A 56,721-nucleotide genomic window follows, 5' to 3' on the forward strand; every position below is an offset into this window, starting at 1 on the left:
CGGGGGGGCCCCCCCCCCCCCCCCCCCCGCCCCCCCCGCCCCCCCCCCCCCGCCCCCCCCCCCCCCCGCCCCCCCCCCCCCCCCCGGGGGGGCCCCCCCCGCCGTCGTACGTTTAACTCATCGACTGCTGAGACAACGCCGTTTTCAGCGCTCAAAAGGGCGGGTACGGAGCAGCGGGTCAGGATTCCCAGACGATCTCATCGTCGACGACGCCGTCCTCGTCCGCGGAGGCGACCAGGACCTCGTCGGTGAAGTGCGCGCCGAGGGTGAAGTCCAGGACGAAGTACCGCTCCGGCTGGCCGGGAAAGATGCCCACGTGGCCGAGCTTCAGGGCCTTCAGGAAAACCTGGGGGGTGAGCTGGGCACGTTCGTTCACGCCGAAGATCTGCCGCAGCGTCTCGGGCTTGAGCGCGTTGCAGTGGAAGCGGAGGTATTCCTGCGGGCTGGTGCCTTCCTGCTCCAGCTCCTCGGCGATCATTTCGCGGACCTGGTCCACGAGCTCGGGCAGAAACCGCAGCCGGTAGTCCACCTTGTGCAGGGCCGCCTCATCGAAGTGGTCATGCGCGTTGACGTTCAGGTCAAGTTCCAGGGCCTGGCCCGCCAACTCGTGTTTGGCGGCGAAATTATGGTCCCGGCCGTGGTTGAGGTCGATCTGTCCAAAGTGCCGGCTCGCTACCTTGCTCATATCTTCAACATAGTCCTCAAGACGGGTCCCTTCCAGCATTCCCCGGCATTTATCCGATACCGGACCCTGTGCACGGCGGTGGACCGGTACATTGATCGGATGCAAACAGTTGCCGCCGCCGTCGCCCGTGCCCGCGAAGTTTTTGGCAGCGGAACCACCCGGCCGCTGGCGTGGCGGCTGGAGCAACTCGGCAGCCTGCGGCGGATGCTGGTGCAGCGCCGCCGGGAGTTTGCCGAGGCGCTGGCCAGCGACCTGGGGAAGCACGAAACCGAGGCGCAACTGACGGAAATCGGTTTTGTCACAGCGGAAGCCGCGCACCTGGAGAAACACCTCGAAGCCTGGCTGCGCCCGCGGCCGGCGTCCGTGCCGCTGGCCGTCCAGCCGGCGAAGGCCTGGACCGAACTCACCCCGCTGGGCGTTGTGCTGGTGATCGGGCCGTGGAACTACCCGCTGCAGCTGCTGCTGGCACCCCTGGCCGGGGCCCTGGCCGCCGGCAACACCGTTGTGCTCAAGCCCAGCGAGCACGCACCCGCCACGTCCGCGGCCCTGGCCCGCTGGGTCCCGGAGTACCTGCAGGGTGCGGCCGAGGTCGTTGAAGGCGGGATCCCCGAGACCACCGAGCTGCTGTCGATCCGCTTCGACCACATCTTCTTCACCGGCGGGGAGGTAGCCGCCAAGGTGGTGCTGCGCGCCGCCGCCGAGCACCTGACGCCGGTGACGCTGGAGCTGGGCGGCAAATCCCCTGCCTACGTGGATGCCTCCACGGATCTGGCGAAGGCGGCCAAGCGGCTGGCCTGGGGCCGGTTCATGAACGCCGGGCAGACCTGTGTGGCACCGGACTACATCCTCGCCACGGAGGACGTGCTGGTGCCGTTGGAACGTGAGCTGGTCAAAGCCATCGGGGCGCTGTTCGGGCCCGATTCGGCGCGGAGCGCCTGCTACGGACGGATCGTCAACGACCGGCACTTCGACCGGCTCGCGGCGCTCGCGGACAGCAGCACCGTGGTCCACGGCGGCGAGCGCGACGCCGACAGCCTGCATTTTGCCCCGACCCTGCTCCGTCCAGCCCCCGGGGACGCCGTGATGGGGGAGGAAATCTTCGGCCCGCTGTTGCCGCTGGTCCCGGTCAGCGGCCGGGACGAGGCGATCCGGATGATCAACGCCGGGGCCAAGCCGCTGGCCCTGTACGTGTTCAGCAACGACGCCGACACCCGCCGGGCGTTCGCTGAACAGACCTCCTCGGGGGCGCTGTGCTTCGACGTGCCGGCCGTGCACCTGATGGTGCCCGGGCTGCCGTTCGGGGGAGTGGGCCGCAGCGGCATGGGTGCCTACCACGGCGAGCATTCGCTCCGGACGTTCTCGCACGAACGCTCCACCCTGGCCAAGCCGCTCTGGCCGGAGACCCTGGCGCTGATCTACCCGCCGTACACCAAGACCAAACACCGGATCATCAGCACCCTCGTGGCGCCGGCCGGTAAAGCTCCGGCCCCCGGACCAGACCGGTCCTAAGCCTCAGTCCCGGCGCGTGGTGCCGAGCTTGTGCAGCGTGTCGGCCAGCAGTTCCACGAACAGCTGGACCTGGGCCGTCTGCTGCTCCTTGGGCAGCAGGGCGAAGACGTTGCGGGCCAGCCGGATCTCCGGGACGTCCAGCACCACGACCCCGGCGGGCCGGTGCAGCAGGGCCAGTTCGGGGACCAGCGCCGCACCGAGCCCGGCAGCCGCCATTTCCAGGCTGGCGTGGAAATCGTCGCTGTTGGCCACCACCCGGGGGTGCAGGTTGCAGCTGGCGAAGAGCCGTTCGATCACGGTGGCGTCGGATGTGCCGGGGTGGTGCATGATCCAGGGCATGTCGGAGAGGTGGTCGGCCGCCACCTTGGACTCCGGGCCGATGCCCCAAGCCGCGGGCAGCACCACCCGGAAGTCGTCGTCGCCGATCCACTGCCGGTTTATCGTGTGCGGCCAGGCGAGCCCGGACTGCCCCACCTGGTAGACGAGGGCGACGTCGAGCTCGCCGCCGGTGCGCAGGCCCTGGATGGTCTGGCCCGGCTCGGCCACGGAGAGCCGCAGTTCGATGCCCAGTTTCTTCCACGCCGGGTTCTGCAGGATCCGGGGCAGAACGTAGGTGGCCAGGCTGGGGAAGATGCCCAACCGGAGCTCCTGGCTGGGGCTGTCATGGGTCCGGGCCGCCGCCGCCATCAGCGCATCGATATCGGTAAGGACCTTGGCCGCGTGCCGGGTCATTACGACGGCGGCTTCCGTGGGGTGGATGCTGCGGGCCGAGCGCTGGAACAGGTCAACCCCGGTGTCGCGCTCCAGGGCGGACATCTGCTGCGACACCGCGGATGCCGTGTAGCCAAGGCGAGTGGCGGCCGCCGCGAACGAGCCCAGCCGGACCACTTCCACCAGGGTTCGGAGGTGCACGGGGTTGATCAACGGCTGCCCTTCAGTGGTTTGCGGTGAGGCGGGAGCGGAATCCCGCTTCATTCTGGCACATTGGTTCCAGGCAGCCGCCGGGAAGTCGCACTCATCCGGAAGCCGCGCGGTGACGAATTGTCCGTAAGAGAGCCCAGCGGGCAACTCAAGCAATTCAGGCGAAGCAACAGGAGCAGACCAGTGCAGGAAGCAGCAAACATCCCGGAAGGACGCCGCGTAGCCGTGATCGGAAGCGGGGTGGCCGGACTGACCGCCGCGTACATCCTGAACCGGCGCGACCGCGTGACCGTGTTCGAGGCGGATGCACGGCTGGGCGGCCACGCCCACACCCACGACGTGCCGCAGGTGGACGGCTCGGTGCTGGGCGTGGACACCGGCTTCATTGTTCACAATGAACGGACCTACCCCACCCTGCTGCGGCTTTTTAGGGAACTGGGCGTGCAGACCCAGGACTCGGAAATGAGCATGTCCATCCGTTGCGACGGGTGCGGGCTGGAATACGCGGGCGCCCGGGGCGGTGCGCGGGGCATCATTCCTACGGCTTCAACCCTGCTGCGCGGCCGCTACCTGCTGATGCTGCTGGAGGTCACCCGGTTCTACCGCCGGGCCCGCGCCCTGCTCGCCGCCGACGCCGGTGCGTCCGCCGCCGGTGCGTCCGAACCGACTCTGGGCGAGTTCCTGGACCGGGAGAAGTTCAGCAGCTACTTTATCGTGCACTTCATGACCCCGGTGGTGAGCGCCGTCTGGTCCTGCGACCCGACCACCGCGCTGGCGTACCCGGCCCGCTACCTCTTCACCTTCCTCGGCCACCACGGGCTGCTGGGCGTCAAGGGTTCGCCGCAGTGGCGCACGGTCACGGGCGGCTCGCGCAGCTACGTGGACAAGCTCGCCGCGACGCTGCCGGACATCCGGCTCTCCAGCCCGGTCACCCGCGTTCGCCGCAACGCCGGCGGGGTGGAAATCACCACGGGGCAGGTCAGCGGACAGCAGGGCAGCGGACATGCGGGCAGCGGGCAGCAGGGCAGCGGCCCGGAGAGCACCGAGCAGTTCGACGCCGTGGTGATCGCCACCCACCCGGCGCAGGCGCTGCGGATGCTTGAAGACGCCTCGGATGCCGAGCGTGAGGCCCTGGCGGGGATGCCGTACTCGGTCAACCACACTGTCTTCCACCGCGATGACGCCGTGCTGCCCGCCAGCGATAACGCCAAGGCCTCCTGGAATTACCGGCTGCCCTCCTGCGACGCCCGCCCTGACCGGGTGCTGGTCAGTTATGACATGACCCGGCTGCAGCGGCTGGAACCGGCGGACGGCGGGCGCTACATTGTCAGCCTGGGCGAATCCGAACTGATCGGGGACAACACCGTGCTGGAGCAGATGGTCTACGAACACCCGCAGTACACCCCTGACTCGTTGCGCGCCCAGCAGCAGATCCTGGCCCTCGGCGACGGCAGCCTGGCGTTCGCCGGCGCCTACCACGGCTGGGGCTTCCATGAGGACGGCGCCCTCTCCGGCGCCCGCGCCGCGGCCAAACTGGGACGGGAGTGGGAGCCGGTCGTTGCGACCGGCGCGCTCGAATCACCGGACGCCGAGCTGCAGACCGCCCTGGAGGGCGCATGAGCAGCAACGCAGCCATCTACCGCACCTCGATCGCCCACGTGCGGCGCACCCCGCTGCGCAACGCCTTCACCTACCGCAGCTACAGCTGGTACGTCGACGTCGACGCTCTCCCCGCGCTGCCGCGCTGGCTCACCCCGCTGGCCGGCTTCGCCGTGGCGGACCACCTCGGCGATCCGACCGGGACGCTGCGCGGCAACGTCGAGCGCTACCTCGCCACCCGGGGCATCACGCTCTACGGCGGCCGGATCACCATGCTGGCCAGCGCCCGGGTCTTCGGCCACGTCTTCAACCCGCTGACCCTGTTCTGGTGCCACGACGCCGCGGGGGAGCTGCGCTGCGTGGTCGCCGAGGTCCACAACACCTACGGGGAGCGGCACTGCTACCTGCTGGAGACCGACGATGCCGGCCGGGCCACCGTGCCCAAGGCGTTTTACGTGTCACCGTTCAACGACGTCGACGGCCAGTACCGGATGAAGCTGCCGGAACCCGCGGAACGGCTCGCCGTTTCGATCGTCCTGGAGCGCGAAGGCCACAAGCCCTTCATCGCCACCGTGGACGGCGACCGCCGCGAAGCCACGGTGCCGAACATCCTGGCCGCGGCGCTCGCCGTCCCGCTGGCGCCGCTGCGGGTAGCAGCGCAGATCCGCTGGCAGGGAATCAAACTTTGGGCACGCAAGTTGCCCGTCATCAAGAGACCACACCACTCTTCACAGGAGGCAGTCCAGTGACCATCACCGAAGCGACCGGATCCGGGGCCGCGCAGCAGAACCCGGCGCCGAAGAACTCCACGCCGAAGAACCCCACGCCGAAGAACCCCGCACAGACATCCCCTGTGGTGCCCTACACTGTCCCGCAGCCGCCGGCAGTCATCGACGCCGAGATCTGGCCCAGCATCGCCACCGTGCCCTCCGGACTGAAGGCGAAGCTCGCGGGCCGGGCCGCGGACGCTATTTTCCGTGCCGCCGTGCGCCGGCTTCCGCTGGAGGTGCGCTATCCCGACGGCACCGTCCTGGGCTTGGGAAGCTCAGGCAAGGCCGGAGCAGGTCAAGGCGGGGCCGTCCCGGTCATGACAATGAACCGTCCGGACGCCTTCGCCGCCCGGTTGGGCGACGGCGGCCTGATCGGCTTGGGCGAGTCCTACATGGCGGGGGACTGGGACGCGGACGACCTCACCGCGGTAATGGAGGTCTTCGCCTCCCGGGTGGGGTCGCTGGTGCCCGAGCCGCTGCAGAAGCTGCGCGGCCTGTACCTGCCCCGCACGCCGCGGACCGAGCGCAACACGGAGCAGAACACCCGGTCCAACATCTCCCGGCACTACGATCTGTCCAACGAGCTCTTCGCGACCTTCCTGGACAGCACCATGACCTACTCCAGCGCCTTGTTCCCGGAGAGCGGCGAGGAGCTGCGGGACGTGGTGTGGGACGGCCTGGCCGCCGCGCAGCAGGCGAAGATCGACCGGCTGCTGGACAAAGCCGGCGTCAAAGAGGGCACCCGGGTGCTGGAAATTGGCACCGGCTGGGGTGAGCTGGCGCTCCGGGCCGCCGCCCGCGGAGCAAGCGTGTACTCCGTGACGCTGTCCAGCGAACAGCAGGAACTGGCCCGCCAACGCGTGGCCGAGGCAGGCTACGCCGATGCTGTCACGATCGAGCTCAAGGACTACCGGGCAGTGGAAGGCGAGTACGACGCCGTCGTCTCGGTCGAAATGATCGAGGCGGTGGGCTACGAGTACTGGGCCACCTACTTCCAGACCATAGAGCGGGTCCTGGCTCCCGGCGGGAAGGTGGCCATCCAGGCCATCACCATCGGCCACGACCGGCTGATCGCGACCCGGACCAGCTACACCTGGGTGCACAAGTACATCTTCCCGGGCGGGGTCATCCCTTCGGTCCGGGCCATCGAGGAGATCACCGAGAAGCAGACCGGGCTCCGGGTCAGGGAGCGACTTGCGATGGGCGAGCACTATGCCCAGACGCTGCGGCTCTGGTCGGAGCGCTTCATGGGCCGCGGCGAAGACGTCCGCGCCCTCGGGTTCGACGCGATCTTCCAGCGGATGTGGCTGTTCTACCTGTGCTACTCCCGCGCGGGCTTCGAGACCGGCTACCTGGACGTGCAGCAGATCGTGCTGGACAAGGTTGCCACCAAGTCAGCGGCCAGCAAGCAGCCAGCCGGCAACCGGACGGCCCGATGACGGCGCGGCTGGCAGGCATCATTGAGGAGGTCCTGCGGCCGGTGGTCGGCGGCGAGCTCCCGGTCCGGCTGATCGTGTGGGACGGTAGCGAAGCCGGCCCTGCCGGCGCGCCCGTAGTGCGGCTGAACTCTCCGGACGCCATCCGCCGGCTGCTTTGGGCGCCGGGCGAGCTGGGCGCCGCCCAGGCGTACGTCACCGGGGAGCTCGACGTCGACGGCGACCTCAACTCGGCGCTGCAGCACCTGTGGAAGGCGGTCCGCGACCGCGGACTGTCCGGTATCCGCCCCACCCCGGCCGTCCTCGCCGGCGTGGCCCGGATCGCCCGGGCTGCCGGAGCGCTGGGCGCCCCGCCGCAGCCGCCGGCCAGCCAGGCGCGGGTGAAGGGCAGGCTGCACAGCCTGCTCCGGGACCGCGCCGCGATCAGCCACCATTACGACCTGAGCAACGACTTCTACGCGCTGATTCTTGACCCGCAGATGGCGTACTCCAGCGGGTACTGGGCGGATCAGGTAGCGAATGGCAGCTCGTCCGAGGGGTACGGCCTCGAGGACGCGCAGCGGGACAAGCTGGATCTGGTCTGCCGCAAGCTTGGGCTCAAGCCGGGGATGCGGCTGCTCGACGTCGGCTGCGGCTGGGGCTCGCTGAGCCTGCACGCCGCGCAGTACTACGGCGTCGACGTCGTCGGCGTCACGCTGTCCGTCGAACAGAAGGCGTTCATCGACGCCCGGATCAAGGAACGCGGCCTGGAAGGGCGGGTGGAGATCCGGGTACAGGACTATCGCGAGATTCCCGACGGCCCGTTCGACGCCGTCGCCTCCCTGGAGATGGGCGAACACGTGGGGCAGCGGAATTACCCCGTGTACGCCGCCGCGCTGTTCGCCAACGTGGTGCCCGGCGGCCGGGTGCTGGTCCAGCAGATGTCCCGGCGGGGCAAACATCCCGGCGGCGGACCGTTCATCGAATCCTTCATCGCCCCGGACATGCACATGCGCCCGGTGGGGGAGACCCTGGCATTCCTCGAGCAGGCAGGGCTGGAGGTCGAGGGCGTCGAAGCGATGCGCCGGCACTACGTCCGGACCCTCGAGGCCTGGTATGCCCGCTTCGAGCAGAACCACGACGCCGCCGTCGGGATGATGGGGCACGAGGTTGCCCGGGTGTGGCGGCTGTACCTGGTCGGCGCGCTGCGCAGCTTCGCGGAGGCCCGGATGGGCGTGGAACAGATCCTCTGCAGCCGGCCGGAGTAGCCGCAATGGAGAGCGAAGGCGGGCACCCGATGGTGCCCGCCTTTTGCGTGCCTGCCCGGTGTACCCGGCTCGTGTGCGATCGAGCACTGGTGGTAGTGCCGCTGCCCACTTCCGGGCCCGTTTTCGGCCGGCTGCGACACGCCGTCCGGGAGGCGACACGCGGGGCGGTTAATTGTGGCTAACTACTCCACAGGGTGTGGATTTCGTCTGTGAAAACGGCTGGAATCCGGACATTTTGAAGGCCCTTGCCTGTGGATTAAAAGTGGGTTAAATGACATACTTGTAATACATCATCTTGGGGTCCGCGCAGGGCTCTTGCACTACATGTAGTATCGAAATACAGTTCGAGCGGAGCGGTTGCAGACCGCAGGGCGAGGCCACAAACGGATTAGGATTCCTGTTCCGAGTAGGCCCCACCGGACCCGGACCACAGACTTAACCTAAGGGGACTCAGGACATGACCGTTACGGTTTACACGAAGCCGGCTTGCGTGCAGTGCAACGCGACCTACCGCGCTCTCGACAAGAAGGGCATCGCGTACCAGAGCGTCGACATCTCCCAGGATGCCGAGGCCCTCGAGCGCCTCAAGGCCCTGGGCTACATGCAGGCGCCGGTCGTCGTCACGGACCAGGACCACTGGTCCGGTTTCCGCCCGGACAAGATCGAAGAACTGGCACAGGCCGCCGCCGTCGCGGTCGCCTGAAAGCCTCCACACGGCACCACGTCGGATGAGGTGAACCTTATGGCACTGGCAACCGCCGGCAGGCCGCCGGCAGCAGACGCCCGGGACTCAGCCCGGACCACAGCCAGCCACCTCATCTACTTCTCCTCCAGCTCCGAGAACACCACACGCTTCGTAGCGAAGCTGGGGGTCGACGCCGCCCGCATTCCGCTCCATGCGCGGGAACCGGCGCTGCTGGCCACCGAACCGTTTGTGCTGGTGCTGCCGACGTACGGCGGGACCAGGGGAGAGGGATCCGTTCCGAAGCAGGTCATCCGCTTTCTGAACGATCCGAGGAACCGGCAGCAGCTCCGTGGAGTGATCGGGGCGGGCAACACCAACTTCGGGGACAACTACTGCATGGCCGGGGACATCATCGCCGCCAAATGCCACGTCCCGCACCTATACCGTTTCGAACTCATGGGGACGCCGGAAGACGTCAGCCGAGTACAACAAGGATTGGAAGAATTTTGGACACGACTGTCGCAGACACCGGAGTAGAGCGGACCGGCGCGCCCGCGCCCATCGCCGTCGCCGTCGGGAACACCGCCGTCGAGAAGCACACCGTCCCCGGCGAGAAGCCGGCCATGCCGGCCGCTTACCAGGGCCTGGGCTACCACGAGCTGAACGCCATGCTGAACCTCTACGGCCCCAACGGCGAGATCCAGTTCGAGGCCGACCGCGAGGCCGCGCACCAGTACTTCCTGCAGCACGTGAACAACAACACCGTGTTCTTCCACGACCTCGAGGAAAAGCTCGACTACCTCGTCAAGAACGAGTACTACGAGCGCGAAACCCTCGACCAGTACACGATGAACTTCATCCGCGAGCTCTACAACCGCGCGTACAAGAAGAAGTTCCGTTTCGAGACCTTCCTCGGCGCCTTCAAGTTCTACACCTCCTACACGCTGAAGACGTTCGACGGGAAGCGTTTCCTGGAGCGCTACGAGGACCGCGTCTGCATGGTGGCCCTGCACCTGGCCCGCGGCGACGAGCAGCTCGCCACCCAGATGGTCGACGAGATCATCGAGGGCCGCTTCCAGCCGGCCACCCCGACGTTCCTGAACGCCGGCAAGAAGCAGCGCGGCGAGCTGGTCTCCTGCTTCCTGCTCCGCATCGAAGACAATATGGAGTCGATCGGCCGGTCCATCAATTCGGCGCTGCAGCTGTCCAAGCGCGGCGGCGGCGTGGCGTTCGCGCTGACCAACATCCGCGAGGTCGGCGCGCCGATCAAGCAGATCGAAAACCAGTCCTCCGGCGTCATCCCCGTGATGAAACTCCTCGAGGACAGCTTCTCCTACGCCAACCAGCTCGGTGCCCGCCAGGGTGCGGGCGCGGTGTACCTGCACGCGCACCACCCGGACATCTACCGCTTCCTGGACACCAAGCGCGAGAACGCGGACGAGAAGATCCGGATCAAGACCCTCTCGCTCGGCGTTGTGATCCCGGACATTACCTTCGAGCTGGCCAAGAAGGACGAGGATATGTACCTGTTCTCGCCGTACGACGTCGAACGCGTCTACGGCATGCCATTCTCCGACGTCTCGGTCACCGAGAAGTACTACGAGATGGTGGACGATTCCCGGATCAAGAAGACCAAGATCAAGGCGCGCGAGTTCTTCCAGACCCTCGCCGAGATCCAGTTCGAATCCGGCTACCCGTACATCATGTTCGAGGACACGGTGAACCGGGAAAACCCGATCGACGGCAAGATCATCATGTCCAACCTGTGCTCCGAGATCCTCCAGGTGAGCCAGCCCACGACGTACCACGATGACCTCTCCTACGACGCGACCGGCAAGGACATTTCCTGCAACCTGGGTTCGCTGAACATCGTGAAGGCCATGGACTCGCCGGACTTCGGCCTGACCATCGAGACCGCCATCCGGGCCCTCTCGGCTGTGTCGGACATGTCCAACATCACCTCGGTGCCCTCGATCGCCCGCGGCAACGACCAGAGCCACGCGATCGGCCTCGGCCAGATGAACCTGCACGGCTACCTGGCCCGCGAGCGGGTCCACTACGGCTCCGACGAGGGCCTGGACTTCACCAACATCTACTTCTACTCGGTGGTGTTCCACGCCGTCCGCGCCTCCAACCTGCTGGCCATCCAGACCGGCCAGACCTTCGGCGGCTTCGAGAAGTCCAAGTACGCCTCCGGCGAGTTCTTCGACAAGTACACCGAGCAGGAATGGGTCCCGCTGACGGCCAAAGTGGCCGAGCTGTTCAAGAACATCCACATCCCCACCCAGGCTGACTGGCGCGAGCTGAAGGCTTCCGTCATGGAGCACGGCATCTACAACCAGAACCTGCAGGCCGTTCCGCCGACCGGATCGATCTCTTACATCAACAACTCCACCTCCTCAATCCACCCGGTGGCGTCCAAGATTGAGATCCGCAAGGAAGGCAAGCTGGGCCGCGTGTACTACCCGGCGCCGTACCTGACGAACGACAACCTGGAGTACTACCAGGACGCATACGAGATCGGCTACGAGAAGGTCATCGACACCTACGCCGCTGCCACCCAGCACGTGGACCAGGGCCTGTCCCTGACGCTGTTCTTCAAGGACACCGCCACCACGCGTGACATCAACAAGGCCCAGATCTACGCCTGGAAGAAGGGCATCAAGACCATCTACTACATCCGTCTCCGCCAGCTCGCGCTGGAAGGGACGGAGGTGGAGGGCTGCGTCAGCTGTGCGCTATGAAACCAATATCGGTTGATTAGGTGAAGGGTTGAAATGATGGAAACGACGACGGCGACGGGCGGCTTGGTCTACGGCATCCGGCTTCGGCGGGAGGTTGAGTACCGCTATGTCGGTATCACCACCAAGACGGCCAGTCGTCGTTTCCATCAGCACCTCCGGGTGGCCGCCGAGGGACGCAAAACGCCGTTCTACGATTGGCTCCGAAAGCAAGACCCGGCGGACGTCATCGCGGATGAGCTGGACTGGATTGAAGGCCTGCCCGAGTTGGGCCAGGCCGAGATCGATTGGATAAGCTACCTGCGACGCGAAGGCGACCGGCTCCTGAACCTTTCCGGGGGTGGCCTCGGGCCGACCGGCGTTGTATGGACGGAAGCCATGCGGGAAGCCGCCCGTATTAGTTCCACGGGCCGCAAGATTGCCAGGGCGTCCGGACCCGGAGCCGCTTTCTTCGGAAAGAACCACAGCCTGGAGCAGCGGGAAAAGTGGTCACGGGAGCGCAAAGGGACTAACTCTGGTCCGGAAAATCCCAACTTTGGGAAGTTTGGGCCGGACCATCCGAGCTATGGACACACTATGAGTGAGGAATCCAAGGCGGCGTTCTCGGAAGCAAGGAAGGGGGCTGGCAATCCGTACTTCGGGAAGAAGGCCAGTGCCGAAACCCGTGCGAAGATGTCTGCAGTCCGGAAAGGCGTACCCAAGCCGTCCAGCCGACGCAGTGCCCACACCAGATATCACACCAAGCAGGGTATTGAGATTGCCGGGTGCAGCTACTGCATCGAGGACTCAGCAAAACCCAGTCTCTCTTCAGAAAGCGAACCGGAGTCATGACAGAAAAAGTAAAGCTTCTCAGCCACGTCGAGGCGATCAACTGGAACCGTATCCAGGACGAGAAGGACGTGGATGTCTGGAACCGCCTGGTCAACAACTTCTGGCTGCCGGAGAAGATCCCGCTGTCCAATGACGTGCAGTCGTGGGCGACGCTGACCCCGGACGAGCAGCAGCTCACCATGCGCGTGTTCACCGGCCTGACTTTGCTGGACACCATCCAGGGCACCGTCGGCGCCGTCTCCCTGATTCCGGACGCGATCACCCCGCACGAAGAAGCCGTCTACACGAACATCGCGTTCATGGAGTCCGTGCACGCCAAGAGCTACTCCTCCATCTTCTCTACGCTGGCCTCCACCAAGGAGATCGACGAGGCGTTCCGCTGGTCCACCGAGAACGAGAACCTTCAGAAGAAGGCCCAGATCGTCATGGACTACTACCAGGGCGATGACCCGCTGAAGCGCAAGGTAGCCTCCACGCTGCTGGAGAGCTTCCTGTTCTACTCGGGCTTCTACCTGCCGATGTACTGGTCCTCGCGGGCCAAGCTGACGAACACGGCCGACCTGATCCGCCTGATCATCCGCGACGAGGCCGTGCACGGCTACTACATCGGCTACAAGTTCCAGAAGGGCCTGGAAGGTCTCTCCGAGGAGCGCAAGCAGGAAATCAAGGACTACACCTTCGAGTTGCTCTTCGAGCTGTACGAAAACGAAGTCCAGTACACGCACGACCTCTACGATTCCGTTGGCCTGGCCGAGGACGTCAAGAAGTTCCTGCACTACAACGCCAACAAGGCCCTGATGAACCTGGGCTACGAGGCCATGTTCCCGGCATCCGTCACCGACGTAAACCCGGCGATCCTCTCGGCCCTGTCGCCGAATGCGGACGAGAACCACGACTTCTTCTCGGGGTCGGGTTCGTCGTATGTGATTGGCAAGGCTGTTAATACTGAGGACGACGACTGGGACTTCTAGTCTTTATTCCCCTCATTCTATAAAGCGCCACTAGGCGGCCCCTACTGAACATTCAGTAGGGGCCGCCTGCTATTCCGAGTGATTACTGTCCTTCAACCGACCTTGCGTGAGTTTGAAGTTCATTCACATGCCGTGCTGAAGTTCTTCTGCCTCCAGCAGTGCGACGCAGTCCTGAAGAAGCTTTTCGCGCTTCACTCGATCTCGACTCGGATCTCCAGCCGAGGCCTTCCGGACTATCTCTGCCGCCTTCTCGAAATGTCCAAGACAAACTGAGTCATCGCTTAATACTTCGATCAACATGCTCGCGTACTTTGCTGCATTCTTTGTCGTTAGGTCACCCGGCTCTGACTTAGGCAGGGCGATACGCCTAAATACGTTCATCATCACAAACCTTGACGGCTTCAGAGATGCATCAATTCTTCCGGTACGCAGCCACACATCCAATCTGTACCAGCAAAGTGCACTGGCGAAGTAAGCTTCGAGCTTGTGACCAGAGGTGAATATCTTCTCAGGGGACAGGTCGTAGAGTTCTCCTGGGAACCGGCTAGATACGTGAGGCACATCCAGAAACATTGCGGCGAAGGCCCTCATTTGGATGAGCTTGGTGATCACCCTGGTTTGTTCGACCGACTCTTCGGTAAACTGTCCGGAGCGCCGTTCGTAGTAAAGACGCTGCTTCGACCGGGCAGAAGCCATTGACTTGTAGAAAGTCTCTAGTTCCTTCTGAAAATCCGTGGAAGCAATCAAATCTTCCTTTGTGATCGGCGTCTGACTGTTGGTCGCTTGGGTGATCTTGGCGGTAGTGTCGGCGTTATTTGTCACAATTAGACGCAGGGGGATATAGACACTTGAAAGATCGAGTTCGCGAGCATAGAATAAGACGTTACTTGTCTGACAACCATTGACAATTTGGTAGTCTTCGATCGTGAAGTCGTCGCCGGCTATCCTGACTTCTTTCGCTACAACCGTGACACCATTGTTAAGAACAGCAAAAAGCCCCTTCTTGTCACTGTCTAGCGTGGAGTACATTTCTTCGTTTACTGCATTCCACTGCTGAAAATCTCTGACGTTGTCGAAGAAGGCAGACTTGCGCAGGCTGCCGGCCTCTGTGGCAAGCATTTTTATCAGCTCGGTTCCGGCTATCGCTCCGATATACGCCTGATCAATCCCGGGAATGCGAGGAAGCGGCGTTTGCCGAGGGAAGCTAACTGTTGCTTCAACCTTGTTAACCGTGGCATTGTACAAGCGTAGGAGTTGCGAGGCACCGAGAATGTTAACATGCGTAGAGCGGAAGAGTGCACGGTCAGCCATATCTGACTCAAAAGTGTTGACCGTATCTTTGAACAGCTCATCATTAACAGGCGGCGAGCCCTGGAATGCGAAGTACACTCGCAGTTCGGGCGCTCCATTTCGAAATTTGGCACTTGAGGCATAGATTTCAACAAATATTTCTCTTAGCTGAGCCCAAAATGGATGAGCTATGATGCTTGTACGCGCGTCAACGAATCCTTGAACGGCATCCATAAATCCGAGAACTAGATCACGACTGTATGATACTGACATCTTCGCCTGCAGGAAATGGAAAGAGACGTCCAGTGACTTAGAATCCCTAATAATTTCACGGGCATCGCCTAAGTCATTCACGGGCTGGCCGTTTATGACGACAAGAGCTGAGTCTACTCCAATCGTTCCGTCGCCCGCCATGTAATCATTGATGTCCTCGTCGCCCAGATACTCGTGTCCGAAGGCAACATGCGTGGCAAAATACTCGAACTCAGTATGTGGTGCCATGTTCGGCAGCTCGAATGCCTCTTTGTATTCTTTTATCGGGCCTGCAAGTAGCAAAGAAATATCCCCTCTATCTGTTTGGTAAGAAAAATAGGTTAATGAGTAACTCGCGCCGCGGCAAACCGCGGCGCCATGGACTCCATCTGTTCCATGACCAGCTTGATGGCCTCGGGCTGCTTGTCCGGCGGGTAACCGAAGCGAACCAAAAGCCGTTTGATTGACGACCGTAGCTTGGCTCGGACGTCGTCCCGCACGGTCCAGTCGGTGCGCACGTCCCGCCGCATGACCGAAACCAGCTCGCGCGCAATGTCGGCCAGGATGCCTTCGCCCTGGACTTCCACGGCCGACTCATTTGAAGCCACCGCGTCGTAGAATGCCAGCTCGTCTGAGTTCAGCGGGGGAGTGAAGCGCGCGCCGCGGTTGGCTTCGGCAGCCACTTCGCGGGCCAGTTCCACCAGTTCGGCGATGACCTCGGCCGACGTCAACTGCTGGTTGGTGTACTTCTTCATCAGCTCGGTGATGCGCTCCGAGAAGGCCCGCTGCCGGATGACGTTGTTCCGGGTGGCCGTGACGGTCTCGTCCGAAATTAACTTCCGTAGCGCTTCGATTGCTAGCTGCGGGTTCCGCGCCTGCTGGGTCTTAGCGATGAACTCCGGCGTCAGGTCATCCAGAGACGGCTTGGGCATGCCGGCGGCCTCGTAGATATCCAGCACGTCCCCAGATGACGTCGCAGAAGCGATCAGGTCACCCAGTAACCGCTGGATGTCCTCGGGCACAGGCTCACCAGAGGCCTGCCGGTCGGCAGCGTCGTACTTCGCCATCCAGACCCGGATCTCCTCGTAAACCTGGATCTCCGGGCGCAGCTCGGCCAGCGTCTCCGACCCGGAACACAGGGCCCAGGCCCTGGACAGCTGGCTGGAGAACCGTCGGTACTTGGAGGCGAGTGAATCCTCGCCGTCGGACGGCTGGTTACCGGTCGTGCCCGGGTTGCGCAGATAGCTCACCGCACCGGTCACGGCGTTCAGGAACGCCTTGTTGCCGCTCTTCATCAGGACTGCCCGCCAGTCGTACCCTGCGAGCAGACCACGCAGGGAATCCACGAGGGAAACCGTCAATCCGACAGCCTCATCGATGTTCTTGCCGACCGGCTTCTTGTCCTGATCGGAACGCGTGTACTCGCCCAGAGCCTTCGCCAGGTTCTCCGCAAGCGGAGCATACGCCACCAGCAGCCCGTCCTCCTTGCCGCGGAAGGTACGGTTCACCCGGGCCAGGGTCTGCATGAGCAGCGCACCCTTGAGCGGCCGGTCCAGATAGAGAGTGTGCAGGGGAGGAGAGTCGTAGCCGGTGAGCATCATGTCCTTGACGATCACCAGCTCCAGCTCGTCGTCCACGTCCTTGAGACGCTCCTTGATTTGGGCGTTCAACGAGTCGCGGCGCACATGATCCGCCACCGGCGGCACGTCCGTAGCGTTCCCCGAATAGACCACCTTGATCCTGCCCTTGCCCAGGTCATCCGAGTGCCAGTCCGGCCGCAGCTCCACGATCGCCGTATACAGCTTCGCGCAGATTTCCCGCGTCCCGCCGACGATCATGGCCTTGCCCGGCGCCTCGATGAACTTTTGCATCCGGGCGCTGCGGTTCTCCCAATGCGTCACCAGGTCAGCCGCCAGCGCCGCGATCCGCTGCGGCGCACCGTAGACGGCGTTCACGACGGCGACGCTCGCCTCGATCCGGGCCCGCTCGGTATCGTCCAGGCCCACGGTCGCCTCATCGGCGGACTTGTCCAGGTCCTCTTCGGTGATCTCCGAGGCCAGGCCCACCTTGATCAGCCGCGGCTCGAAGTAGACCGGCACCGTGGCGCCGTCCTCCACGGCCCGGGAAAGGTCGTAGACGTCGATGTAGTCGCCGAAGACGTCTTGGGTGTTGCGGTCATCGAAGGAGATCGGCGTGCCGGTGAAGGCGATCAGCGTGGCGTGCGGCAGCGCGTCGCGCAGGTGCCGGGCGTAGCCGTCGAGGTCGTCGTAGTGGCTGCGGTGCGCCTCGTCCACCACCACAATGACGTTCCGCCGGTCGGACAGCAGCGGGTGGTCGGTGCCGGCATCCTTCTCCGCCTTGCTGCGGCCGAACTTCTGCAGCGTGGTGAAGTAGATGCCGCCGGTGGTCCGGTTGGACAGTTCCTCGCGCAGCTCGGAACGCTTCTTGATCTGCTTGGGCGACTCGGCCAGTAGGAGGCTGCGGGCGAAGCCCTCGAACAGCTGCCCGTCGAGTTCGTTGCGGTCCGTGATGACGACGACGGTCGGGTTCTTCAGTTTGGGGTGCCGGGCCACCAGATTGGTGTAAAGCTCCATTTCCATGGACTTGCCCGAACCCTGGGTGTGCCAGACAACGCCGGCCTTGCCATTGCTCTCCACGGCCTGGACGGTGCTGCCCACGGCCTTGGAAACAGCGAAATACTGGTGCGGCTTTGCGATGCGCTTGGTGAGACCCTCCGAGCCGCCGTCGAACGCGGTGAAGTTCTGCAGCAGCTGCAGGAACCGCTCCTGGTTGTACAGCCCGTACAGGGCCGTCTCCAGGGCGGTGACGGCTTCGCCGTCCTCCATGTAGCCGGGCGCCACGGGCACGGCGTCGTCGTCGACGTTCCAGGGCGAGAAGTGGTTCAGGGGCGTGAAGGGTGTGCCGTACTTGGCCTCGATGCCGTCGGAGGCGAGCGTGAAGACGCAGAAGCGGAACGCCATGGGGAATTCGCGCAGGTAGGTCTGCAGCTGGGCGTGCGCGGAGGCGACGTCGGCCGTGGCGCTGCCGGCCTTCTTCAGCTCGATGATGCTGACGGGCATGCCGTTGCAGTAGAGCACGAGGTCGAAGCGGCGCTTGTGGTCGCTCTGGATGAGGGTGACCTGGTTGACGGCGAGCCAGTCGTTCTGGTCCGGGTCCGTGCTGAGCAGCCGGATGGTGGGGTTGGCTTCGGTGCCGTCGGAGTCGATGTAGCTGAGCCGGAAGCCGTCCACCAGGTAGCCGTGGATGCGGTGGTTCTCGGCGAGGGCGTCGTTGGACTTGGGCGAGGCGATTTCCGCGAGGGCCTGCTGCAGGTACTGCACCGGGACCGACGGGTTGAACCGTTGCAGGGCCGTGAGCAGCCGCGGCCGGATCAGCAGCTCGTCCCAGGACTCCCGCTCGCCCGTGCCGGGGGCGATGTCCTGCCCGGCAGCGGGCCGCCAGCCGAGCGGCTCGGCCAGCCGGTCCAAGGCGATACCTTCCCAGTCGGCTTCGGAAAAGGCTACTGCGGGTGCCGCTGTCACGGTGGTTCCCCCTGGTTGACCGGATGTCATTGTGAAATATCGTGGGAAAGTTCGGCTTCGAGTTCGCTGATGCTGGGAAGGCTGGAGGCGAACTCCTCGGGGAGCGACTCGACGATCTCGGCCTTCCACTCCGAGACGCCGATGGGCATCGACGTGGAGCGCAGCGCGTACTCGGCCACCAGATTATTTTTGGACTTGCACAGCAGCAGTCCGATCGTTGGCTTGTCATCGGGATGGGCCAGCAAATCGTCGACGGCGGCCATGTACATGCCCAGCTGGCCGAGGAAGCTCGGGTCGAACTTGACAGCCTTCAGCTCGATGACCAAATAGCAGCGGAGTTTGAGGTGGTAGAAGAGCAGGTCCGCGAAGAACTCGTCCCCATTGATCTCCAGCCGGACCTGCTCGCCGACAAAGGCGAAGCCCTGGCCGAGCTCCAGCAGGAACTTCTCGATGTGCTGGACCAGCTGCGTTTCGAGCTCGCGTTCGTTGCGCTTCTCAGTCAGGGACAGGAAGTCGAAGACGTACGGATCCTTGAGCGACTGCTGGGCAAGGTCGGAGTCCGACGGCGGGAGGGTCGCCGAAAAGTTGGTGATCGCCTTGCCACTGCGTTCGTGGAGCTTCGTCTCTATGTGGTGGACCAATACCGCCCGCGACCAGCCGTTCTCGACGGCGGCCGCGGCGTACCAGAGGCGGGACTCGCTATCGCTGAGCTTTTCCAACAGGGCGATCTGGTGGTACCAGGGCAATTGTGCAAGAGGCCCTTGCACAATTGCCTCGGCAGGCCAAGCCTCGGCCAAGGCCCGCATGTACTTCAGATTTCGCGGGGAGAATCCAGTGGCCTCGGGAAATTGGGTCCGGAGGTCAGCTGAGAGACGATCAATGATCTTGGCTCCCCAGCCTTCCTGATCCTGGCGCTCCAGGATCTCCCGGCCTATGGCCAGATAGCTGGACACCAGCTCCTGGTTGGCTGCCGCGATGGCCTTCGAGCGTCCGGTGCTAACCCGCCGGGTAACCGATGCAAGCAGTTCCGGGTACCACTCAGGCATGGAGCTGCGCGCCGGTGTGCCCGGAAACGACGCATTTGTCCTGTGCTGTCGAGCTCCTGGCTGAGTGGCACCCTGGTCCGGATTCATACGCCGGCTTCCTCCAGGACTTTCTCGGCGTCCTTCACACGAGCTTGCCGGACATGAGCTGGGGGAGAAGAGCGTCGCGGGTGGCGGCCAGGGTTTGGTTCTCGCCGAGCAAGGACTCGACCGCACCTCGCACGGCCGACACTCGAGCGCCAAACTCCCTGGCCACAGTCAGTCCTGGCCATGCAACTTCCACGGCGGCGAGATCCTTCCAGCTAGTTCGCGGCATTCTTGTACCCTCGCTCGCCGCCGTTGCTCTTTCAACAACAAAATCACTGGACAGGCTGGCAAGCACATAGCCGGCTAGATCTGAGGACGACGGACGAAGGACCAAAACGTCGGTCGAGCAAACGCCTCCGAACGGCGCAACTACCACCTTATGGAAGTAGGGACGAAGCTTTCCGAAAAGAATGTCCCCTTCCTCGAACTTTGCCTTCGTGCTCGATACGGACTTGGCAGTCCCGGCTGAGTCGGCCCACATTGATCGACGTGGCAAATGCTCAAGGCCGACGTACTTCGAATCAGGATCGAGAGTGCTTGGCTCCGCGAGCTCCTTCCTGTTCGTCGCAAGTTCTTTTACCGGAACTGTTTCAGTGGCTCCTTCGACTACTGCGGCCAAGCCAGCTCTTACCCATTCATCGCTTGTCGCAGCGAGTTTGGTGTTGGCGGCGATCTTGTCGTCGAGGGCCCCCAGCACCTCCGCTATGGCGCGCTGATTGGGTAAAGAGGGCCAGAGGACTCTCAGCGGATGAAGATGGTTTCGGTTCAAAGTTGGATTCGCAGAGCCCGCGTCCAGCCACGCGGTATCGAACTGCGTCATAAAGTAGTACACGAATCGGGGATGGCTGCCCTTGAAGTCCTGGACCCACAGAGTCGTATCGTGTGGCCAATAGTCTTCGGACATGTAGAACACCTTGCCCAAAGTACCCTTCCGACCGATTACCACCCCGGGTGCCTTGGCCGCCGCAGTGTCGTGGTAGCTACCTATGCCCCCCGATGAAACCACGGGGACCTTGCCGTCCCGCTGCGTTGCCCTCGTGATGTCATGACCACGCTGAAAGTTGATCACATCACCGAGCGTTGTCTCATCCCACTCAGACATCGACCCGCCCCAATTGCTCGCGCACAACCGCCGCCAGGCGCTCGGACTCCTCGAACTGCTCGAACAGCTCCTTAGACAACCGGGCGATTTTCTCCTCGATCGGCTCGCCGTCGTCCTCGACATCCGCAGCCCCCACATACCGGCCGGGTGTCAGCGCATAATCAGCAGCCTTGACCTCGGCCAGGCTGGCCGAGTAGCAGAAGCCGGGTTCGTCGTCGTACGTCAGACCTGCCCCAACCGCTGAAGCAGTCCCCCGCCACGCGTGATAAGTGCCGGCGATCTTGGCGATGTCCTCGTCGGAGAGGGCGCGTTCGGCGCGGTCCACCATGTAACCGAGGTTCCGGGCGTCGATGAACAGCACCTGGCCGGTGCGGTCGACGGACCCCTTCGATCCCGCCGTCTTGTCCTTGGCGAAGAACCAGGTGCAGACGGGGATGCCGGTGCTGCGGAAGAGCTGGGTGGGCAGGGCGACCATGCAGGAGACGAGGTCTGCCTCGACCAGCTGGGCGCGGATCTCGCCTTCGCCGCCGGAGTTGGAGGACATGGAGCCGTTGGCCATGACCACGCCGGCGCTGCCGCCGGGGGCAAGTTTTGAGATGATGTGCTGGATCCAGGCGTAGTTGGCGTTGCCGGCTGGTGGGACGCCGTACTTCCATCGGGGGTCGGATTCGGAGCGGGCCCAGTCCTTGATGTTGAAGGGCGGGTTGGCCATGATGAAGTCTGCGCCGTTGTGGCCGGTCAGTTCTGGGTGCTGGTCCCGGGCGAAGGTGTCGCCCCAGCGGGAGGCGAGGTTGGCGTTGAGGCCGTGGATGGCGAGGTTCATCTTGGCCATCCGCCAGGTGCGCTCGTTGAGCTCCTGCCCGTAGACGGAGATGTCCGAGCCCTCCATGTTGTGGGCGGCGAGGAATTTCTCGGCCTGGACGATCATGCCGCCGGAGCCGCAGCAGGGATCGTAGACGCGGCCGCGGTGCGGTTCCAGGACCTCCACCAGGACGCGGACCACGCCGGCGGGGGTGTAGAACTCGCCGCCGCGCTTGCCCTCGGCCCGGGCGAACTTCTCCAGGAAGTATTCGTAGACCTCGCCGAGCAGGTCGCGGGCCTTGCTGACGCCCTGCCCGGTGAAGCGGGCCGAGTTCAGCAGGTCCAGCAGCTCGCCCAGGCGGCGCTGGTCTACGTTGTCGCGGTTGAAGATGCGGGGGAGCGTGGCGGCAAGGGTGGGGTTGGCGCCCATGATGAGGTCCATGGCCTCATCGATCAGCTCGCCGATGCTTTTCGGTGCTTCGCCTGCCGCCGCGGCGAGGCCCTTGCCGTTCTCCGCGAGGTAGTCCCAGCGTGCCTGGGCCGGGACCCAGAAGACGCCGCGGCCGGTGTATTCGTCGACGTCGTCAATCAGCTGAGCGATCTGGTCCTCGTTGAGCCCGTCGGTTTCCAGTTCCGTGACGATCTGGGCGCGCCGCTCCTCGAAGGCGTCCGATACGTACTTCAGGAACACCAGGCCCAGGATCACGTCCTTGTACTGGGAGGCATCCATGGAGCCGCGCAGCTTGTCCGCGGCCTTCCACAGGGTGTCCTTGAGTTCCTTCATGGTGGACGGGGCGAGGTCCACCTTCGATGCTGTACTTCTTTTTGCGGCGGGCATTACTGGGTTCCTTCGGTCTGTGGTTCGGCGAGCTTAGTGCTGGGGTCTGTCAGTGTGAGGCTTCCGCCCGCTACGCCGTCCGTAATCAGGGTAGCGAGTTCCTCCAGCCGTTTGAGGCGTTCCCGGGCCAGATGTTGCCCGTGTTGCAGCCGGGCAAGCGACGCGGCGAGCTGGTCTCGTTGGGTGTCCGGCACGCGGCGCAGGCGCCACTGGCGCCAGGACTTGTCCGCTGCGGGGAGGGCGTTGATGTCCGCAGCGACGACGTCGGGCAGCATGCCGCCGGGGTCGCCGGCGTCGATCCGCAGGACGCGGGCAGGGAAGACGACGGCGGAGCCGCCGTCGCGATCCACGACGGCCGCGGGCCGTGGACCGGTGCAAAAGACGACGTCGCCCGGTTCGGTGAGCCGGCCGGAGGGGTTGTGGGCGGCAAACTCCAGGAGGCCGATGTGCCGCGGCGGCGCGGAGAGCGGGTGGAGGAGATCCTCGGGACCCAGGAGCCGGGTGCCCTCCGACTTAGGTGCGGCTGGCTCCGGGATCCGGTTGCCCTTGATGTACCGGAGATTCCCTGCACGGAGCAGCTCCTCGACCCTGACGGTGCCTGTTGCCGCCGGGGCCGCCGCAGGCTGGACCTTGAGCCCGGACTCCACGGCACCGGCGTCGTGTCCTGAGCCGAGCAGTTCGTCGATCCTGAGGGCAGCCTCGGCGCCCGCCCTCGTTCGGGGCGCCTGCGTGGCGGCCGCCGCCACAAGGGACCCCTTTCCCGCCAGCAAGGTGCGGGTGGGAATGAGCCGTGCGAAACGGAAGGAATGCGCGCGGAGCGTCGCACGGTTGCCCATGGCGGCGACGACGTCGCTGATCAGGTCCTGGCTGACGTCTTCCGTTAACTGCCGCGTGCTGAGATCCGCCACCATGGTCCAGCGGTCGGCGATGGATACCTCGGCGAAGGACGGACCAAGGATCCAGAGGGCCTGCAGCTCACGGGGTTTGGCCTTGAGCAGGCCCGGCGGCAGCAGAACAATGGCCCGGACGCGGCCCGAGCGCAACAGGTCGCCTCGCAGGTAGCCGGCTGCTCCTGTCAAGGGTTCGGACAGCAGCCTGGCGGGTGCGATGATCACGGCGCGCTGGGCGTCGTCCATTTGGAGGACGACGTCTTCGATCCCCGTCAGGATGTCCTGCGCCGTGGCGCCGGGGCGGCCGGGAGAAGGGTACTGGGCGACCTGAACGGCGGGCCCCGACACGGCCGGGCCGTCCTCGCCATCGGTGCTGATCAAGCCGGTGTCGGCGCCGTGCACAGCGAGCCGCCGCCGCAGCAGGCGCGCGGCGGCGCCGTCGTCGTCCGTGGTCAGGACCGAGAGGTGCGGGGTATCGGTGTGTTGCCGGACGATCGTGACGAGAAGGTCGCTGCCGCCCGGCGTCGGGTCGACAAACACGGGAGGACCGTCCAGGGTGGCGGCCAGTGCAGTGGCCGCGGCTGCGATCAAAGACAGCGCCGGAGCGGCTAGGGCGGTGTCTGAGAGATCACGAAGGCCGGAACGGAAACGGTCGGCCAGGAGTAACTCGAAGGCTGCGGGTGCGCTGTAGGCACTGTCCGTCAGCCTGTCCGCATAGCCGGCCAGCGCCGGCAATTCGCTGCTTAGTGCGTCCAGTTCGGAATAGAGCAGGCGATCGTCCGGGTCGCATTCGTCGGCGAGGTCCAGTAACTCGTCCGGGCCCAGGGATGCCAACTGCCGTCCGGTCAGGACCTTCAGCGTCAGCAGCGCAGTGAGCCCACTGAAAGTTCCCCGCTGGTCCCGGGTCGCCGGTGCGGCAAAGGCGGCGGCGTCGTTCCGCGCCTCGGTGTTGTTGCCTCGGCCGGTTGCCTCGAGCCAGGCGCCCACTTCATCGGCGTCGAAGAGCTCGCGGCCACTCTCCAGCGCTACCGGCTCGGGAAACGGCTGAGCCGTACCCTCGTTACGTTTACGCCACATGGAGACGACGGGCCGCTGCACGCGGGCCAGACCGGCGACGTCGGACAAGGTCAAGCGCAGTGCTGTCTTTTGTGCTTCCACGACGTCCCCCTTTCCCGTTGGCGTCCGCCCAGCCTAACCGTTGGTTTGTAAGAGTCCGGGATATTGCTGATAACGGGGGTTATCAGCTTCTGAGGACGTCCGGTGATGCCAGTGCCCGTAGGTTCGGTCCTGCAGCTACGGCGAGGTCTCGCAGAGCTGCGGCGGCGGCGGGGAACCACGCATTGGGGGATCGGTATCCCGCCGCCGTTCAGCCCACCCATCAGTAGAGGACGAGACATGTTGAACACCTACACCAGCAAGGCCGACGGTGACGCGCCTGGCGCCGAACCGCGCAAACCACGCCGCACGAAACGCGTCCTGGCCGCCGTCGCCGTGGCTGCACTCGTGGCGGGAGCTGCCGCCTTCGGCTCAACCCTGCCGGATCCGAAGGCCAGCGAGGTGTACACCTCACTGGCGGGGGAGAAGGCGTCCGTGGAGTCAGACCGCGACGCGGCGAAGACCGACTTCGGGGCGCTGAAGACCAAGTATGACGCCCTGGAAAAGGGCATGGCGGCGCGCGAGTCCAAGGTGGCCGCCCGCGAATCCGCCGTCGGCGCGGCCGAGGCAGCCACCAAGACGGCCGACGCCGCGGTCAAGAAGCGCGAGGAGGCCGTGACCGGCGCCGAGAAGACCAAGGCGGCCAACACGATCGGCGACGGTACCTGGACGGTCGGCAAGGACATCGCGCCCGGCACCTACCGGGCGTCGGCCGACGTCGGCTCCTCCTGCTACTGGGGCATCTACGCCACCGGCAGCAACGGCAGCAACATCATCGAGAACGACCTCCCCGGCGGCGGCCGGCCCACCGTGGCGTTATCCGGCGGCCAGGACTTCAAGTCCAGCCGGTGCGGCAAGTGGGAAAAGCAGTAACAGCCCCGTAGCAATCACCACTCATCCAAGAAAGGCATTACCCAAATGAGCCAGCAGTATCCTCAGGCGCCCGTCGCCAAGACCGTCTCCACCCAGCCGCGTCCGTTCTTCAAGAAAAAGCGGTTCCTCATCCCGGCCGGTGTCCTGGTGCTGGGCATCGCGCTGGGGTCCTGCTCTGGCGGCTCCAAGCAGGCGAGCGACGCCGCTCCCGCAAGCGCGCCGTCATCCGCTGCCCCTGCCGCGCCGCCCGCACCGTCGGCTGCTGCTGTGCCGGCCGCCGCGCCTGCCGCACCGCCCGCGACGGCGGCGCCGGCAGCTCCCGCCGTCGGCGTACCCTTCAGCGTGAAGATGGGCAACGGCAACGTTGCGAAAATCACGATCGTCTCAGCCGTGCGAACGGACGCTGTCACCACGACGGCATTCGCGACGGCACCAAAGACCGGAAGTTACCTGCTCCTCGACGTCCTATGGGAAACGGAGACGGGCAAGACCAGCTCCAACCCGTTCTACTTCTCGGCCAAGGATTCCAACGGGCGTAAAGCCGATCTGAGCCTCTTCGCGGACAACCAGCTTGGCTCAGGCGACGTTCTACCGGGGGACAAGAGCCGCGGATTCATCGCCTTCGACATCGCTGCCGGCGCTTCGACCGTGATGATCTCCGCACCACTGATGCAGGAAGCGGCGCGAATCCAGATTCCGGCATAGTGCTGCGCTCAGGAGCCGTGTCCGGGGGTGCCCGGCTCCCTCGCGCCGCTTACAGTTCAACTGTTCACTTTCGCGTTATCTATTGGGGGATTCCTTGAGCATCAACAAAGAGCACGTTTCGGCGTATAGGCAGATGCCCGTCGCAGAAGCCGGAAGCATGGTGGCCCCCGGGGCCGTCACCGCGGCACAGATCTATCAGTTTCGTGGCGGGGCTGCCTCCTGGTTCGGCACCCAGATCCTCGGCGTCCTGATTACGATCTGCACCATTGGGATCTGCTACCCGTTCGCCTTGGTTCTCGTTGAGCGATGGCGGGCGAAGAACACCTACCTCCAGGGCCGGCAGCTTCAGTTCGTCGGCACCGGGTGGGGCATCTTCGGGCTGTGGATCAAATGGGCGCTCCTGAGCATCATCACGCTTGGCATCTACACCTTCTGGGTCTACCCGAGGCTGATGCAGTGGAAGGTCGAAAAGACCGTCTTCGCGTAGCGCCTAGTAACACGCGGGTCAGGCGCCGACTCAGCGGCCTCCCTTCGCGCGGCACCGAATTGCCAGCGGCATGTGGAGACTAGCCGCGAGCCCCGCCTGGATTGATCTTCGGGTCATTCCTTTTAGTGTTGAAAGGACCATCTTGCCTGTCCGTGGGGAGACGGGACCAGGCCACCGCCGCCGCGAACATAGGGGACAGGGGAACGGTCCTCAGGACCAAGTAGCCTGTCCATCTACAGCCGTTCGTCTCGCATGGAGCAGATGTACATCTGGCACTGGCAGATGTACATTTGTTTCATGTCGACCATCAACATCACTGACGCGCGATCACACTTACCGGAGCTCATCGAAAAGGCGGAGTCGGAGCCGGTCTTCATTGAGCGCCGCGGACATCGGGCAGCAGTTCTAGTGTCGCCAGAGCGATATGAGCAGATGCTTGATGCATTGGAAGAAGTCGAGGACATTGCGGCATTTGATGCAGCGATTGCGGAAGAAGGCGAGAACATTCCCTGGGTACAAGTGAAGGCGGATCTGGGCTGGGCATGAGTCCCTTCCGGATCGAGCTAAGACCTGCGGCCATCCGCGCACTCAAGAAAATTCATCCCGAGGACAAAGAACGCATTCAAGGTGCTATCGCACTCCTCGGCCAAGACCCACGGCCGCCCAAAGCAATTGCCTTGAGCGGCCGTCCAGGTTATCGGGTCCGCGTGGGTGACTATCGGATCATCTACACCATCCAGGATGACGTGCTCCTGGTAGTTGTCGTCAACCTAGGGCATCGTCGGGACGTTTATCAGAAGTGAGGTCCGCTGACCTGCCGGCCAGCGTCGCTACGCGGTAGCTCGGCGGTTGATGCGTGCGCGCTCGGCAATGTCGTTGGCATACCGGCCGTCGACAACTGTCTGCTGCGGGGCGCCTTTGGTCTCGCCGTTGTTCATGGTGTTCTTCAGATCGGCCGCGCAGAGTTCCGACTTCCAGTCAGAAGGGCCGCTGCCGCTCAGAGCCGGGTTGTTCACGATCCACGTGATGATCAGCAGCAGACCCAACACCGAGCCCAAAATGAGCCGGGCGCCGTTGGCCGACCGGAGCTTCGCCAGTCTCAGCCCCTTGGCCTTCAGCTGTGGTGCGTGGTCGGGAGCCGGCGGTGACGCAGAAACCGGAGTTGCGTTGGATGCTTCGTAAGTAGACATTTCCCCATTTTTCATATTGTTGTTGCGACCGCCTGACGGCGGAGACTTTGGTGCGGTTAGGCCCGTGCATTAGCAAACCGCGGGGCCATGGACTCCATCTGTTCCATGACCAGCTTGATGGCCTCGGGCTGCTTGTCGGGCGGATACCCAAACCGCACGAGGAGCCGTTTGATCGAGGAGCGTAGCTTGGCGCGGACGTCGTCGCGGACGGTCCAGTCGGTGCGCACGTCCCGCCGCATGACCGAAACCAGCTCGCGGGCAATGTCAGCCAGGATGCCTTCGCCCTGGACCTCCACCGCAGACTGGTTTGAAGCGACGGCGTTGTAGAACGCCAGCTCATCCGAGTTCAGCGGAGGAGTGAAGTGCGCGCCGCGGTTGGCCTCGGCAGCAACCTCTCGGGCCAGCTCCACCAGTTCCGCAATGACCTCGGCCGAGGTCAGTTGCTGGTTGGTGTACTTCTTCATCATCTCAGTGATGCGTTCGGAGAAGGCACGCTGCCGGATCACGTTGTTGCGGGTAGCCATGACGGTTTCGTCGGCAATGAGCTTGCGGAGCGCCTCAATGGCCAGCTGCGGGTTCCGCGCCTGTTGGGTCTTCGCGATGAACTCCGGCGTAAGGGCATCCAGCGACGGCTTCGGCGTGCCGGCAGCCTCGTAGATGTCGAGGACCTCGCCGGACGAAGTGGCAGAGGCAATGAGTTCGCCAAGCAAGCGCCGGATCTCCTCTGGCACCGGCCGTCGGTCGGATGCCTGCCGGTCCGCGGCGTCGTACTTCGCCATCCAGACCCGGATCTCCTCATACACCTGGATCTCCGGACGCAGCTCGGCTCCATTTACCGACAATTGTATTGCCCTAAAGCCCACTCGCACCGGCACGCAAGATGGAAAGTCAGGAACTTGTGGAGTGCTTTCCCAGAAACGGCATTGCTGCACTAGCGATGGGAATCGCGTTGGCATTGTCCGGTTGCTCGTCGCCAAGCACACATGTCAGCCCGACGGCTGGTGTCTCTGTTTCTGCAGACAAGGAAGCCAGTACGACGGCTCTTGCTTCTGTTGCTGTTGAGCCGGAGACGGCGGCATGGGTCGAATATGTACGTAACCGCTCGACGACTCTGGGAAGCAAGACTGACGCGGGCCTCGTTGCCACTGCTGAAGGCATATGCGACGAATTGTCGGGCGGAAAGATGTCGAGGAGGTTGTGCACGAAGTTAGTTCCAAGGTGCTCCCTAACGCCCAGGAGCAAGATAAGTTGCTCGTTCTCGGAACGGGAATCGCCCGATTCTGCCCGGAACACCAGACGGCGAGCACAGGGAATAGCACGGCTGATTTCCTGGGCCGCATCCGAGAGATGGCGCCATCGCTTGCGCACAACACGGACGAGGCGCTTCTTTCTCAGGCACGTGCGACTTGTCCGAACGCCTCTGAAGGTCCCGCCGGCGGGGCCAGAGTTGTATCCGTTTCACGAAAGGCCTGGGGTGAGGTCGAGGGCTACCGGTTCGCTTTCCTTGCCGTGGCGCAGTTCTGCTCTACCGCTGCGCTTAGCAACATAGCCGTCAATAAATAGCCGCAAGCGCGCTCTTGGTTTCGAATCCAAGCAGAGACCAAAGCAGCCCTAGCGCTTTGCCCGAACGGCCTGCACGGCAAGCTGCGGGCCATCCTGAAGGTGGACAACGTGAACCACATCCTTGGGCGGGGCATGGAGCAGGGCATCTACCGGACGAGCGCGGTCGAAGGACTGCTACTGATCCCGGGCCAACGGCAGAGGAGGCCGATAGGCTCGCCTTATGTCGAGTTCGCAGAACGGCAACGAACGCTACGTCGTCCGTCCGTGGTGGAAGGGAAGACGACTGCCTTGGGCGGCCTTGGTCGTCGTCTCCATCGTCCTGACAGGCATTGCCCTGGAACGGACGGCGTTCCTCGTCTACGTGCCGGTCCCGGAGTCCATTGAGCGGCTGCGCGCGGGCAGGCTGCTCATGCTCGCAGGGTCTGCCACCTCGCTTGCCGCAGCCATTTGGTCGCAGGTCCGGGGTAGCCCGCTCTGGGTGACGATCTGCGTGGCCGCGCCGGCAGTGCTGGCGGGCATGGCGATGATGATCACGAACCCTCCGTCTCTGACTCCGCAGATCGCTGGTCTCTTCGCTCTGCCGGCAGCCCTGACAGGACTTATCGGAGGGCTGCTTGCCGAGACCAAGTATTGATCCAGCCGGGTCACGCGAAACGTCCAGACCATTGAGCATTCATGGTGAGGGATCTGGGCCTCGAAAGCCATTCGCTGGGCTGGCCGGGAAACTCCAGAGTTGCTTCACATGGCCCGCTGCCCTTACGCCAAGTAGTTCGGCTTCCTCGGCTCCTAAGCTGGCGACTCGGCCAGCAGCAGGCTGCGGGAAATGGCCCTCAAATAGTTGCCCGTCGAGTTCGTTGCGGTCCGTGATAACGACGACGGTCGGGTTCTTCAGCTTGGGGTGCCGTGCCACCATGTTGATGCAGAGCTCCACTTCTATGGATATTCCCGACCCCTGCGCGACGGGAGCTGCCAGCCGAGCGGCTCGGCCAGCCGGTCAAGTGCGACGCCCTCCCAGTCGGCCTCAGAAAAGCCAAGCGCGGGAATTGGGACGGGTGCGGTGCTCACGGTTGTTCTCCCAAAGTCGTTGCCGGACAGTTAAACCAGCGGCTCCGTTCGTCCCTGACGTTCGCCACACTCGGTAGGCTGGAGAAAAGTTGTCCCGGCAGCGGGCACTCGTCGCCCCAACCGATCCGTCAGCAGGCAGGAATCCATGACCAAGAACAACAGGAACAAAGGCACGGGCAATCCCGCGGGGACGCGTGGGGGCGGTTCGCGGAACTCCCGGGCACCTTCCCTGAGTTCGTTCCGGGCCGGCCGCGCCCTGGACGCGTTGACGCCGCCGTTTGTCCGGTGGTTCGACGACGGCACTCCGGGGGCCGCCGCCGCGGCGCTGGAGTGCTTGGCGGAGGTCAAGGTCGTCATGGGCCGTTATATGGAACGCACGGCCGCCGCGGACGTGACAAGCATTGACCCCGTCCCGCTGGCGCTTGCGTTCTCGGATGAATTCACCGGGCTGACCGTGGCCGCCAGAGCCGACCCTGCCGACTGGGACGACGTCGCCCAGGCCCTTGACGCAGCCGATGCCGTTCACGTCTTCGTCGAATTTCTCGCGGAAACGGAGCGGTGGACAGGATCCGAGGGGCAGCTCGCGGAGCTCCGGGATTTCTTCGACGCGCTCGGGGACGGCAGCGAGGACGACGGCGTTAGCCGGGGCCTCATCGAGGTGCCGGACATTCCTGAACAACATGTCCTCGAGGCCTTGTCTGGGCTCCCGCTGATCCAGCGGGCCACGGCGCTGCTGCAGTGGATCGGAGACGGTAAGCCGGTCACTGCCACCGGTGCGCTCCGCCTGCGGGAGATCGAAGCTGCTGCTGCCTGCGTCGGCGTAAGGGTCAAGGGCGCCACCAAGCGGGCTGCCTCGCAGCCGGGAGCCTTGCTGCCGGGATTCGACGAAGTGCCGGGATTCGGCGATGTGGCGGAGCCGGTGCCGACGGTCCGGAGCATGTATGAGGTGCCGCTGCTGGCCCAGCTGTGGAACGCGCTGGCCGACTCGGAACTGATCCAGATCGGGTCAACCAGGGTTGTGCCCGCGGCGGCCGCCGACGTGTTCGTGGCGGGCGGGACCGCCGACCGGCTGGAGGAGCTGGTATTTTTCGTTGAGCAGTTCCTGGAGGCTGCGGTGCTCGGCTACGATCGGGAGCAGCCGTGGGAACGGATAATCGCCGGCATGCAGGCATCGATCCTGCTGGCGGCGGCAACACCGGACCCGCCGCTCAGGGAGCTCGTTCTGGCCGCCCCTGACGCTGCGCCGGAAGCGGAAAAGTTGATGGCCGGCGTGCTGACCCGTGCGGTTCTGAGCCGGCTGGAAGCCCTTGCCGAGCTGGGTCTGTTGACCATTGACACCCATTTCCGGGTGCCGCCGGCGCTGATCGGATGCGTTGCGGGCGTTTTCGACGACGAGTGGGTGCTGTCCGACCTCGGCCTTCAACCCGAGCCGGAAGAGGATGTGGACCCTACGCTGCCGGGTTCGGCAGCTTCCGAGCCAGCCTCTGGCTCAACAACGACGGCGGCGGCTCCGGCAGAGGCGTCCGTTCTGCAGCTGAAAATCACGCTCAATGGTGCCAAGCCGCCCATCTGGCGGCGCGTCCTGGTGCCGTCCGGCATGTCCCTTCCGCAGCTGCACCAGGTGATCCAGGCAATGTTCGGCTGGCTCGACTACCACCTGCACCACTTCCAGCCCGCGGGGTACCACGGCCCCACCTACGCCCCGCTGGACCCGGACGGTGAGGACGACTTCTTCGGCGAATCCTCCCTCGACGAGGCCAACGTGAGCATCGGCGAACTGCTCCCCGCCGTGGGCAGCAGTTTGACGTATACGTATGATTTCGGGGATAACTGGGTGCATGCCATCAAGGTGGAGAAAATTCTGCCGACCGACGGCGGCGGACAGCTACCGCGGTGCACCGCGGGGCGCGGTGCCGCGCCGGCCGAGGACAGCGGCGGCACGTGGGGCTGGGCGAACATTGTCGAAGCCGTCAATGATCCCCGCCACGAGGAACACCAGGAATACCGGGAGTGGCTGGGTATGCATCCGGGCGACACTTTAGACCCCACGGCCTTCGATATGGACGAGGTTAACGAGGACCTGGCCGACCTCTTCTGACCGCGGCCGCGTCAGTTCCCCGGGCCGGCGTCACTCCGGGCGGCGTTTGCCGACCGGAGCTTCGCCAGATTCAGCCGCCTCGACTTTAGCTCCGGGTTCTGACGACGGACGGTATTTGCTAATGACGGGATCTGGCCGCGTTGCAGCGAAGCCGCTTATCGACCGATCAGCTTTACAAGATAGGTGGCGGCCAATTGAATGAAGGGATGGAAGACCGCACTATGCCCGCTGCCATCCGGAGCACCCCGGCCCCAACTGCGAGGTTCGGCTTAGCCTTCGTCGGTGTGCTGCTCATCGCAGTAAACCTTCGGGTGTCCTTTGTCAGCGTAGGACCGGTACTCGCTAACATCAGCAGCGACCTTGAGCTATCCAGTGCCGCGGCAGGGTTCCTCACGGGTCTTCCGCTCATCGCTTTCGCCGTCTTCTCACCCGTGGCGCCCGGCTTCGCAGCCCGCCTCGGCCTCGACCGGGCACTGTGGATGTCCCTGCTGATCCTCGCCTCGGGCATCGTGCTTCGCTCCTTGCCGTTGCCCGGCTTCATCTGGGCCGGCACCGCACTGATCGGCCTGGCAATCGCGTTTCTCAATGTGCTGGTGCCCTCCCTCGTAAAGCGTGACTTTCCGATGCGGGTCAGCCAGGTCACCGGAAGTTACACCGCAGTGCAGGCCGCCTTCGCGGCGATCGGTGCCGCCGTCGTCGTTCCCGTGGCACAAACGTCGCCGGCGGGATGGCGGCTTGCCCTGGGAATCTGGGTGGGACTGGCCCTCATCGCGATGGCGGTGCTGCTGCCGTGGCTGCGGCGGCACCGTCCAAGCGCCGCGCACGGCACCACGCCGAAGCTTTCCTACCGGTCGCCCTGGACTTCAGCCTTGGGCTGGCAAGTGACGATTTTCATGGGACTGCAGTCGATCGCCTTCTACGTCCTGATGGCCTGGCTGCCCACCATCGAACAAAGCCGCGGAGTCCCCGCCACTACCGCGGGCCTCCATCTGTCTGTGTTCCTGCTCATCAGTGTGTTCGCCAGCCTTGCCACCGGCGGGATCCTGCACCGGGGTCCGGACCAGAGGCTTGTGGCCTTCGCGAGCGGGGCGCTCCCATTCGTGACGTTCCTCGGGCTGGCGCTTGCGCCGGACCTCATCCTGCTGTGGATCGTTCTTGGGGCCATCGGGTGCGGAGGCCTCATTGTGATTGCCCTATCGCTATTCAGTCTCCGGACCGTGAATTACCCACAGGCAGCGTCATTGTCCGGGATGGCACAGTCTGTCGGTTACGGTCTGGCAGCGGTGGGCCCGGTGATGTTCGGGGGACTTCGCGACGCGAGCGGAGGCTGGACGCTTCCGCTCCTCGTCACCGCGGGCATCATGGCGGTTCTCGCCGTGACTGGTCTGCTTGCCGGACGTGACCGGGTGATCAGCGGTTCCACTGGGTGACCCGCGCTTCCGTTTCAGCACTACTCCAGGGCGCCTTGCGGTCGCTGCCGCTCAATCCCGGTCCGGAGTCCGCCGCTTGCGCTCATGCAAGAGCACGGCCGCAGTTGCCCGGGAATGTCCTTCGCCGCATAGCCGGCCTCGCCGGGTAAGGAAACGTGTCAGCGGATGTGAAAGGTGGCGTAGCCACGGTCAATCAATGCTTGTCTGATGCCGGGCAGCGCCTCGAGCGTATGCGGACCGGTGCCGTGCAGCAGGATTACCCCGCCGGGGTAGACACGGGGGGTTGTGGCATCGCCGTACTTGACCCGCCCGATGATGGTCGCCGCCGACGAGCCGTCCCAGTCCCGGGTGTCCACCGTCCAGAACGCCGGCCGACATCCAGCCCGTGCGAGGGCGTTGTAGACCCCGACACTGAAGGCGCCGGCACCGTACGGGGGCCTGCACAACTTGGGCGTGGTGCTGGGGATCACGCTGCCAAAGCGGCGAACCTCGTCGATGATCCGGGCGGCGGTCATCCGCGAATAGTCGCCGTGGTCGTAGCTGTGGTTTGCCATAAGCTGACCCGCCTGAACCAGCTGCGACGTATACGTGGGGTGCGCCAGCATGCACTGCCCCGTGAAGAAGAACACCGCCTGGACGTTGTAGGCCTTCAGCCAGTTCACCATCGCCGTCAGTCTCGCCTGCGTCGCACAGTCATCAAACGTGAGACGGACCTTGGGACCGGTGTAGTACAGATGCAAAATGTTGTACTGCTCCGCGGCAGTGATACTCGAGGCTCCCGGGAGGGGCGGCATCGGGTTGTCGGCGGCTTGCGCCGGTGCCGGGGCAAGCGCCAAACCAACGGCGGCGAGAGCACCGGCGAGGATGGACCGGAAAAACTTCAGGCCTGGCATCTTTTCCCTCCGACAAGGGACCGGGAGAACAGGGCCCACAGCAGGCAACCCTGAACCTTAGGTATAGACTGCCCAATGCTAGAACGCAACGGCCGCGGCTGCCCGCTCGTACCGGTGCGACGGACCGAGCGACGCTGTCACCAGCCGCCGCGCGTCGGCGTATGTCCCTTGCGGGCGTCGTCGGGCATTGCCATTTCGGCCCGCAGGCCCAGGAGCCGGATGGGACGGCCCGCTTCGATCCCGGCTGCGAGGTCCACTGCCCGCGCGAGGATTTCGTTCCGGTCGAATGTTTCGGGGATCTTCTTCGCGTGGGTCGTGGTGACGAACGGCGCGTACCGAACCTTGAGGGTCAGCCCAACCACGGGCCGTCCTTCGGCCACAACATCCTCAAGGACCCGTGCTGCCAGCTCCCTCACGGCGTCGTCCACCCGGGCAGGCTCGGTCAGGTCGCGCTGGTAAGTGGTCTCCCTGCTATGCCCGCGGGCAACCCACGGGGTATCGTCCACAACGCTGACGCCATCCCCGCGTCCGATTTCCGCGTACCAAGGACCCATCTTGGGGCCGAACTCCGGAACCAGGGCTTGGGGGTCGGACCCGGCGAGCTCGGCGACCGTCTTAATGCCAAGTTTGGCCAGCCGCCCCGACACTTTCGTTCCGACGCCCCAAAGGTCCTTGGTGGGCCGACTGCCCATGACGTCGAGCCAGTTCCCGGCAGTGAGACGGAAGACGCCGGCCGGCTTGCCGAAACCGGTGGCGACCTTGGCTCGGACCAGGGTGTCGCCGATGCCCACGCTGCAATGCAGCTGCGTTCGCGCGAGGACAGCGGCCTGCACCTGCCGGGCGTAGGCTTCCGGATTCTCCGTCTCAACGCCTACGAAGGCTTCATCCCAACCCAGCACCTGCACGGTGGCGCCAGGCTGGGCGTGCAGGGTAGCCATCACCGTTTCAGACGCCGCGAGGTACGCCTCCTGGTCCACGGGCAGGATCACCGCGTCGGGCACTTTCCGGGCCGCAATGCGTAAAGGCATTCCAGACCCGACGCCGAACGCCCTGGCTTCGTAGGAAGCGGTCGACACCACTGCCCGTTCCGTGGGGTCGCCCCGACCGCCGACAATGATCGGCCTGCCGGCAAGTTCCGGCCGCCGGAGCACTTCGACTGCCGCGATGAACTGGTCGAGATCTACATGCAGCACCCAGGGGATTCCGCTCACGCCATCAGTCTGCCCTAAACATCCCCGGCAGGCATCGGCTCCGCACGGATGACGTGTTCGCGGACGCGTCACGCATCGGTGACATGACCCGCGCCGCCGAAACGATGTGCGCAAAGCCGCAGCAGCCGGGCCCGCCCCCTCCACCCGAGATGGTGCACCCGACGTCGGCCGGTGCCGAAATGCCTTGACCTGGACCGTGAGCCACCACCATGCTGGGTCCCTGATCGCTTACCCGAACAGGAAGGACGATCATGACCGTCACCCGTACCACGCCGGCATTATTCCGGATCCGCTGGCCGCTCGCCGTCGCTGCCGCCATGCTATTGATGCTCCAGGCAGTCCCCGCGGAAGCCGCCACAACTGCAGGCCCGGGCAACGACGTCTCGTGGCCCCAGTGCGGTAACGCGCTCCCCAAAAGCCAGACTTTTGGAATCGTCGGCGTCAACAATGGTTTCGCGAACACGACCAACCCCTGCCTGGCTACCCAACTGTCGTGGGCTGGCTCATCCAAGGGAGGTACGGGACAGCCCAAGGTCGCGCTCTACGTGAACACCGCCAACCCCGGGAAAGCCGGGTCCTGGTGGCCCACCAGCAATACCTACGGCGGAACAACGGTCGCCAACCCCTACGGGCAGTGCACCAGCGGATCCTATGGGGCGGCCTGCTCCTACATGTACGGATACGCCAAGGCGTATGACGACGCGAATATTCGCGGCGTGAACAATCCGGCCTCCTACACCTGGTGGCTCGACGTCGAAACGGGCAACAGCTGGTCCGCCGACCATGGTGCCAACCGGGCGGACATCGAAGGCATGGTGGCCTACTTCGCTAGCATCGGTGCGCCGAGCGGCATCTACTCGACGAGTGCCCAGTGGTCGCAGATCACCGGTACCGTGCCCTCATCGAGCCCGCTCTACATTTTGAAAAGCTGGCTCGCCGGGGCAAACTCTCAGGCGTCCGCGAAGCGTATGTGCGCTTCGGCGCCGCTGACCGGAGGAGGCCACGTCACGCTCACGCAATACGTTGCCGGCGGCTTCGATTACGACTACTCCTGTATCTGAGACGCGGAAGGCTGTCTGAGACGCGGGCGGCATCGAACGCGGAAAGTCTTACGAAACGCCTGTCTGCCCAGTTCAGGGCCCCGCCCGGGAAGCCCAGGACCGGGGGAGCGCCGTCGTCGCCCGGTCCTGCGCTGCGGCGGCGGGAATCGGATCAGGGGCGCGGCATGGACCTGATGGTGGCGGTCATCGCCAGGCAATGCGTGCCCGGGCGAAGACCCGCCTTGCTCCTCCGCTGACCCCGGCGTGGGCCGCGGAACTGGCGCAGCTGAGCCTGACCCGGACCCTGGACACGGTGCGGCGTTTATTACCCGTCCGCCGTCGTCTGCTGGTCATGAACGGGGAGCCGCGGGACTACGGCGGCGGTTTCTGGGACGTGTATCTTGCCGCTTTTCGCCTCTACCTGACCCAACGCCTCCCGACCGGGGAAGGTCTGCGGACCAATCGCCCATCGCTGAGCGGATCGAGTATGAACCGGCGAAGCATCCCTGGCGGTGTTTACACGACACTCCATCAAACACAACGTTGCCACGACCATGAGACCCCCAGAGCACGGACCAATTGGCAACATCGAAAATTTGGGTATATACCGATAAGGGTTGCCCCGCTCGTCCCCGGCTGTTCCAAGTCTCGAGTGATCAGACGTCCGGCTTCGCGACGCCCACCTTCTATAAGGAGACCTGATGCATCTGTTGCCCCGTGAGCAGGAAAAGCTCATGATCGTTGTTGCCGCCGACCTCGCCCGACGCCGCCGGGCCCGCGGGTTGAAACTTAACTTTCCCGAGTCCGTGGCCATCATCAGCTACGAACTGATCGAGGGTGCCCGCGACGGGCGGACGGTGGCGGATCTGATGAGCTTCGGCACCACCCTCCTGACCAGGGACGATGTCATGGAGGGCGTTCCGGAGATGATCCACGACGTCCAGATCGAAGCCACGTTCCCCGATGGCACCAAGCTCGTCACCGTCCACGATCCCATTCGCTAGGAGCACAGCCATGATTCCAGGAGAGTACATCCTCAGATCCGAACCGGTGACACTAAATGCGGGGCGCGAGGCGATCGACGTCGTCGTGACGAACACCGGGGACCGGCCCATCCAGGTGGGTTCGCACTTCCACTTTGCCGAGGCAAACGCCGCCCTACACTTCGACCGGCAGGCTGCCTACGGCCGGCGGCTGGACATCCCCGCCGGAACCGCGGCCCGCTTCGAACCGGGGGACAGCAGGCCCGTGCGGCTGATCGAACTGGCCGGAGCCCGGGAGGTATACGGGCTGAGCAACGCAGTGAATGGTGCCCTGGCCCAGACTGAAGGAGTCAGCGAATGAGTTTTGAGATTCCCCGCAGGCAGTACGCGGACTTGTACGGCCCGACGACGGGTGATGCCATCCGCCTGGCGGATACCGAGCTGTTCCTGGAGATCGAAAAGGACCTCACCGTGTATGGCGAAGAGGTGGTTTTCGGTGGCGGAAAGGTGGTTCGCGACGGCATGGGCCAGAACGGCCAGGTAACCAGGGATGAGGACGTTCCCGATACGGTCATCACGAACGCCGTGATCCTGGACTACACCGGCATTTACAAAGCGGACGTCGCCCTCCGGGACGGGCACATCTTCAAGATCGGCAAGGCGGGGAACCAGCAGATTACCGACGGCGTGGACATCTTGATCGGTGCCAGCACCGAGATCATCGCCGGGGAGCGGAAGATCCTCACGGCCGGAGGCATCGACACCCACATTCACTTCATCTCACCCGACCAGGTCCCCACCGCGCTGTGCAGCGGCGTCACCACCATGGTGGGCGGGGGCACCGGCCCGGCCGAAGGCACCAAAGCCACCACCGTTACGCCCGGCAAATGGCACATCCAGCGGATGCTGCAGGCCGCGGAGGGGCTGCCGATCAACATCGGGCTTTTCGGCAAGGGCCATGCGTCCGCCGTCGAGCCCCTGGCCGAGCAGATCCGTGCCGGTGCCATCGGCCTGAAAGTTCACGAAGACTGGGGCGCCACCACGTCCTCAATCGATACTTCGCTGACGGTGGCTGACGAGTATGACGTGCAGGTGGCCATCCACACCGACACTTTGAACGAGTGCGGTTTCGTGGAGGACACCATCCGTGCCATTGCTGGCCGCGTCATCCACACCTTCCACACCGAAGGTGCCGGCGGCGGCCACGCCCCGGACATCATCAAAATCGCCGGGCTGCCCAACGTCCTGCCGGCCTCCACCAATCCAACGCTCCCCTATACGCGTAATACCATCGAAGAGCACCTGGACATGCTCATGGTCTGCCATCACCTCAGCCCGGCCATCCCCGAGGACGTGGCGTTCGCAGATTCGCGGATCCGGGCCGAGACCATCGCGGCGGAGGACGTTCTGCAGGACCTCGGCATTTTCGCCATCACATCCTCCGACTCCCAGGCCATGGGCCGCGTAGGTGAGGTGATCGCCCGCACCTGGCAGGTCGCGGACAAGATGAAGAAGCAGCGCGGGGCGCTCGCCGATCCCGCCGCCGGCGCGCATGGTTCCGAGGGCAGTGACAACTTCCGCCTGAAGCGCTACGTGGCGAAATACACCATCAACCCGGCAATCGCCCAGGGCATGGCGGACTCCATCGGCTCGGTGGAAGTGGGCAAGTTTGCGGACTTGGTGCTCTGGGACCCGGCGTTCTTCGGCGTCAAGCCGGAACTGGTCCTCAAAGGCGGCCAGATCGCCTACGCACTGATGGGGGACTCCAACGGATCCATCCCCACCCCGCAGCCCCGCACCATGCGGCCCATGTTCGCCACCTTCGGCAAGGCTTTGCAGCGGTCCTCCATCACCTTCATGTCGAAGGCAGCGATCGACGCCGGAGTGCCGGAAGAGCTGGGCCTGCAAAAAGTGATCCGGCCGGTCTCCGGGATCCGCTCTCTCACCAAAGCGGACCTTAAGTACAATGACGCCACGCCGGACATCCAGGTCGACCCGGAAACCTACCAGGTCACGGTCGACGGCGAGGACGTCACCTGCGAGCCGTCCGACGTGCTGCCCATGGCCCAGCGTTACTTCCTCTTTTAGGAGCGGCTGTGATTATTGAAAAAGTCCTTGGCAACCTGCACGACCTGCCCCCCGGCTCGATGGAATACGATGGCCTGCACCGCGAAAAGGTGGTGCTGCCCAGCCCGCAGCTGGTCAAACGGATCCAGCGGGTCACCACCGACCACGGCAAGGAGCTCGGCATCAGGCTGCCCGCCAACTCCGCTGACCTGCGCGACGGCGACATCCTGCACGTGGCCGAAACGAACATGATTGTTGTTTCCGTCCTGCCCACCGACGTTCTGGTTATTGCGCCGGCGAGCATCCACGAGATGGGTGTCGTGGCGCACTCGCTCGGCAACCGGCACCTGCAGGCCCAGTTCTTCAACACCTCATCCGAGTACGGCGCCGACGTCATGGTCTGCGCCTACGACCATACCGTCGAGGACTACCTCAAACACGTCGGTGTGCCCTACGACCGCCAGGAACGTGTGATGCCCGTGCCCTTCCGCCATGCCGAACACAGCCACTAACTACCAGCTCGCGCTCCAGCAGCTGACGGACTCTGCGCTTCCTACCGGGGCTTTTGCACACTCGCTGGGGTTTGAGTCCTATGTTGAGCGCGGGCTGGTTCATGACGGGGATTCGTTCGGGGTGTGGCTCGCAGCTTTTATCGGGCAGCAGCTGACCTACTCCGACGGGCTGGCCATCCGGTTCCTCTACGAGGGGCGGGATGTGCGGGAGCTCGATGTCCTGCTCTCCGCGCAGCTCCTGCCCCGGCAGGTCCGTGATGCCAGCGTCAAAATGGGTAACCGGCTGCTGGAGATCGGCACCGAGGTGTTCCCCTCGGCCGGGCTGGAGCTGTACCGGGACATGGTGGCCAGCGGCCAAGCCGCGGGCCACCAGCCGCTGGCATTCGCCGTCGTCGCCCGTTCCCTGGGCGTCCCCCTCGAGGAGGCGCTGCCGGCGTACCTGTTCGCCACTGTCACGTCGCTGACCCAAAACGCGGTGCGCGCCATCCCGCTGGGCCAGAACGCCGGCCAGCGGTTGCTGGGGAAAGCCGCCGACGACGTCGCTGCGGCCGTCGAACGCATCGGGCACCTCGCACCGGACGACTTCGGGGCCGTCAGCCCCGGACTCGAAATTTCCCAAATGCGGCACGAACGCCAACGTGCCCGCATGTTCATGAGTTAGCAGGAGGACAAAATGACTGAACCCATCATCATCGGCATCGGCGGCCCTGTCGGCGCCGGCAAAACCCAGCTGGTGGAACGGCTCACCCGCCACATGAGCCGGGACATCTCCATGGCCGCCATTACCAACGACATTTACACCATCGAGGACGCCAAGATCCTTGCCGCCAATGGTGTCCTGCCCGAAGATCGCATCATCGGCGTCGAAACCGGCGGCTGCCCGCACACCGCTATCCGCGAAGACACCTCGATGAACAGCGCGGCGATCGAAGAACTCAAGAAGCGGCACCCGGACCTGCAGGTTATCTTCGTCGAATCCGGCGGGGACAACCTCTCGGCGACTTTCAGCCCCGAGCTGGTGGACTTCTCCATCTACATTATCGACGTAGCCCAGGGCGAAAAGATCCCCCGCAAAGCCGGCCAGGGCATGATCAAGTCCGACCTTTTCATCATCAACAAGACTGACCTCGCACCCCACGTCGGCGCAGATCTCTCGGTAATGGAGAAAGACTCCAAGGAATTCCGCGGCGACAAGCCGTTCTGTTTCACCAACCTCAAGACCGACGAAGGCCTTGACGCCGTCATCGAATGGGTGCGCCGCGACGTGCTCATGCTCGACCTGACGCGGTGACGGCCGGCACTGCGGCGATCTCCGGGATGCCCGACGCTGTCTCAACAGGACCGGCGGGTCGGCCCGCGATGGGCCGCCTTGAGCTCGTGATCCAGGAACGCGGCGGCCGCTCGATTGCGTCCAGGCAATTCCACCAAGGCGCCTTGCGGGTCATGCGTCCCCATTACCTCGATGACTCGGGCCAGGTTTGCTATGTCATGGTGAACCCGGGCGGAGCCTATCTCGGCGCCGACCTCTACACGGTTGACGTTGAGGTGGGGCCCGGGGCTCGACTGCTCTTGACCACGCAGTCCGCAACCAAGATCTACCGGACTCCCGGGTCCTTCGCGGAGCAGCGGATGAAACTGAACCTGGGCGATGGGGCGCAGCTGGAGCTGGCACCCGACCAGCTCATTGCCTACCGCGAGGCCAGCTACCGGCAGGACACGCACATCACAGTGCGGCCCTCGTCGACCCTGGTGATGGCGGAAGTGGTGACCCCCGGCTGGGCTCCCGACGGTTCCTCGTTCAAGTACGAGGAACTGCGGCTCCGGAACGAGATCCACGTGTCCACCGCACCTGGTGAGGAGCTGCTGGCTTTGGATAACCTGCTCATCCGGCCCCCGCTGGGAGACGTCACCGGCATGGGCTTCATGGAAGGCTTTAGCCACCTGGGCTCGCTGATCGTGGTGGACCGCCGCGTGGACCAGGCCCTTGCCGATGAGCTTCACGCGCTTACCGCAGGATACGAAGCCCACACCGGAGTGTCGCTCACCGCGCAACAATCGGGGACGCGGGGGCTCGTCCTCCGGTCCCTGTCCAACAGCACCGGTGAACTCAACCACCTGCTTGGAGCGTGCACCGGACTCCTGCGCGGCCGCTGGCGCGGGCAGGAACCGTTGAACCTCAGGAAGTACTGATGACGGCATTCGGCGATTTCCGCGCTCGTGGGCCAATGGATGTAAGAGGGCACCACCGGCAACCTTGTGCTGCGGCTGGCCGGAATTGACCTCGGTGACGCCGGGTAGACTCTCGTAGCGTCGTTTGGTGTTGTCAGGATTGCCGCGACGCTGCTTGGACGGAGGAGGCACGCTAAATGATCGCCCTGGCTTTTCACTCGGAGGTCATCCGGACCCTGAATTGGTTCGCGGTTATAAGCCGCGGACTGGGTCAAATCTACTTCCAAGCAAACGCGTGGACGGGGATTGCGGTGCTGGCCGGCTTCGGTATCGCCAACTGGCGGATGGCTGCCCTAGCCGTGGTGGGACTACTGTTCTCAACGCTGAGCGGCGTGTTATGCCGCCGGACCCCGGCTGAGCTCGGGAACGGTCTGCACGGCTATTGCGGAGCGTTGGTGGGCGCCGCACAGTTTGCGGCCTTGGGCTTCACTTGGCCGTCGGCTGTTTTTGCGGTCCTCGGCGGGCTGGCGTGCGGGCCGGTCACGGTGGCGGTGGCGTGGCTGTTCTACCACCCAGCCATCCGAAAGTACTCGCTGCCCGTCACCACCGCGCCGTTCTGCATCGTCGCCGGGGTTCTGTTCGCCGTGCACACCCCCCTGCACGGCCCGCGCACCGACCTGGGTGAGGTGCCTGACAACATCCTTGCCAACATGGGCCAGGCCATCCTCACCAACATCTCCGAAGTGTTTCTGGTCGACTCAGCCATCGCAGGCGCCGTGATCCTCATCGGGTTATTCATCGCCCACTGGAAGGTAGGCGCCGCCGCCCTCCTGGGCAGCGTCCTGGAAGCCGGCATGGACCTTGTCACCGGTTCCGATGTACGGGCCCTGGCGCACGGACTTCTCGGTTACTCCGGGGTCCTGACGGCTATTGCCCTGGCTGCCGTTTTTCTGCGCGGTACCTGGCAACCTTGGGTTGCGGCGATAATCGGCGTCGTCATTTCGTCGACACTCGCCTGGCTGATGGGCCTCACCGCCCTCCCCGTCTACACCTGGCCCTTCATCCTTGCCACGTGGCTGATGCTAGTGGTGCTTCACTACATTCCGGGGTTCAGGCACCGCTGAGTGACCCGTACCGCTCTCTTGCCGCTGTACCGGACCGCTGTCCTCCGGTACGCCAAGGTGGGCTCAAGTGAGGCTGCCCTCGTGGTCTCCGCTCGCATTGACATTCTCAGGGCGGGGACGCCCGGTCCGTTCGAACGCATAGATCGCTAGTGCGGCCACGATGATGAGGGCCGCCCAGAACCAGAGGAGATGTCCGGCGTAGTCGCCCTCGAGGGCGCTGACGTTGCGGGCTTCCGACTGAGCTTTGACCAGGATCCCGGTGATGAGGCTGACGGTTGCGCCGATCATCAGGGTCACGCGCAGGATTGCGGCGGAGACCGGCCGCAGCCGGGATCCTGTCCGTGCCAGCCCCGCCCCCGCCAGCGTCGACAGCGGCAAGATCACGCCGTCGTGGAGCACGACGGCGGCGGCGGGCGTTGAGCGGTTTCACAGGACCTCCACGTGCTGCAGCCATTTGGTTTGCAGGACTCCCGGTCGTCCGGGGGCGATGATTCTGGCGGGGTAGCCGGTACGGGCCTTCGGGTTCGAGGATGGTGACACGCAACGCCGAATCCGGCGGCGCGCGACGGCGCCGATCAGATCGCGGATCCGCACACCCCGCCAGTGCGCGGTCTGGCTCAATCCCTCGACACAGGCGATCGGCAGTTCCTCTTGATGCTGGGGGAGTGCCCGGAGTTGGGCCAGATTGAAGGCGGTGCTCGTGCCCTTGTACGTAACGGCCAGGAACCACCAGCCGGAAGTGGCAAGGGCAGCGACCTTCGCGTCTTCCGAGGTCCGCCCGCCCCGGTGGTCACGCCGACGCCGGTCAGGAAGGCCCGCCGGGACCAGCGGCCGGGGGCGGGGCCGTGGAGTTCACGACGGCGGACGGTGCGGGACTAGGGCAGTGAGCCCGGCAGCGGCACACATCGCATTAATTTTGCGTCCCATTTATTGAAGGTCTTCCATTTGTCGGGCGAGGACCCGGATTGCCGGGACTTCAAACCCGGCTCGGAGGCGGACTTTGGGTCGCCGGCTTCAGGGTTTTGCATAGTCGGCGAATCCCTGCCAGTCGATTACGACACACGGTTCGTCCCCCAGCACCCAGGCATCGTGTCCGGGGGCCATGGTGGCGAAATCGCCTGGTCCGTACTCCATTTCTTCGCCGTCGTCCATGACGACCTTCATTTGTCCGGAAACGAAATACCCCATGTGTGCGGCCTGGCAACTGTCCGTTTTGGCGATTGGTTTTACGTGCTCAGACCAGCGCCACCCGGGAAGGAACGTGGCGCGTCCTACGGGGCCTTGATCCATGTTGACGAGTTGAAGTTGGCCCTTTCCACCTTCGAAGGGGCGCGTCTCCTCGGGCGAATCGAGGCTTTTGCGAATTAAACCTGGCATCGTAACCTCCTGTAGCAGATGCTGCTTGTCATTGCTTCCGTGAAAGCCGCGCTCGGCCGGGCCGCGTGGCCTCGGGTCCTTGTCGATCCGCAACCACCGGATAGCCACTTTCGGTGGCAACTCCATTCCTAGGGCGGCGCTGAGACTCGATTGCTGACGCCCCAGTCGAGGAACCCGTCGTCTGTGGTCCGCTACCCAGTGGCCGGGGCAACGGCCCCAAATCGGTGTGATACCGCACGGTCTACGCTCAACCAACGGGTTCGTCAACAGGTTGCGGGTCCTATGAGTCTTTTGAACGTCCGACTCGTCGAAGTATGAGTGCTGACGCTACCCGCGTAAAGGAGGCTGAAGCGCGTCCTCGTCAGGTAGGACATCGTGGATGCCAGGCTCTCGGATTTCGGCTGCGTCCAACCGCTAATCAAGCCTAGGCGCGGCCCTTGAGGATCAGGTTCCAGTAGACCTGGGGGAAGATGTCGCGGTCCACAACCCAGGATGCTCGGCTCTCTTTCCACGTTGGCACCTTCGGGATGGAGGGCATGGGCCGGTACTGGTCATCGAACTCGGCGAAGACCACCGTGGAGCGGGAAACCGTGAAGGGACAGACGGAGTATCCGTCATACTTCGCCGGCAGGGGTTTTGCCGTGCGGGCCGCAACCAGGTTCTTGGCCAAGACCTTCGTCTGGTTCCGCAACGCACCGCCGGACTTCGAGTTGGTGGTCCCCGCGGCATCCCCAAGGGACCAGATATTCGGAAAACGGACGTGCCGGAGGGTTCGCGGATCTACTTCGACAAATCCGCCGGAGTCATCTGGGGCGGGCAGTTCCGTGCCCTTGAGCCAATCCGGGGCCGACTGGGGCGGGACGGCGTTGAGGACGTCGTAGCGCAAGTCTTCGGTGGATCCGGTCGTGCTCTGCCGGATCCGTGCGGTCTGTGCTGCAGCGTCCACCGACACCAGTTCACTGTCGAGACGAAGCTCTATGCCATACTCGGCAATTTTGCGGTTCAGCTCGTCGTCCACTCCCGGCACCCCGAACACGGTGGGGTATGGCTGCACCATCACTACCCGAATGTCCTGCAGCACCCCCTGCTCCCGCCAATAGTCGCACGCCAGGTACATCGGTTTCTGCGCGGCGCCCCCGCACTTGATGGGGCCGGACGGCATGGTGAAAACGGCGGTCCCGGACGTCAGTCCACGGAGCAGCGTCCAGGCCTTGACGGCCAGGCTGAATTCGTAGTGGGACGCACCCGACGGCGCATGGACGGCCTCCGTAAGACCCGGGATTTTGTCCCAGTCCAGCTGCAGGCCCGGGCAGACCACCAAATGGCCAAATCCTAACTGTCCGCCCGAGGCCAGAGATATCCTGTTGAGCGCCGGGTCGACGTCCGTGACGCTGTCCTGGATCCATTCCACCCCACGTGGCATGACGGAGTGCTGGGATCGAATGGCTTCTGATTCCTTCGCCCTCCCGCCGGCGATGTGGGAGAACAGCGGCTGGTAGAGGTGGTGCTCCCGGGGCTCCACCACGGCTACGTCCTTCACCCCGTAGCGGTGGAGGCGTGCGGCCAGGGAAACGCCGGCGTTGCCCCCGCCGACGATGAGGACCTCGTGGTGCTGCCCGGCCATAGCGTTACTTCTTCACGGTCAGGGCAGAGGCTTTGTGCACGGCCCGGGCGCCGGTCTTGTCGGATTCCACCACATACTGCGGCTCGTCCTCACTGGCCTGGTGGGTATGTCCGTCCAACTCGAAGTCACTGACTTTCTTTTGCACGATCTTGCCGTGGGTGGTGCCTTGGGACGTATTCCATTCCACGGGTGTTCCCTTGCTAAGCGACATCGGTGTTCCTTCAGGTGGGCGGTTCCGGCAACGCACGGATGACCAGCAACCGGAGCCTCAATAGTAAGCAGTATGAGCATTATTGGGTACCGTGCGAGGTGAGGAGTCCGCGGCTGGCCGGCCCCCGGCGGAAGTCCGCAGCGGCGGACCTCACGGCTTGGTCATGGAAACGGGCGGCGAAGGAAACGGTGCAGCCGGGTAGAGCCCGGTTACTTCCAGCATGTAATTCGCCCACTGCGGCCCCGCGAGCATGTAGCCGTCAATCGCCTTGTAGAACTTGCCGTTGATGGTGACATTTTGGCCCGGCCGTTTCTGGCCCGCCAAAGTGTCCCCGAAGAAGGACGCGGTCGCGAGGCCGGAAGTGTAGCCGACCACCCAGGTGGCTCCGTTGGTGTTGGAAGTGCCGGTCTTGGCCGCGGCAGGCACGTGGTCCTGGACCTTGGGTTGGATGTAGATTCCCGACCCGCGTTTCAGCACGTCCTGGAGGACCGAGTTCACGCCGCGGGCTACCTCTGGCGTGACGGCGCTGCGACAGTCGGGGGCTTGGGCCGGGAGGTGCCGTCCCGCTGGGTCGGTCACGGCCACGACGGCGATCGGGGCACAGTACTTGCCGTCGGCGGCAAACGTGGCAAACGCATTGGCCAGGTGCAGCGGGGCCACGCCGATGGCACCCAGCAGGTTGCCGAGCTGGTGCATGTTCACCGGGGCGTTATCCACGCCGCTGTGGAGTCCCACGGTATCCACCATTTTCTGGATGCCGCAAAAGTCTAATTGGGTCGCTTCAGCGAAGGTCGCCGTGTTGATGGAGTTGTAGAGGCCGTAATTGACGGGCATCTTGCGGTAGTAGCCCTCGTCATTGTTCTGTAGGTCGTCCGCGGCGCCGAGGGCGCTCTGCGCCGTATCGTAGGCCCCGAGGACCTTTCCACAGCTGGACCTCCATGGAAAGTCCAACGGATAGGTCCGCCGGGAGGCGTCCACCTCAGCCACTATGGACTTCCCTTCATTGAGCCACTCCGCAAACGTAAACGGCTTCATCGTGGACCCGGGTTGGAACCCGCCCGCGCCATTAAGGTCATTCCCTTTGGCGTCCTTGGAGTCGACATTGAAGTTCAGCTGCGTATCAAATTTCCCCGGCTCGGGAAGGAAAACGGTATTCTGCGCCATGGCGAGAATCTTGCCGGTACCCGGTTCGATGGAGACCAGCGACGCACCCCACTTGTCCGGATTGGCCCCGGCCGTGGCATCGACCTGCGCCTGCGCGGACCCCTGCAGCCTGCTGTCCAGCGTGGTGGTGATGGTCAGGCCGCCGCGATACAGCTTCTTCTCCCGATCCGTGGCATCGACGCCGTAGGCCGGGTTGTTGAGGATTAGGTGGGCGACGTAGTCGCAAAAGTACGGCGCAGTGTCGGCCGCTGAACAGCCCTGCTTTGCAGGTGCGAGCTTCAGCTCCACACCGACGGTGACAGCGGCGTCGTGATCGGCGTGGGAGATCTTCCCCTCGCTCAGCATTTTGTCCAGGACCTGGTTGCGCCGCTTGAGGGAGTTTTCCGGGTTGGTGGCGGGATCGTAAAAGCTGGGGCTGTTGACCAGGCCGGCCAGCAGTGCAGCCTGCGGCAGCGTGAGGTCCTTGGCGGTGATGCTAAAGAAATGCCGGGCCGCGGCTTCGATGCCGTAGGCGTCCCGGTTGAAGAACACGATGTTGAGATAGCCTTCGAGGATCTGATCCTTCGTGTACTTCTTTTCCAGCTCGACCGCCAGCTTCATCTCGCGCACCTTGTCGCCGATGCTCTTTTGCCCGCTGAGAATGACCTGATCGGTCTTGTCCGCCGACAACAAGGACTCATTGATGACGTTCGTGACGTACTGCTGGGTCAGAGTGGAGGCGCCTTGCCTGCCTCCCCGGGTCAGGTTGAAGGTGAGGGCGCGCAGAATTCCTTGCGGGTCGACGCCGGCGTGCTTGTAAAAGCGGCTGTCTTCTATGGCGACAATCGCGTCCTTAATGTAGGCGGACATCTGATCCAGCCTGACCTCCACGCGGTTCTCCGCGAAGAAGGTGGCGATCGGCTTGCCGTCCGCGCTCAGAACCTTGGTCGCCTGCGACGGCGGAGCAATGGCCAGATCGGAGGGGAGGTTGTTGAAAAAGGTGATCGACCCACTGACGGCGAGGCCGGCGGTGGCGACGCCCGGGATGGCCAGGCTGGCTGCCAGAACTCCGCAGATCGCACTCACTGTTAGGAGTCCGAAGACCCTCCAAAGGGCCGCGGCCAAACGAGATCCGGTTCGTTTCTTCGGCGCCATTTTCTGACCGTCTAGTGCGCTCAAAACCTGTGCCCAGAATACGCCGATGGCCGTTCTACGGCCAGACAAGGACTTCGAACAATTACCGGCGGGCAGGGTATCGACTCACAAGCGTCTTGGGAGGACGATTAAAGGGCAGCCGCTAAAGGAGGTACATGATGTGCTATTCATCCAACAAGGACTTCGGGCGGGGCTACGAGAAGGAATCCGCCCGGAAGACCGAAACCCGTGGTGAGACGAAACCGGAGGACCGCTCGGAGCTTCGGCACCAGAGGCAAGGCATGCTGTTCTGGCCCTTCCCCCGCCGTCGCAGCGAACGCATCACCAAAGAATCGGTCGTCGACCGCGTCGACGAGAAGGTCTAACCAGGGCACCATCCAGCCGAACGTCCAAAGAAGGCTCCGCACGGCGGGGCCTTCTTCCTGGCCGTTGGATACGGCGCAACTAAGTTTCGCCGGCGCCGGAGTCCGCTTCCCACGTCATGATCTGGCGGCGACTTGTGCGCGGCGACGCGCCATGGTGACGGCGGCGGCCGCAAGGGCCAATGCCAGGGCGCCAGCGAAAAGAGCCAGCCGCCGACGTCGGGAGGCGTCTGAAGTCCAAGCCGGGTGCGCAGCTTCGTCGTTGGTTGGGCCGTCTTCCCCGGACTGCATTACCCTCTCGGATTCCTGACCTTCGGTGACGCTCTCGGATCTGAGGATACGTCGCTCGCGGAGTGCAGCCTCGAGTTGCGGGTCGGGAACGGTTTCTATGCTGTCGGCGGCAACTGCGGCGGGAAGGTCCACAATGTACGTCTTTCCGAATGCAGCATCCGACGCCACAGCGTCCAGCCACGGTCCCGGTTGCCGGGTCAGCCCCCGCTCAGCGAATGCTTTGGAGAGCATCGCCTTGATCTCGGAGAGGGACTTCCCAGGAGCCCGTTTGACAACATCAAAGATCGCCAATTGTCGCTGTACGTTGTCCGCGTTCGCCGGTGTAGGACTCTCCACAGCTGGCCTCCCTCTTTCGGCGGCGCTCCCGGGAGTGCGCGGTGCCGGTGGTGAAATCGTCGAAGTCTGAGTCTTTGCATCGCACCGTCAGTCTAGCGAGGGCTACCGCTTCCGGACAGGATCACGGGGACCCGCGTAAGGAACTCTTCAACCACCGCGGCGAACTCCTCAGGCCGTTCTATCTGCGGCATGTGGCCCGTCTTCGAGAAGACATGCGACTCGGCGTGCGGCAAGGCAGCGGCGGCAGCCCCGAGGTGGCTGAACGGCAGGATATGGTCGTGGTCACCCCAGACTACGAGCGTTGGAATGTCAGACTCCGCCAAGGCCACCATCAGGGCCGTGCGCCATTCGGCCCTGATGCCGGCGATGGTTCCGAGATCACGGGCGATGTCGAGGACCGTTTGGCGGTGGGTCGCCCGTTGCGACAGGGCCAGGGCATGACCGACGCGTGCATCGGTCACCAACTCCTTGTCGTAGAAGATCGACTGGACCGTGCGGCGTGATGCTTCCTTGTCGGGGCGCAAGAGCAGTGCCGCGAGCAGGCGCAGGACCACGGCAACCTCCTTGCCGAAACCGGCGCTGTTCGCCAGAACCAGGGCGGAGACGCGGTCCGGATGGTCGGCAGCCAGCTTCATGGCGACGGCGCCGCCGAGCGAGTTGCCCATCACGGGCAGCGGCTCGTGCACCCCCAGGGCATCGAGGAAACCCGGGAGGACGCTCGCTAGGCCCGCCAACGTCGCCCGCCCGGGAAGCCGGTCGGAGTAGGCGAAGCCGGGTAAGTCAACGCTGTAGACGGTATGCCGTGCCGCGAGGCGGTCGTGTTGCTCGGTCCAGTCATCTAGGCTCTGGCCGATGCCGTGCAGGAGCAGCACGGGCTCCCCGCTGCCGGTCTTCCGGTAGCGCAAACGGGTGCCGCCAACGTCGACGTGGCCGGTTCCCGGAAGTTCGACAGGATTCAGTGCCCGTACCGGGGCTGGCGCTCCGGGCGCCCGCACCGGCTGCCCACGCTTGCCGAAGCGAACGTGGTCCGTCAATCTTCCCGCCCGGAGCAAGGCGAAGTCGCGCAGATAGTTCTGGTGCAGCCGCCAGGGTGAGCGTGAGCCCTGCCGGGGCAGCTCGCCCGCGCCGCGCAGGATGTAGCCGGCCTTCAAATCGATCAGCGAACTCAGCTCGCCGTCCGCGAAGCTGCTGGGCGCCTTGGGTGCCACCCACTGCAGGTTCTGACGGTCGAGGTACTTCAGCAGCCGGCAGATCTAGCCCGCCACTAGATCCGCTTTCAGGGTCCACGAGGCATTGGTGTAACCGATGGTGAGCGCAAAGTTCGGCACGCCCGCCAGCATCATGCCCTTGTAGGTCAGCATCTTGCCGGTGTCCACGGGCTGGCCGTCCACGGTGAGCGTCATCCCGCCGATCACCAGCAGGTTTAGTCCTGTCGCCGTGACAATGACGTCGGCCGGGAGTGAGGTGCCCGAGACCAGATCAATCCCCTCCGGGGTGATCCGCGAGATCTCGTCGGTCACGATGTCGGCGGTGCCTGCGCTGATCGCACGGTAGAGATCGCCGTTGGGGATCGCGCAGAGGCGCTGGTCCCAGGGCTGGTACGACGGCGCGAGGTGCTTCTCCACCGGGAAGCCCGGCGGCAGCTTGGCGATCGCCGACTGGCGGAGAATCGCCTTCATCGTTTCCGGCCGCCGCCGGCTGAGCTGGTAGGTGAACATCGAAAAGAGAATGTTCTTCGCCCGGACGACGTCGTACGCCAGCTGCGCCGGCAGCTTGCCCCGGAGCCGGTCGGCCAGGTGATCCCGTGACGGCACGGGAGCGATGTAGGTGGGGGAGCGCTGCAGCATGGTCACCTTGGCGGCCGACTTCGCCATCGACGGCACGAGGGTCACGGCGGTGGCCCCGCTGCCGATGATCACGACGTGCTTCCCCGCATAATCGAGAGCGGCCGGCCAGTGCTGCGGGTGCACAATCGGGCCGGCGAAGGATTCCGCCCCCTCGATGGCCGGAGTGAACCCCTCGTCATAGCGGTAGTAGCCGGAGCAGACGGACAAGAATGAGCAGGTAAACGTGACTGCCTCGCCAGCTGCCTCGCTGGCATCCGAGCCCGCAGCGGCGCTTTGGTATTCGCCGCCCGACGTCGGGACGGCAATACCGGACCACAGCGCGGACTCGCTCGACCACTGGAGGGCGCTGCGCGCCGGCAAGGGCATGGTCGACCGGGTGGACGCCCTGACCCGGCTCAACCGCTCCGTCGGTGTCGGGCAGGTCATAATCTCCCACACCATGTCCGACCTGCTCGCGCTCCCGGCAGAAGAGGACCGGATGAAAGCCCTTAGATTCGTCGAACGCTCCGGCATGGTCATCTGCGGCGGACTCCCCGCCTCCGAGATGCCGCTGCTGACCGCAGCGATCCCGCTCTCAGGGGAAGAACAGTAGTAGCTCATCGGGTGGCAGGACCCGCCCGCCTGGGACTCCCGCGGCGGCGACGTCGAACCCCCGGGCCGGGGGAAATTCCTGATCAAGGTCGGTGGCCGCCCCGGCATCCCCGTCCAGATCGGTTTAACCTCCATCGAGACGTCCCTGAACGACACCAATAAAAAGTGGAATGGTCTGGCCAAAGCCATGTCGGCGGTGGACGTCCTTTCGGGCCCGGGGGAGGGGGTATAGCGTGAGCGCACCGAACCGCAAAGGCGCCGGGCTCGGCGACGGACTGGAAATCTGGGTGGCCATCGGCGCAGCTGTCGTCGTTGGGGGCGGCAGCTGGGTCGCAGCCCACCTCGGGTCCTGGCTGGCCGGCATCGCCGCGCCCCCGACGCACCCGATTGATCTGATCGCCGGAATCGCTAAAGGGAAGGTTCCGTGGCCGGTCCAGTCCACGGTCGTTGCCGGGGTCCTGGCAGTACTGCTGGTTGTCGGCGCGTTTCTGGTCCTCGTTGCCCGGGCCACGGGTGCGGGGAAGCGGGCCAGGGTGGACAAATCCGCACGCTACCTTGGCCGCGGCAAGTCACTGGCCGCGTTCTCCCGAAAAGGGTGCCATGGCCACCGCCGAACGCCTCGGCGTCAAAGACACCCCCGGGATTACGGTCGGCCGGGTGGTCTCCACCGGGCAAAAATTCATCCAGCCGTGGGAAGACCTCAGCATCGACATCTGGGGACCCCGGACCGGTAAATCCACCTCGCGTGTCATGCCAGCCATCCTGGATGCCCCCGGCGCGGTGGTCTCGACCTCGAACAAGCGCGACGTCGTGGACGGCACCCGCAGCGTCCGGGGCGGGACAGCCCCGGAGTGGGTGTTCGATCCGCAGAAGATCGCCCAGGAGGAACCCGCCTGGTGGTGGAACCCGCTGTCCGTACAAGCTCACCCAGCACTTCGCCGTCGGCTCGCGGACTCCCGGGTCCAAACCGGACGCGTACTTCGATCCCAAGGCCGAAGACATCCTGTCCTCCTACTTCCTCGCCGCCGCGCTGGGGGAGCTGCCCATCACGCAGGTCTACCTGTGGGTGACTGAACAGGTCAGCCGCAACCCCATCGAAATCCTCAAAGAGTACGGCTACGAGCTGCAGTACGAGGGCCTGGAGTCCGCGTTGAAGCTGGCCGATAAGCAGCGGGACGGTATCTTCGGGACCGCCGAAAAGATGGCGCAGTGCCTCAAAAGCAGAAACACCCTCCGCTGGGTCGCACCCGAGGCCGGGACCACCGTCACCATGGACTCCCGCCCGCAGTTCAACCCCAAAGATTTTGCCCGCTCCCGGGAGACGATCTACATCCTGTCCAAGGAAGGCGCCGGCTCGGCCGCGCCCCTGACCACAGCCCTGACCGTGGCTATCGCCGAGGCCATGGAGGAACGCGCCGAGCGCCAAGGCGGCCGGCTGGACCTGCCCGCCTTGTTTGCCCTGGACGAGCTGGCCAACGTGGGTCCGCTGGGCGTCCCTGCCGGATCAGTTCAGCCACTACGGGTCCAAGGGCCTGATCGTGATGGCGATCCTGCAGTCCTGGTCCCAGGGCGTGGAACTGTGGGGCGAGGCGACCATGCGGAAAATCTGGTCCGCCGCGAACATCAAGGTCTACGGCGGGGGAGTGGCCGAAGACGGCTTCCTCCGGGCACGCTCAGACCTGATCGGGGACTACAGCTACACCAACGTCTCCGTCTCTTCCGGCAAGTCCGGGCGCAGCCGCTCCCGCCAGGAGGGCAAGGAACGGATCTTCGATGTCTCCAACCTCGCGGAACTGGACCTCGGCCGCGCCGTCGTCCTCGCCTCCGGCGCACCGGCCACGCTCGTCCGAACGCTGCCCTGGTACACCGGCCTACACAAGGAAGCCGTGGAAGCATCCATCAAGGCCAATTGCCCCCGCCGGGACGACGACGCAGTGCCGGTACCCGCGGGCGAAACCGCGACGGTCAATCCCTGGGTCAGCAAGTAGGAGAGAAGATGGCGGAGGAAATCGGCCTGTTCGCAGACCCCGACACCGACGATAGCCACGCGCATGAAGCCCCTGCAGCCGGGCCGGCAGAGGCGCCGCAGCTGGTGTTCGGCTCGGCCGAAGATTCCTGCACGAACAGCTGCTGCCCACCTACGTCCGCGACGTCGATGACAGGAGCGCCAAGTGGTGCATGGAGTGGTACTTCCACCCCGAAGCAGTGTCGCGTGTGGAGGCCCTCTGGCGGGCATGGGAACACCTCCGCCTCGACGGCGCCACCGGCATGAGCGTCTGGTGGCGTGACCACGCAGACCATCACATGCGCGTCCTTCTGGACTCCCACGGTCCCTTCTACAACTGCGACAAAACCGGACACCGCGACCCGGCGCACCTGGAACCAATGCGCGCACCAGCAGGCTGGTTCCCCGACGTGAGGCTCCAGTGATCGGCCGCTCACAAAAAACAACCCTGCTAGAGCAGGATGTGGCTGGCTTATGACCTTGGCTCGGAGTGATGCCGGCTTTGCCCGGCAAGCGCGGGGTGATTGCCCAACACGGAGTCCCGCCCACGAGGTGGGTGCCCTCACCGGCCGCTCCGGCACCCGCACTGGGTCAGCTCTGTTGTTTTGCTCCGTCTGAGGGAAGGACTGCGAAGACGTCAGGCCTCTGGTATCCACGGGCGGCGAAGGCCGTCTCTACGGAGTACCCGACCTTCTCCGCATCAGTGGCCGGGACAAACGCAATTGCAGAACCGCCGAAGCCGCCGCCGGTCATTCGGGACCCCAGGGCACCGTTGGCCCGGGCAGCTTCGACCGCCAGGTCCAGTTCCGGGCATGATATTTCGAAGTCGTCTCGCATCGAGTGGTGGCTGGCGTTCAATATTTCCCCGATGGCATAAGGGCCCTCACTGACCAGAAGTTCCGCGGTCCGGACCACGCGTTGGTTTTCGGTGACGATGTGGCGAACGCGGCGGAACGCTTCCTCATCGAGAGTTCGCTCGGCCCGGGGGAGGTCTATGACCGTCAGATCCCGAAGCGCTTTCACCCCCAGGTTCGCCGCCGCGCGGACGCAGGAGTTCCGGCGGGAGGCGTAGCCGCCGTCTGCGTGGGCGTGGGAGACCTTTGTGTCGATCACCAGACAGACAAGTCCGGCATTATTCAGATCCAGAGGTATGTGCCGGGAGCTTCCGTCACGGCAGTCCACGAAGACGGCAGAGTCTGCGGCCCCCAGCATGGACGCGTATTGGTCCATGATGCCGGTCGGGGCGCCTACGACGTTGTTCTCTGCCCGCCGTCCGACTTCGGCAAGCTGAGCGTGTGCGAGTCCGGCCCCACAGAGATCCGAAAGAGCCAGGGCGACGGCGCATTCCAGGGCCGCCGATGAGGATAGTCCTGCCCCTACCGGTACATCCGAGGACACATACAGGTCGAACCCGGGCAGGGACACCCCCGCCTGCCTCAGTTCCCAAGCGACGCCGGCCGGATACGCAGACCATCCCGTGGCTGAGTCCGGGTTGAAGGTGTCAAGATCGAACTCTACGGGGTCCGCGGCGCCGAAGGCGGAGGCCAAGCGGACCGTACGGTCGGTCCTGAGCCTAACTGCTACGGTGGTGGCGCGGTCGATTGCGAACGGCAGGACGAGGCCTTCGTTGTAGTCGGTGTGCTCGCCGATGAGATTGACCCGGCCGGGTGCGCGCCATAGCCCGTCCGGGCCGACGCCGAAGCGGTCATGAAAAGCTCTGGTGAGGGCCACGCCACTCACTGTTTCGGTACTTTCCGAGGTCATGATGATCCTGTTTCCGGGCCCGGTAATGGGCCCTGTCGCTGCTGCGGATACTAGCCAGCAGAAATATGGGCGGGGGCGTCTCGGAGCAGCCCGGCGACGTGTTCGGGCGTGGTGTCGTTGATGAAGGCCCCCATCGCGGCTTCTGAACCGGCCAGGTACTTGAGTTTGTCTGCAGCCCGGCGGGGCGAGGTGATCTGGAGGTGCAGGTGC

General features: G+C 64.4%; 53 protein-coding genes and 2 pseudogenes (1 of these 55 only partly in view). 32 read left to right on the forward strand and 23 right to left on the reverse strand.

Features of this window, described 5'->3' with window-relative positions:
- Positions 1-178: 178 nt before the first annotated feature.
- Positions 179-685, reverse strand: a complete 507-nt coding sequence (locus ABIB14_RS14275; RefSeq protein ID WP_354236577.1) for a DUF2004 domain-containing protein — start codon at positions 683-685, stop codon at positions 179-181.
- A 99-nt stretch (positions 686-784) separates the two neighbouring features.
- Between ABIB14_RS14275 and ABIB14_RS14280 the strand changes: the two genes are divergently transcribed.
- Positions 785-2,194 carry an aldehyde dehydrogenase family protein gene (locus ABIB14_RS14280; RefSeq protein ID WP_354236578.1) on the forward strand — a complete coding sequence of 470 codons (1,410 nt, stop codon included), beginning with the start codon at positions 785-787 and terminating at the stop codon, positions 2,192-2,194.
- A gap of 3 nt (positions 2,195-2,197) precedes the next feature.
- Here the strand turns inward: ABIB14_RS14280 and ABIB14_RS14285 are convergent, their stop codons facing one another.
- The gene (locus ABIB14_RS14285; protein ID WP_354236629.1) at positions 2,198-3,118 is read right to left on the reverse strand and encodes a LysR family transcriptional regulator; all 921 of its coding nucleotides are present in this window, start codon (positions 3,116-3,118) and stop codon (positions 2,198-2,200) included.
- A 180-nt stretch (positions 3,119-3,298) separates the two neighbouring features.
- Between ABIB14_RS14285 and ABIB14_RS14290 the strand changes: the two genes are divergently transcribed.
- The 9 genes from ABIB14_RS14290 (at position 3,299) to nrdF (ending at position 13,395) form a co-directional block, all read left to right on the forward strand.
- Positions 3,299-4,735, forward strand: a complete 1,437-nt coding sequence (locus ABIB14_RS14290; protein WP_354236579.1) for an NAD(P)/FAD-dependent oxidoreductase — start codon at positions 3,299-3,301, stop codon at positions 4,733-4,735.
- Entirely contained in the window at positions 4,732-5,463 is a 732-nt protein-coding gene (locus tag ABIB14_RS14295; RefSeq protein ID WP_354236580.1) for a DUF1365 domain-containing protein, read from the forward strand. Before ABIB14_RS14290 ends, ABIB14_RS14295 begins: the two co-directional genes overlap by 4 nt.
- A 104-nt stretch (positions 5,464-5,567) precedes the next feature.
- On the forward strand, positions 5,568-6,923 hold the full coding sequence (locus ABIB14_RS14300; protein ID WP_502909675.1) for a class I SAM-dependent methyltransferase: 1,356 nt from the start codon (positions 5,568-5,570) through the stop codon (positions 6,921-6,923).
- Entirely contained in the window at positions 6,920-8,167 is a 1,248-nt protein-coding gene (locus tag ABIB14_RS14305; protein ID WP_354236581.1) for a class I SAM-dependent methyltransferase, read from the forward strand. Before ABIB14_RS14300 ends, ABIB14_RS14305 begins: the two co-directional genes overlap by 4 nt.
- Positions 8,168-8,624: 457 nt before the next feature.
- Positions 8,625-8,870: a glutaredoxin-like protein NrdH gene (nrdH, locus tag ABIB14_RS14310; RefSeq protein ID WP_354236582.1), complete on the forward strand. Its 246-nt coding sequence runs from the start codon at positions 8,625-8,627 to the stop codon at positions 8,868-8,870.
- Positions 8,871-8,909: 39 nt separating this feature from the next.
- Entirely contained in the window at positions 8,910-9,389 is a 480-nt protein-coding gene (gene nrdI / locus ABIB14_RS14315; protein WP_354236583.1) for a class Ib ribonucleoside-diphosphate reductase assembly flavoprotein NrdI, read from the forward strand.
- A gap of 86 nt (positions 9,390-9,475) precedes the next feature.
- The gene (nrdE, locus tag ABIB14_RS14320) at positions 9,476-11,596 is read left to right on the forward strand and encodes a class 1b ribonucleoside-diphosphate reductase subunit alpha (RefSeq protein ID WP_354236631.1); all 2,121 of its coding nucleotides are present in this window, start codon (positions 9,476-9,478) and stop codon (positions 11,594-11,596) included.
- Positions 11,597-11,629: 33 nt separating this feature from the next.
- Entirely contained in the window at positions 11,630-12,424 is a 795-nt protein-coding gene (locus tag ABIB14_RS14325) for an NUMOD3 domain-containing DNA-binding protein (RefSeq protein WP_354236584.1), read from the forward strand.
- The gene (gene nrdF / locus ABIB14_RS14330; RefSeq protein ID WP_209750532.1) at positions 12,421-13,395 is read left to right on the forward strand and encodes a class 1b ribonucleoside-diphosphate reductase subunit beta; all 975 of its coding nucleotides are present in this window, start codon (positions 12,421-12,423) and stop codon (positions 13,393-13,395) included. Before ABIB14_RS14325 ends, nrdF begins: the two co-directional genes overlap by 4 nt.
- Positions 13,396-13,518: 123 nt before the next feature.
- Here the strand turns inward: nrdF and ABIB14_RS14335 are convergent, their stop codons facing one another.
- From ABIB14_RS14335 to ABIB14_RS14360, 6 genes are all read right to left on the reverse strand, one after another.
- A complete protein-coding gene (locus tag ABIB14_RS14335) occupies positions 13,519-15,240 on the reverse strand; it encodes an AIPR family protein (RefSeq protein WP_354236585.1) in 1,722 nt (573 codons plus the stop codon).
- A gap of 38 nt (positions 15,241-15,278) precedes the next feature.
- Positions 15,279-18,509, reverse strand: a complete 3,231-nt coding sequence (locus ABIB14_RS14340) for a type I restriction endonuclease subunit R (protein ID WP_354236586.1) — start codon at positions 18,507-18,509, stop codon at positions 15,279-15,281.
- A complete protein-coding gene (locus ABIB14_RS14345) occupies positions 18,506-19,525 on the reverse strand; it encodes a PDDEXK nuclease domain-containing protein (protein ID WP_354236587.1) in 1,020 nt (339 codons plus the stop codon). Before ABIB14_RS14345 ends, ABIB14_RS14340 begins: the two co-directional genes overlap by 4 nt.
- 121 nt (positions 19,526-19,646) lie before the next feature.
- Positions 19,647-20,711, reverse strand: a complete 1,065-nt coding sequence (locus ABIB14_RS14350; RefSeq protein ID WP_354236588.1) for a restriction endonuclease subunit S — start codon at positions 20,709-20,711, stop codon at positions 19,647-19,649.
- Complete coding sequence (locus tag ABIB14_RS14355; RefSeq protein WP_354236589.1) at positions 20,704-22,350, reverse strand: class I SAM-dependent DNA methyltransferase; 1,647 nt, start codon at positions 22,348-22,350, stop codon at positions 20,704-20,706. The genes ABIB14_RS14350 and ABIB14_RS14355 overlap by 8 nt, the downstream gene beginning before the upstream one ends.
- The gene (locus ABIB14_RS14360) at positions 22,350-24,398 is read right to left on the reverse strand and encodes a hypothetical protein (RefSeq protein ID WP_354236590.1); all 2,049 of its coding nucleotides are present in this window, start codon (positions 24,396-24,398) and stop codon (positions 22,350-22,352) included. The genes ABIB14_RS14355 and ABIB14_RS14360 overlap by 1 nt, the downstream gene beginning before the upstream one ends.
- A gap of 237 nt (positions 24,399-24,635) precedes the next feature.
- Here ABIB14_RS14360 and ABIB14_RS14365 point away from each other — a divergent pair, with 237 nt between their 5' ends.
- The 5 genes from ABIB14_RS14365 to ABIB14_RS14385 all read left to right on the forward strand — a co-directional run bounded on the left by ABIB14_RS14365 (position 24,636) and on the right by ABIB14_RS14385 (position 27,263).
- The gene (locus tag ABIB14_RS14365; protein ID WP_354236591.1) at positions 24,636-25,268 is read left to right on the forward strand and encodes an Rv1352/Rv1906c domain-containing protein; all 633 of its coding nucleotides are present in this window, start codon (positions 24,636-24,638) and stop codon (positions 25,266-25,268) included.
- A gap of 45 nt (positions 25,269-25,313) precedes the next feature.
- The gene (locus ABIB14_RS14370; protein WP_354236592.1) at positions 25,314-25,973 is read left to right on the forward strand and encodes a DUF4352 domain-containing protein; all 660 of its coding nucleotides are present in this window, start codon (positions 25,314-25,316) and stop codon (positions 25,971-25,973) included.
- Positions 25,974-26,067: 94 nt separating this feature from the next.
- Positions 26,068-26,460, forward strand: a complete 393-nt coding sequence (locus tag ABIB14_RS14375; RefSeq protein ID WP_354236593.1) for a DUF898 family protein — start codon at positions 26,068-26,070, stop codon at positions 26,458-26,460.
- 297 nt (positions 26,461-26,757) lie between these two features.
- A complete protein-coding gene (locus ABIB14_RS14380) occupies positions 26,758-27,006 on the forward strand; it encodes a type II toxin-antitoxin system Phd/YefM family antitoxin (RefSeq protein ID WP_354236594.1) in 249 nt (82 codons plus the stop codon).
- Entirely contained in the window at positions 27,003-27,263 is a 261-nt protein-coding gene (locus tag ABIB14_RS14385; protein WP_354236595.1) for a type II toxin-antitoxin system RelE family toxin, read from the forward strand. The genes ABIB14_RS14380 and ABIB14_RS14385 overlap by 4 nt, the downstream gene beginning before the upstream one ends.
- A gap of 27 nt (positions 27,264-27,290) precedes the next feature.
- Here ABIB14_RS14385 and ABIB14_RS14390 read toward each other — a convergent pair whose 3' ends face one another.
- Together ABIB14_RS14390 and ABIB14_RS14395 are read right to left on the reverse strand one after the other, a co-directional pair.
- Positions 27,291-27,650, reverse strand: a complete 360-nt coding sequence (locus ABIB14_RS14390; RefSeq protein ID WP_354236596.1) for a hypothetical protein — start codon at positions 27,648-27,650, stop codon at positions 27,291-27,293.
- Between the two features lie 56 nt (positions 27,651-27,706).
- Positions 27,707-28,474, reverse strand: a pseudogene (locus ABIB14_RS14395) (DUF3387 domain-containing protein); the annotation flags it as partial.
- A gap of 959 nt (positions 28,475-29,433) precedes the next feature.
- On the opposite strand from ABIB14_RS14395, the gene ABIB14_RS14400 reads away from it, so the two are divergent.
- A complete protein-coding gene (locus ABIB14_RS14400; RefSeq protein WP_354236597.1) occupies positions 29,434-29,847 on the forward strand; it encodes a hypothetical protein in 414 nt (137 codons plus the stop codon).
- Positions 29,848-30,005: 158 nt separating this feature from the next.
- Here the strand turns inward: ABIB14_RS14400 and ABIB14_RS18780 are convergent.
- A pseudogene (locus ABIB14_RS18780) lies at positions 30,006-30,168 on the reverse strand (hypothetical protein); the annotation flags it as partial.
- 255 nt (positions 30,169-30,423) lie between these two features.
- Between ABIB14_RS18780 and ABIB14_RS14410 the strand changes: the two are divergent.
- A complete protein-coding gene (locus ABIB14_RS14410; protein ID WP_354236598.1) occupies positions 30,424-32,376 on the forward strand; it encodes an IS1096 element passenger TnpR family protein in 1,953 nt (650 codons plus the stop codon).
- A gap of 206 nt (positions 32,377-32,582) precedes the next feature.
- Positions 32,583-33,806: an MFS transporter gene (locus ABIB14_RS14415; RefSeq protein WP_354236599.1), complete on the forward strand. Its 1,224-nt coding sequence runs from the start codon at positions 32,583-32,585 to the stop codon at positions 33,804-33,806.
- 158 nt (positions 33,807-33,964) lie between these two features.
- Here the strand turns inward: ABIB14_RS14415 and ABIB14_RS14420 are convergent, their stop codons facing one another.
- Together ABIB14_RS14420 and ABIB14_RS14425 are read right to left on the reverse strand one after the other, a co-directional pair.
- Complete coding sequence (locus ABIB14_RS14420; protein ID WP_354236600.1) at positions 33,965-34,699, reverse strand: polysaccharide deacetylase family protein; 735 nt, start codon at positions 34,697-34,699, stop codon at positions 33,965-33,967.
- A 137-nt stretch (positions 34,700-34,836) separates the two neighbouring features.
- Positions 34,837-35,910, reverse strand: coding sequence for a DNA polymerase IV (locus ABIB14_RS14425; protein ID WP_502909673.1), 1,074 nt, complete (start codon positions 35,908-35,910; stop codon positions 34,837-34,839).
- A 251-nt stretch (positions 35,911-36,161) separates the two neighbouring features.
- On the opposite strand from ABIB14_RS14425, the gene ABIB14_RS14430 reads away from it, so the two are divergent.
- The 9 genes from ABIB14_RS14430 (at position 36,162) to ABIB14_RS14470 (ending at position 43,805) form a co-directional block, all read left to right on the forward strand.
- The gene (locus ABIB14_RS14430; protein WP_354236601.1) at positions 36,162-36,971 is read left to right on the forward strand and encodes a glycoside hydrolase family 25 domain-containing protein; all 810 of its coding nucleotides are present in this window, start codon (positions 36,162-36,164) and stop codon (positions 36,969-36,971) included.
- Positions 36,972-37,651: 680 nt separating this feature from the next.
- Positions 37,652-37,954, forward strand: a complete 303-nt coding sequence (locus ABIB14_RS14435; protein ID WP_354236602.1) for an urease subunit gamma — start codon at positions 37,652-37,654, stop codon at positions 37,952-37,954.
- Positions 37,955-37,964: 10 nt separating this feature from the next.
- Positions 37,965-38,294 carry an urease subunit beta gene (locus tag ABIB14_RS14440; RefSeq protein WP_354236603.1) on the forward strand — a complete coding sequence of 110 codons (330 nt, stop codon included), beginning with the start codon at positions 37,965-37,967 and terminating at the stop codon, positions 38,292-38,294.
- The gene (gene ureC, locus ABIB14_RS14445; protein ID WP_354236604.1) at positions 38,291-40,021 is read left to right on the forward strand and encodes an urease subunit alpha; all 1,731 of its coding nucleotides are present in this window, start codon (positions 38,291-38,293) and stop codon (positions 40,019-40,021) included. The genes ABIB14_RS14440 and ureC overlap by 4 nt, the downstream gene beginning before the upstream one ends.
- Positions 40,022-40,029: 8 nt before the next feature.
- Positions 40,030-40,512, forward strand: a complete 483-nt coding sequence (ureE, locus tag ABIB14_RS14450) for an urease accessory protein UreE (protein ID WP_354236605.1) — start codon at positions 40,030-40,032, stop codon at positions 40,510-40,512.
- Positions 40,493-41,173, forward strand: coding sequence for an urease accessory protein UreF (locus ABIB14_RS14455; protein WP_354236606.1), 681 nt, complete (start codon positions 40,493-40,495; stop codon positions 41,171-41,173). Before ureE ends, ABIB14_RS14455 begins: the two co-directional genes overlap by 20 nt.
- Positions 41,174-41,185: 12 nt before the next feature.
- The gene (ureG, locus tag ABIB14_RS14460; RefSeq protein ID WP_354236607.1) at positions 41,186-41,803 is read left to right on the forward strand and encodes an urease accessory protein UreG; all 618 of its coding nucleotides are present in this window, start codon (positions 41,186-41,188) and stop codon (positions 41,801-41,803) included.
- Positions 41,804-41,829: 26 nt separating this feature from the next.
- A complete protein-coding gene (locus ABIB14_RS14465; protein WP_354236634.1) occupies positions 41,830-42,702 on the forward strand; it encodes an urease accessory protein UreD in 873 nt (290 codons plus the stop codon).
- Positions 42,703-42,878: 176 nt separating this feature from the next.
- On the forward strand, positions 42,879-43,805 hold the full coding sequence (locus tag ABIB14_RS14470; protein ID WP_354236608.1) for an urea transporter: 927 nt from the start codon (positions 42,879-42,881) through the stop codon (positions 43,803-43,805).
- A gap of 63 nt (positions 43,806-43,868) precedes the next feature.
- Here the strand turns inward: ABIB14_RS14470 and ABIB14_RS14475 are convergent, their stop codons facing one another.
- The 5 genes from ABIB14_RS14475 to ABIB14_RS14495 all read right to left on the reverse strand — a co-directional run bounded on the left by ABIB14_RS14475 (position 43,869) and on the right by ABIB14_RS14495 (position 49,315).
- Positions 43,869-44,189: a hypothetical protein gene (locus ABIB14_RS14475; RefSeq protein WP_354236609.1), complete on the reverse strand. Its 321-nt coding sequence runs from the start codon at positions 44,187-44,189 to the stop codon at positions 43,869-43,871.
- Positions 44,190-44,819: 630 nt separating this feature from the next.
- Positions 44,820-45,290 carry a cupin domain-containing protein gene (locus ABIB14_RS14480; RefSeq protein WP_354236610.1) on the reverse strand — a complete coding sequence of 157 codons (471 nt, stop codon included), beginning with the start codon at positions 45,288-45,290 and terminating at the stop codon, positions 44,820-44,822.
- Between the two features lie 316 nt (positions 45,291-45,606).
- Positions 45,607-46,806: an NAD(P)/FAD-dependent oxidoreductase gene (locus ABIB14_RS14485; RefSeq protein ID WP_354236611.1), complete on the reverse strand. Its 1,200-nt coding sequence runs from the start codon at positions 46,804-46,806 to the stop codon at positions 45,607-45,609.
- Between the two features lie 4 nt (positions 46,807-46,810).
- Positions 46,811-47,017 (reverse strand): hypervirulence associated TUDOR domain-containing protein, encoded by a 207-nt coding sequence (locus ABIB14_RS14490; protein WP_354236612.1) that lies wholly within the window; start codon positions 47,015-47,017, stop codon positions 46,811-46,813.
- 150 nt (positions 47,018-47,167) lie between these two features.
- Positions 47,168-49,315: a transglycosylase domain-containing protein gene (locus ABIB14_RS14495; protein WP_354236613.1), complete on the reverse strand. Its 2,148-nt coding sequence runs from the start codon at positions 49,313-49,315 to the stop codon at positions 47,168-47,170.
- Between the two features lie 155 nt (positions 49,316-49,470).
- Between ABIB14_RS14495 and ABIB14_RS14500 the strand changes: the two genes are divergently transcribed.
- Positions 49,471-49,680 (forward strand): hypothetical protein, encoded by a 210-nt coding sequence (locus ABIB14_RS14500; RefSeq protein ID WP_354236614.1) that lies wholly within the window; start codon positions 49,471-49,473, stop codon positions 49,678-49,680.
- 114 nt (positions 49,681-49,794) lie between these two features.
- On the opposite strand, the gene ABIB14_RS14505 is transcribed toward ABIB14_RS14500, so the two are convergent.
- From ABIB14_RS14505 to ABIB14_RS14515, 3 genes are all read right to left on the reverse strand, one after another.
- Positions 49,795-50,304: a class I SAM-dependent methyltransferase gene (locus ABIB14_RS14505; protein ID WP_354236615.1), complete on the reverse strand. Its 510-nt coding sequence runs from the start codon at positions 50,302-50,304 to the stop codon at positions 49,795-49,797.
- 92 nt (positions 50,305-50,396) lie between these two features.
- Positions 50,397-51,512, reverse strand: a complete 1,116-nt coding sequence (locus ABIB14_RS14510) for an alpha/beta fold hydrolase (RefSeq protein WP_354236616.1) — start codon at positions 51,510-51,512, stop codon at positions 50,397-50,399.
- A gap of 45 nt (positions 51,513-51,557) precedes the next feature.
- On the reverse strand, positions 51,558-52,358 hold the full coding sequence (locus ABIB14_RS14515) for a flavin-containing monooxygenase (RefSeq protein WP_354236617.1): 801 nt from the start codon (positions 52,356-52,358) through the stop codon (positions 51,558-51,560).
- A 16-nt stretch (positions 52,359-52,374) separates the two neighbouring features.
- Here ABIB14_RS14515 and ABIB14_RS18785 point away from each other — a divergent pair, with 16 nt between their 5' ends.
- The 4 genes from ABIB14_RS18785 (at position 52,375) to ABIB14_RS14535 (ending at position 55,172) form a co-directional block, all read left to right on the forward strand.
- Positions 52,375-52,743 (forward strand): hypothetical protein, encoded by a 369-nt coding sequence (locus ABIB14_RS18785; protein ID WP_502909674.1) that lies wholly within the window; start codon positions 52,375-52,377, stop codon positions 52,741-52,743.
- A 599-nt stretch (positions 52,744-53,342) separates the two neighbouring features.
- Positions 53,343-53,816: a hypothetical protein gene (locus ABIB14_RS14525; RefSeq protein ID WP_354236618.1), complete on the forward strand. Its 474-nt coding sequence runs from the start codon at positions 53,343-53,345 to the stop codon at positions 53,814-53,816.
- Between the two features lie 380 nt (positions 53,817-54,196).
- The gene (locus ABIB14_RS14530) at positions 54,197-54,730 is read left to right on the forward strand and encodes a TraM recognition domain-containing protein (RefSeq protein ID WP_354236619.1); all 534 of its coding nucleotides are present in this window, start codon (positions 54,197-54,199) and stop codon (positions 54,728-54,730) included.
- 142 nt (positions 54,731-54,872) lie between these two features.
- Positions 54,873-55,172 (forward strand): DUF4913 domain-containing protein, encoded by a 300-nt coding sequence (locus ABIB14_RS14535; RefSeq protein ID WP_502909676.1) that lies wholly within the window; start codon positions 54,873-54,875, stop codon positions 55,170-55,172.
- Between the two features lie 166 nt (positions 55,173-55,338).
- On the opposite strand, the gene galK is transcribed toward ABIB14_RS14535, so the two are convergent.
- Both galK and galT read right to left on the reverse strand, forming a co-directional pair.
- On the reverse strand, positions 55,339-56,511 hold the full coding sequence (gene galK / locus ABIB14_RS14540; RefSeq protein ID WP_354236620.1) for a galactokinase: 1,173 nt from the start codon (positions 56,509-56,511) through the stop codon (positions 55,339-55,341).
- Positions 56,512-56,561: 50 nt separating this feature from the next.
- Positions 56,562-56,721: the 3' end of a galactose-1-phosphate uridylyltransferase gene (gene galT, locus ABIB14_RS14545; RefSeq protein ID WP_354236621.1), read on the reverse strand. 983 nt of this gene lie beyond the right edge of the window; the window shows 160 of its 1,143 coding nt (coding positions 984-1,143); the start codon falls outside the window, past its right edge — the gene reads right to left on this strand; its stop codon occupies positions 56,562-56,564.

It is taken from the genome of Arthrobacter sp. UYEF3 (genome assembly GCF_040546245.1).
GTDB lineage: Bacteria > Actinomycetota > Actinomycetes > Actinomycetales > Micrococcaceae > Arthrobacter.

What these genes read in the sequence shown, in the direction of transcription:
- ABIB14_RS14350 (WP_354236588.1), bottom strand. Translation starts at nt 20,711, where the DNA reads ATGTCTGAGTGGGATGAGACAACGCTCGGTGATGTGATCAACTTTCAG.
- ABIB14_RS14435 (WP_354236602.1), top strand. Translation starts at nt 37,652, where the DNA reads ATGCATCTGTTGCCCCGTGAGCAGGAAAAGCTCATGATCGTTGTTGCC.
- ABIB14_RS14345 (WP_354236587.1), bottom strand. Translation starts at nt 19,525, where the DNA reads ATGCCTGAGTGGTACCCGGAACTGCTTGCATCGGTTACCCGGCGGGTT.
- ABIB14_RS14440 (WP_354236603.1), top strand. Translation starts at nt 37,965, where the DNA reads ATGATTCCAGGAGAGTACATCCTCAGATCCGAACCGGTGACACTAAAT.
- ABIB14_RS14420 (WP_354236600.1), bottom strand. Translation starts at nt 34,699, where the DNA reads ATGCCAGGCCTGAAGTTTTTCCGGTCCATCCTCGCCGGTGCTCTCGCC.
- ABIB14_RS14490 (WP_354236612.1), bottom strand. Translation starts at nt 47,017, where the DNA reads ATGTCGCTTAGCAAGGGAACACCCGTGGAATGGAATACGTCCCAAGGC.
- nrdH (WP_354236582.1), top strand. Translation starts at nt 8,625, where the DNA reads ATGACCGTTACGGTTTACACGAAGCCGGCTTGCGTGCAGTGCAACGCG.
- ABIB14_RS14370 (WP_354236592.1), top strand. Translation starts at nt 25,314, where the DNA reads ATGAGCCAGCAGTATCCTCAGGCGCCCGTCGCCAAGACCGTCTCCACC.
- ABIB14_RS14390 (WP_354236596.1), bottom strand. Translation starts at nt 27,650, where the DNA reads ATGTCTACTTACGAAGCATCCAACGCAACTCCGGTTTCTGCGTCACCG.
- ABIB14_RS14500 (WP_354236614.1), top strand. Translation starts at nt 49,471, where the DNA reads ATGATGTGCTATTCATCCAACAAGGACTTCGGGCGGGGCTACGAGAAG.
- ABIB14_RS14295 (WP_354236580.1), top strand. Translation starts at nt 4,732, where the DNA reads ATGAGCAGCAACGCAGCCATCTACCGCACCTCGATCGCCCACGTGCGG.
- ABIB14_RS14275 (WP_354236577.1), bottom strand. Translation starts at nt 685, where the DNA reads ATGAGCAAGGTAGCGAGCCGGCACTTTGGACAGATCGACCTCAACCAC.
- ABIB14_RS14485 (WP_354236611.1), bottom strand. Translation starts at nt 46,806, where the DNA reads ATGGCCGGGCAGCACCACGAGGTCCTCATCGTCGGCGGGGGCAACGCC.
- galK (WP_354236620.1), bottom strand. Translation starts at nt 56,511, where the DNA reads ATGACCTCGGAAAGTACCGAAACAGTGAGTGGCGTGGCCCTCACCAGA.
- ureC (WP_354236604.1), top strand. Translation starts at nt 38,291, where the DNA reads ATGAGTTTTGAGATTCCCCGCAGGCAGTACGCGGACTTGTACGGCCCG.
- ABIB14_RS14385 (WP_354236595.1), top strand. Translation starts at nt 27,003, where the DNA reads ATGAGTCCCTTCCGGATCGAGCTAAGACCTGCGGCCATCCGCGCACTC.
- ABIB14_RS14470 (WP_354236608.1), top strand. Translation starts at nt 42,879, where the DNA reads ATGATCGCCCTGGCTTTTCACTCGGAGGTCATCCGGACCCTGAATTGG.
- ABIB14_RS14455 (WP_354236606.1), top strand. Translation starts at nt 40,493, where the DNA reads ATGCCGAACACAGCCACTAACTACCAGCTCGCGCTCCAGCAGCTGACG.
- nrdE (WP_354236631.1), top strand. Translation starts at nt 9,476, where the DNA reads ATGCCGGCCGCTTACCAGGGCCTGGGCTACCACGAGCTGAACGCCATG.
- ABIB14_RS14305 (WP_354236581.1), top strand. Translation starts at nt 6,920, where the DNA reads ATGACGGCGCGGCTGGCAGGCATCATTGAGGAGGTCCTGCGGCCGGTG.
- ureG (WP_354236607.1), top strand. Translation starts at nt 41,186, where the DNA reads ATGACTGAACCCATCATCATCGGCATCGGCGGCCCTGTCGGCGCCGGC.
- ABIB14_RS14415 (WP_354236599.1), top strand. Translation starts at nt 32,583, where the DNA reads ATGGAAGACCGCACTATGCCCGCTGCCATCCGGAGCACCCCGGCCCCA.
- nrdF (WP_209750532.1), top strand. Translation starts at nt 12,421, where the DNA reads ATGACAGAAAAAGTAAAGCTTCTCAGCCACGTCGAGGCGATCAACTGG.
- ABIB14_RS14400 (WP_354236597.1), top strand. Translation starts at nt 29,434, where the DNA reads ATGTCGAGTTCGCAGAACGGCAACGAACGCTACGTCGTCCGTCCGTGG.
- ABIB14_RS14495 (WP_354236613.1), bottom strand. Translation starts at nt 49,315, where the DNA reads ATGGCGCCGAAGAAACGAACCGGATCTCGTTTGGCCGCGGCCCTTTGG.
- nrdI (WP_354236583.1), top strand. Translation starts at nt 8,910, where the DNA reads ATGGCACTGGCAACCGCCGGCAGGCCGCCGGCAGCAGACGCCCGGGAC.
- ABIB14_RS14465 (WP_354236634.1), top strand. Translation starts at nt 41,830, where the DNA reads ATGCCCGACGCTGTCTCAACAGGACCGGCGGGTCGGCCCGCGATGGGC.
- ABIB14_RS14280 (WP_354236578.1), top strand. Translation starts at nt 785, where the DNA reads ATGCAAACAGTTGCCGCCGCCGTCGCCCGTGCCCGCGAAGTTTTTGGC.
- ABIB14_RS14365 (WP_354236591.1), top strand. Translation starts at nt 24,636, where the DNA reads ATGTTGAACACCTACACCAGCAAGGCCGACGGTGACGCGCCTGGCGCC.
- ABIB14_RS14380 (WP_354236594.1), top strand. Translation starts at nt 26,758, where the DNA reads ATGTCGACCATCAACATCACTGACGCGCGATCACACTTACCGGAGCTC.
- ABIB14_RS14355 (WP_354236589.1), bottom strand. Translation starts at nt 22,350, where the DNA reads ATGCCCGCCGCAAAAAGAAGTACAGCATCGAAGGTGGACCTCGCCCCG.
- ABIB14_RS14325 (WP_354236584.1), top strand. Translation starts at nt 11,630, where the DNA reads ATGATGGAAACGACGACGGCGACGGGCGGCTTGGTCTACGGCATCCGG.
- ABIB14_RS14430 (WP_354236601.1), top strand. Translation starts at nt 36,162, where the DNA reads ATGACCGTCACCCGTACCACGCCGGCATTATTCCGGATCCGCTGGCCG.
- ABIB14_RS14410 (WP_354236598.1), top strand. Translation starts at nt 30,424, where the DNA reads ATGACCAAGAACAACAGGAACAAAGGCACGGGCAATCCCGCGGGGACG.
- ABIB14_RS14340 (WP_354236586.1), bottom strand. Translation starts at nt 18,509, where the DNA reads ATGACATCCGGTCAACCAGGGGGAACCACCGTGACAGCGGCACCCGCA.
- ABIB14_RS14525 (WP_354236618.1), top strand. Translation starts at nt 53,343, where the DNA reads ATGGCCACCGCCGAACGCCTCGGCGTCAAAGACACCCCCGGGATTACG.